A 55,508-nucleotide genomic window follows, 5' to 3' on the forward strand; every position below is an offset into this window, starting at 1 on the left:
TTTCATCACCTGGGAGTCGTTTGCCAACGGTTTACCGGTGCCTTTGCGCACGACTTGGGCGACCACCTTGCCACTGGCACCGTCGAGGAATTGGGCTTCGGTGCCCAAGGTGGTTTCCTGGTCACGAATCCCGGCGCCCGTGCTGACCGTGGCGACCACCAGGGCGACAGGAATGTACTCATAGGGCTTGAGACTTTCGGTCTTGCTGCTGACGGCAGTGATCGCCGCGCGCACCACGATCACGCCCGGGCCTGGTCCGTCGGCCAGCGGCAAGGACTTTTCCAGTTCGCGCTTGAGCGCCTGGCTGTAGTAGGTGCTGATGCCCTGCAAGGTGCTTTCAGGGATCCTGGTGCTGGCTTGCGGCTTGGGGTAGAACTGAGTGGGCTCGATGTACACCGCGTTATAACGGCTCAGACTCAGGTTGGGGTCCACCCAACGCATCACCTGCGCGCCCGATGGCGACTTGGCTTCCTTGAGGTTGCTGTAGTCGGAGAGAAACCCGGAGTATTCGTCCGGCTGCGTCACCTTGCTGGAACACCCCATCACCCCGATCGTGGCAATACACACGGTGCTGATCATTATTCCCAGTTTCATCGCGAGACTCCTAGGCTGACGTTGAAGAAGCGTTGAGCATTAGGTATAGCTGATGCTGGAGCTGCGGCAATGGAGCAAACCCGCTAGGGGCGGCCTGTATTAACAGTCTTTGACAGTTTCCCGACAAAGCTCACAAAGACTCATCGACGGCCCGCCCCTAGCATTCGAGCATCCAAACCACCCCTCGGGTGCTCATCATGTTTCGCACATTGCGCAGTATTCCGCTGCTGGGTTGCCTGCTGGGCAGCCTCGGCTGCCACGGCCAGCCGCCGGCCCCACCGCCCGTTCCCAAGGGCGACTACAGCGCAATCATCCGCTACCTGCAAAAACGCATTCCCAGCGAAATGGCCAGGCAAAACATACCCGGCCTGTCCATCGCCCTGGTCAACGGCCAGGAACTGATCTGGGCCCAGGGCTTTGGCCTGGCCGACAAGGCCCTGGGCAAACCCGTCACCCCCAACACCGCGTTCCGCGCCGGCGCCCTCTCCAAACTGCTGACCGCCACCGCCGCCCTGCAACTGGTGGAGCAACAGCGCCTGGCCCTTGACACCCCGATCCAGGACACGCTGCGGGAGTTCTACGTACGCTCGCGCTTTCATTCCGACCAGGCTGCCGCCGACCGCGACATCACCCTGCGCCGCCTGCTCAGCCACCAGTCCGGCCTGCCCAGCGAACACCTGCGGGACGTGCGCAACACCTTCGCCATGGGCCAGATGCCGATGCGTATTTCAGGGGTTTGGCTGAGCACGCCACCGGGGACCCAGGTGGCCTATTCCAACCTCGGCTACGCCCTGGTCGGCGCCGCCATCGAACGCAGCAGTCGGCAGGATTTCGAAACCCGACTGCAAAGCAGCCTGCTCAAGCCCCTGGAGATGAACCAGTCGAGCTTCGTCGGCACCGGCGCGCAACCGGGCTTTCGCGCCCGGGGTTATGCAGACGGCACCGTCAGCGCCGACGCCCAGGTGCGCGACCTTGCGGCCGGTGGCTTGTGGAGCAGCCCCAAGGACCTCAGCCACTACGTGCGCATGCTCTTCGCCCGGGGCCTCTATAAAGACAGACAGGTACTGGGCAGCCAGTCGATTGACGAGATGTTCAGCCAGCAAAACACCGGCAACGCCCTGGACTTCGACTGCCAGATGGGCCTGGGGTGGTTTCTCGCCCCTTGCGGCGATGAGCCGGTGGGCCCCGGCATTCGCACCTTCCAGCACAGCGGTGGCGGAGATGATTTCGCGGCGCAACTGACGATGCTGCCGGACCAGCAACTGGCCGTGATCGTGATGGCCAACGACAGCAACGCCGAAGAGATGGTGGTGTCCCTGACCACCGACACCCTGCGCCTGATGCTCCAGGCCCAGACCGGCGACCCGGTGTGTGCCGACAACTGCCAGGCGCCCGCCCACGGCCTGAAAATCCGCCAGGTGCCCGCCGCGATCGACCGCAGGCGCCTGGCGGGTTTCTACGCCACGGCCTGGGGTGTCTTCCGTATCAAGGACGAAAACGGCCAGCTGTATGGCGAGTTGGCCGACACCCGTTTCGAACTGCTGCGCGACGGCCAGGGCTGGCTGCGGGCACAACAGAAATTCCTCGGCTTCTGGCTCAAGGACCTCGGCGAACTGGGCCGTGTGCAGCTGGATGTGGTAACGGTGCAAGGGCGCCAGATGCTCACCGCCCGCAGCCACGGCCAACGCGTCCCGGTGGGCGAGCGCATCGAACAGACCCCGCTGAGCAATGCCTGGGCCGACACCATCGGCACCTATCAAGTGCTCAACACCCATGAGCCCGACGCGCCCCTGAGCGGCATCAGCGTGCGCCTGGAGAACGGCTTCCTGGTGATCCGCGGCCAACTGCACGACGAGCCGCTGACCGACTACATCCTGCTGCCCGTGGACAACGCCCACGCGGTGCTGGCCGGCAACGGCTATGGCCTGGGCGATACCGTGAGTCGCCAGGTCAACGGCCTGAGCGCCTCCGGCTACCACTTCAAACGTACCGATTCTCCCCACAACCCCTTGAGTCTCTGACCTCACATGAAGACCATCATGCGTTCAAAACACCTGTGCCTGTCCCTGACGTCGCTGTGCTTGCTTGCAAGCGCCGACACCCTGCTGGCCGACGACTGGGAATACACCCTCAAGGCCGGCGTGGCCAACCTGCCCCGCTACAGCGGCAGCGACGAGCGAGTCACCGCGCCGGTGCTGGGGGCGGCCATCGTCAGCCCGTGGGGGATTTTCCTCGACACCGACAAGGGCCTGGGCTGGGGTTATGACGGCGGCGGTGCGAGCTTCAGCGCCTACGTCGGCGCCAGCGGCTCACGCAAGGACGAAAGCAAGACCGGGCGCCCGGGCTCGAAGAAACTCAAGGGCATGGGCGAGATCAAGACTCGCCCCCAGGTGGGTGTCAGTGGCAGCTATAACCTGGGCGGGGTGATTCTCGGCGCAACCCTGGAGCATGCGCTTGAGGAAGATGATCACAAGGATTCCGGCAAGGCGTTCACCCATCTGGAACTGAGCCTGGGCACCAACCTGTACGACGGCGACTACGGTTCGCTGGATGCCAGCCTCAGCAGCCATTTTGGCGACAGCAACTACCTGCAGACCTGGTACGGCGTGACCACCGGCCAGGCCGCACAGAGTCGCTTCAAGGCCTACAAGGCCAGCGGCGGCAACATCAGCAACGGGATGAATCTGGTGTGGAGCTTGCCGATCAGCGAACACACACAGTTTTCGACGCTGCTGGATGTGCAGTACCTGGCAGACAAGGCCGGGCAAAGCCCGATTGTGGAGAGACGCTTGCAGACGTCGGTGATGGGGATGGTCGAGTACACGTTCTAACTTTGGTAACCCAATCAAAATGTGGGAGCTGGCTTGCTCGCGAAGGCGGTGTTTCAGTCAATGTATCCGGCGACTGATTCACCGCCTTCGCGAGCAAGCCCGCTCCCACATTTGATCTCCATGGCTCCTGGATGATTACTCGGCATACGCCCAGGTCATCCGAAACGATGCCCCGCCCCACTCCGAATCCAGCACTTCAACCTGCCCGCCATGCCATTGGCACACCCGCCGCACCAGCGCCAGGCCGAGGCCGAAGCCACCGGTGCGGCGGTCACGGCTGGCGTCCAGGCGCAGGAACGGCTCGAAAATCTTCCCTCGCCCTTCCACCGGCACACCGGGCCCATCGTCATTCACTCGAACTTCATAGCCGGTGCCAAACTTCACCAGCGACACTTCCACACGCCGGTCTGCATAGCGAATTGCATTGCGCAACAGGTTGATCACCGCCCGTGCCATAAAGCGCGGCTCGATACGGATGTAATCGACTTCACAGGTGCGCAGCAGCAACTGCACGCCTGCCGCCTCGGCCTCCAAAGCGACGCTGCCGATCACACTGTCGAGCCAGCTGTGGGCCTCGATGCTTTCCCGGGTGATCTGCGTGGCGCCGCGCTCCAGGCTGGCGTAGGTCAACAGTTCCGAGACCATTTCTTCCAGCTCGCCGAGGTCGGCATACATGTCGGCGATCAGTGCGCGGCTCTCCCGTGGATCGGCCTGTTGCTTGAGCTGGTCGAGCTCAAACGACAGCCGCGCAATCGGCGTACGCAGCTCGTGAGACACGGCGTTGGTCAACTCGCGCTGGTTGGCGATCAGGCTTTCAATGCGCTCGGCCATCTGGTTGAAGTGCCCCGCCAGCTCGCGCACGGTAGAACGGCGCGGCAGCAGGATGCGCGAGCCGAGATCGTTGTCACCGAAACGTTGCGCGGCCAGGCGGATATGCTCCAGGTCACGCCAATGGGGCCGAACCCAGAAGTACAGGACAATCGCCAGGCACAGCCCGAGGAAGCCATAGGCCCACATGTACAGCCACTTGGGCTCTTCCGGCAGTTTGATTTCCAGCAGTTGGTGGCCGCCGTCGATGTTGGAGATGAACTCCATGAAATCCCCACGCACCACCAACTCGCCACTGGCCAGCAGTTGCTGTTCACGCTCGGTAAGTTTCAGCGTGTCCCGCTGCACCAGCGCCAGGCGCAGCCCATAGTGCGGTTGCAACTCGGCCAGGCGTGCGGCGCGCGCTTCCCCCGTCACCGGCCGCAATTGTTCCACCACCCCATACGCCGGGCCGCGCAGGGCTTCGCGGTTGTAGGTTTCGTTGGCCTCCGGCAACAGCTCATCGAAGGTGTAGTTCACCAGCCAGATCGCCCCGGCCAAGCCAATGGCCAGGATGATATACAGACGCAGAAACAGCCTTAACATCTAGACCTCCCAGGCGAACGGATTGAACAGGTAGCCCTTGCCCCAGATGGTCTTGATGCACACCGGCTCCCGGGGGTTGTCATTGAGCTTGCCGCGCAGCTTGCTGATGTACACGTCGACGCTGCGGTTGAGCCCGTCAAAGGCAATACCGCGCATGCGGTTGAGAATGTCATCGCGGGAGAGGATTTTCCCGGCGGCGCTGGCCAGCAACCACAGCAGTTCGAATTCCATGGTGGTCAGGTCGATCTTCTCCCCGCCCAGGCTCACCACCCGGCAACTGCGGTCGATGGCCAGGCGGCCGAACTCAAGGGCGCCGCGCACCGTGGGTTCCGGCGCCTGGCGACGTTGCAGGGCGCGCAGGCGAGCCAGCAGCACAGGCGGCTTGATCGGCTTGATCACATAATCATCGGCGCCGGACTCCAGGCCGAGGATGTGGTCGAGGTCGTCTTCCTTGGCGGTGAGGATCACGATGGGTGTGTCGGACACGTTGCGAATTTCACGGCACACATGCAGGCCGCTCTGGCCGGGCAGCATCAGGTCGAGCACGACGATCTTCGGCTTGAACTCCAGGAACGCCGCCAGCGCCAGGTCGCCGCGGTGCACGGCCAGCACCTCGAAGCCATGCTGGGACAGGAAATGGGCGATCAGCCCTGCCAGCTTCTCATCGTCCTCCACGAGCAAGACCTTGCCGAGACCCAAGTTATCCATAAATTTCCAGTGCACGCGCGGATTGAAGTGTGCGCATTATAGGTGGCAAGCCGGCAGACTAAAGCAGCTGGCCATCACTGGCCGACGAAGCTTCATGCTTTTAAGAGTTTTTAACAGTTTCACCGCAGTCTTTAACTCGGTACCGTCCGCCAGATGCGCCCCACACGCTTTTCGGAAATGTCGCTGATGACAACACCGCAAACACAAGAGAATCATGGCCCTCTACCTACATAGCGGGAGAAAACCATGTTCGTTCGTCACAAATCAGACATTGAAAACACCGCGCACTTTGTCGAATGGGGCGCTGGCACCAGCCATCGGTTGCTGACGGAAAAGGACGGGATGGGTTATACCGTCTGCCACACCGTCGTGCGTGCCGGCACCGAGTCACTGCTGCAATACCGTAATCACCTGGAGGCTTGCTACTGCATCGCCGGTGAGGGTGAAGTCGAAGATATGGACGGTAACGTCTACCCGATCCGCCCCGGTGATATTTATGCGCTGGACCAACACGACTGCCATTATCTAAGAGGCGGAAAGGAGCAGGACCTGGTGCTGGTCAGCGTATTCAACCCGCCGCTCAAGGGCGACGAGCGCCACAATCTCACGGATAAATCCGGCTCCGGCTACTGACGACGATTTGACTCACGGACACGAGCACACCATGCGCAAGGATTACCTGGCTTTCTTCATTTCGTTGTTTCTGTCACGCCTGGCCGACCAGATTCTGTTGTTCATCGTGCCGCTGATCGTGTTCCAGACCACCAACAGTGTGTCGTGGGCGGGCCTGGCGTTTTTTGTCGAATCCTTGCCGCGGTACCTGTCGTTCCCGGTGTGCGGGGCGTTGTGCGACAAATATCCCGCCGTGCGCGTCCTGCATATCAGCCAGGTGTACCGGGCGCTGGCGTGTGTGGCGGCGGTGCTGCTGTATGGAATGTTCGACGGGATTTACTGGATTGTCATGCTTTCGGCGCTGTGCGGCGTGTTGACCACCCAGGGCATCATGGCCCGGGAGGTGCTGCTGCCGCATATCTTCAAGCATTACACCTACGCCAAGACCTTGTCCTACTCGCAGATTGCCGACCAGACCGGGCTGGTGCTGGGCCCGCTGGTGGCGGCGCTGATGTTGGGCGTCTGGGCCTGGCACTGGGTCGTGCTGGGGGTTGCCGGGCTGTTCCTGCTGGCGGACCTGGCGATGCGCATCTGGCAACGCCACACCACGGTCAATCTTGAAACTTTCGAGCAGCACAACGACATCTGGCTGCAACCGTTGCGCGTTGCCTTCGGGCATATCCGCGACCTGCCGGAGCTGAAAAGGATTATCGCCCTGGCGGTGGGTGTGAACCTGATCATCGGCGTCACCCTCGCCACTTCCGCCGCGATGGTCATTGGCCAATACGCCGCCGGCAAGGACACCTACGCCGGGTTGCAGGCGGCCGGCGCGCTGGTGACCATCGCCATCCTGTTTTTCCTGGCGCGCGCTTCCCTGCCGCTCAAGGTGCTGGGCGGTTTGTCGTATTCGATGATTGCCGTGGGAGCGTTGATCACGGCCATCAGCCCGAATGTGTGGGCTTATGCCGTGGGTTTCCTGCTGCTGACCGGTTTCGACAAGATGTTCAACGTGTACATCCGCAGCGTCCGACAACGGGTAATCCCGGCCCGGGACTTTGGCAAGACGGTGGGCGTGCTGACCTTGCTCAACAACCTCTCGCAGCCGCTGGCCGGGTTGCTGATCGCACTGCTGGCGGCGCCGCTGGGGACGCAGGCGGTGATCCTGATACTCGCCGGGATCACCGCGTTGCTCGGTGCAGCGGTTGCGTCAGGCTGGCACGCCGCTGTGAAAGCGGAACTCGACGTCCGGTGACTCGATCAGTTCCTGCTCGGCGGCGCGTACACGGTCGATGACCTGGGCGATGTCCTTGGCGTCGCCGTACTGGTAAGCCAGTTTCAGATAACCCTGGAAATGCCGGGCCTCGCTTTTCAGCAGGCCGAAATAGAACTTGCCGAGTTCTTCGTCCAAATGCGGCACCAGTGCTTCGAAACGCTCGCAACTGCGGGCTTCGATAAACGCGCCGACCACCAGGGTATCCACCAGTTTGACCGGTTCATGGCTGCGCACCACCTTGCGCAAACCCGAAGCGTAGCGGCCGGCGGACAGTTGGCGCAGCTCGATCTTGCGCTTCTTCATCAGGCGCATGACTTGCTCATGGTGCACCAGTTCTTCCCGGGCCAGGCGTGACATCAGGTTGATCAGGTCGACGTGGGAATGGTACTTGGCGATCAGGCTCAAGGCGGTGCTGGCGGCCTTGAATTCACAGTTCTTGTGGTCGATCAGCAGGGTTTCCTGGTCGGCCAACGCGGCCTGGACCCAGCCGTCGGGGGTGCGGCAACCGAGGAATTCGTGGATTTCTGGCAGGTTCATCGGGCTCACGGGCAAAGATTCACAAAAGGCCGGCGATTATACCGACCGCGCCGCAGACCGCCAGCTACCGGGCTTGATGTGCATCAACATGACGTGTGCCGGGCAGCAACTATAGTTGTTCCACGCCCACCCTTTTTTGGAGAACCCGACCATGCAAGCCATACGCAGCATCCTGGTGGTCATCGAGCCTGAGCATTCGGAAAGCCTGGCCCTCAAGCGCGCCAAGCTGATTGCCGGCGTCACCGGGGCACATTTGCATTTGTTGGTGTGTGACAAGAAGCACGAGCATTCTGCGATGTTGAGCCTGCTGAAGGCCGGTTTGCAGGAGGATGGCTACAGCGTCACGACTGAACAGGCGTGGAATGACAGCCTGCATGAAACCATCATCGACGTGCAGCAGGCAGAGGGTTGTGGGTTGGTGGTCAAGCAGCATTTCGCTGACAGCCCGCTGAAAAAGGCGCTGTTGACGCCTGCCGACTGGAAGTTGATGCGCTACTGCCCGACTCCGGTGCTGCTGGTGAAGACGTCCAGGCCTTGGGCTGGCGGGGTGATTTTGGCGGCCATCGATGTGGGCAATTCTGATGCCGAGCATCAGGCGTTGCATAACGCGATCATTGATCATGGGTTTGATATCGCGAGCCTGGCCAAGGCGCAGTTGCATGTGATCAGTGCGCATCCGTCGCCAATGCTGTCGGCGGCGGATCCGGTGTTTCAGCTCAAGGAGACGATCGAGGCCCGGTATCGTGAGCAGTGCAAGGCGTTTCAGGCGGAGTTCGATATTGACGACACTCATCTGCATATCGAGGAAGGGCCGGCGGATGTGTTGATTCCTCATGCGGCGCACAAATGGCAGGCGGCGGTGACCATCATAGGTACGGTGGCGCGCACCGGGATTTCAGGGGCGTTGATCGGGAATACGGCGGAGGTAGTGCTGGATGCGGTGGACAGTGATGTGTTGGTGCTTAAGCCGCAGGAGTTGATGGATCATCTGGAAGAGCTGGCTAATGGGTGATGCTTCTTTTTGGGGGCATATCCGTTTTTGGGTGATGGCTTGTATTGGTTCCGCTCTTACAGCGGGTCACTTTTGAACAGCCCAAAAGTAACCAAAAGGCTCTTGCCCCACCACTCGGCACCTCGCCTAGGCTCGGTGTGCCCTCACTCCGGCTTTGGACCGTGGGCCGCCGTCATGGGCCATCCTTGGCCCAGGACGGCTAACCCGGCGTCCTGCCGGGTTACCCACGCTCCAAAGCCTGCGTTCGGCCAGCGTGGTTTAACGGGGCGCCTAAGATCAAAATCAAGATCAAAAGCAAGAGCACAGCGGCCTACCGGCCGGCTTGAGTGTTTAGAAGCAAAATCAAAAGCTAAAGCGGGCACGGTCAAATGTGGGAGCTGGCTTGCCTGCGATGGCATCAACTGGGTGTACCTGATGCACCGAGTTGTCTGCATCGCAGGCAAGCCAGCTCCCACAGAAAAGCAGATTTGCTTTTGATCTTGATCTGAGCGAACGCGGGTAGTGCAGAGCGGGTAAACCGGCAGGACGCCGTGACCGAAGAAACGGATATGTACACCCGCATGGCGCAGTAATTGCGTCCCCCCCAATCCAACCCCCCAAAAAAGGAGCACCCCCCATGCAACTACGCGCCTTGCGATATTTCCACGAGGTCGCCCGCTGCGCCTCCCTGCGTAAGGCCGCCGAACGTCTTTACGTCACCCCCACCGCCGTCAGCCGCCAGATCGAACACCTGGAACACTTCTTCGGCGCCGCCCTGATTGAGCGCGGCCCCCGCGGCATCCGCCTCACCGCCGAGGGCGAGTGCCTGGCCGAACAAGTCACCTCAACCCTGCGCGGCCTCGACCAGGTACGCGAAGTCATCGCCAGCCGCCAAAGCCAGGTGGCCGGTAACATCAGCATCCATGTGTCAGAAAGTATCGTTTCCACCGTGCTCGCCCCGGTGCTCGCCACCTTCTACCGCGCCCACCCCAAGGTCACCTTCAACATCGTGATCGCCAGCGCCTCGGCCACCCTCGACGCCCTGTGCAGCGGCGAGGCGGACCTGGGCCTGGCGTTCTACCTGCAAGAGCGCGCCGACGTCGAAGTCACCGCCCACTGCCAGTTATGGCACCGGGTGCTGGTCAGCGCCGAACACCCCTTCGCCCAGCGCGACAGCATCGAATTGAGCGAACTGCAAGGCCAGCCCCTGGCGATTCCCGACTCGGCCTACGGCGTGCGCCAGGCCCTGGAAGTGGCGGCAAAAAAACGCGGCGTCACCCTCGAACCGGTGTTCACCACCAGCTCCCTGGAAGTGCAGAAGAGCCTGGCCCGGCAACGGGCAGCGGTGCTGATTTTGCCCCAGGTCGAGGCAGACGTGCGGGACCTGGGCGACGGCCTGGTCGCCGTGCCGATCGCCGATGAAGACCTCGGCCGCATCCGCATCGACCTCTGCGTGTACCGCAACCGCCCCCGCTCGGTGGCGGTGCTCAAGTGCCAGGAAATGCTGGCGGGGGCGATGCAGCGTTGTTCGCTGAACTGAGCCTGAGCCTCAGAAGATGTTGATCGGCACATTGGCGACGAGGCGGAACTCATCGTAGCTGCCGTCAATCTGCCCGCCGCTGGCGCGATGGTTGTAGACGATGGTGCGCAGTACGGTGTTCTTGAGTGTTCCGGACTGAATCACATAGGCCAGCATCAAGCCGTTTTCGTTGTGCTTGGCGCCATCCAGGCTGCGCACGTTGTAGCCGGTGTTGTGGCCGTTGCGGTCGCCATCGTAATGGGTGCCGTCGATGTCCCAACCCTTGGCGTGCCACAGGCTGGCGGTGAGGCCGGGCACACCGTAGGCGGCGAAGTCCAGGTCGTAGCGCAACTGCCAGGACTTTTCGTTGGGGCCGTTGTAGTCCGAGTACAGCGAGTTGGCCATGTAGTTGCCGGTGGACTCCCACACGTAGTCGAAGTATTCGTTGCCGAATACCTGCTGCCAGGCCAGGGTCAGGCTGTGGGCCAGGTGCGTGGCGGTGAAGGCCAGGCTGGCGGCGTTATTGTCGATGTAGCCGAGGTTTTTGTCGCCCGAGTCGCTGGTGTGGTAGTAGTTGAAGGCGGTCTTCAAGGCGATGTCGCTTTTGTCACCGATGCGGTGGGTCAGGCCGACGTAGGTCTGGTCCCACATGTCTTCGAAACGCGACGCGTAGACGCTGGCTTCCAGCCCGTAACCCGGTTTTACCGTGGCTCCCAGGTAGCTGATGCGTGCGCCGCTGTAGGCGCGGTTGCCGAAGGTGGTGGTGAGCTTTTCGGCGCCGGTGCCGGTGCGTGGAATCGCCCGCTCGAAGCTGCCGCCCTGCACCGACAGCCAGTCGAATTCGTTGCTGAACAAGCCCACGCCCTGGAAGCTGGAGGGCAGGGCGCGGTTGTCCTTGTAACGCAGGATCGGATTGTCGGTCATCAGCCGGCCCGCCTTGATCTCGGTGCTCGACAGGCGAAAACGCACGTCGCCCACCCCCAGGCGGCTCCAGGTGGGAATCGCATCGCCGTCGCCGTCCACCAGCACCCGGTCGCCGCCATTGGCCACCTTGCCGTGGCCGCGCTCCAGGTTGACCGCGCTGAAGATCCCCGCGTCCACACCCACGCCAATCAGGCCCTGGGTGTAGCCGGAGCTGTACTTGAGCATGCTGGTCTGCACCCAGGTTTCCCGTACACGCGTGGGCTCGACGCCGCCGGCTTTCTTGATGCTCAAGTGGGTGGTGCGTTGGGTGTGCTGGTTGGAATAGTAGTGGCGCAGGTTCAGGTCCAGGGTGCTGCCTTCGAGGAAGCCCGGTGCGCTGGCCTGGGCGTTTTCCTGGGCGAAAGCCTGGGTGCTGGACGCCAGGGTGACGGCCAGCAAAAGACGTGGATACATGGTAAATCCCCATACAAATCAGACGTAAGGCGACCGTCCCGGCAGGCCTTCAGGTGCTGCCGGTCGGTGGCGAAAAGACGCGGGACAGTGGGAAAAGGTATTCAGCGAACCGAAGCTTCTGTGAGCCGGGTTTCGCGGGCCGGGCTGCCGGGCAGCGGCGGACGGGTTTCCTTGGCGAACCAGGCGGCGGTGAGGCACACCAGGTTGGCGATCAGCAGGTACCAGACCGGCGACATCGGGTCGCCGGTGGTGCCGATCAGCCAGGTGATGATGATCTGCGCGGTGCCGCCAAACGCCGCCACACCGAAGGCGTAGACGATGGAGAAACCGGTGGAGCGCACGGATTTCGGGAAGCTTTCCACCAGCAACACGATCAGCGCCGCGCCACTCATGCCGTGCAGGCCCGAGAGTACCGCCAGGGTCAACAGGAAGGTCGCCGGGCTTGGGTGCTCGGTCATCAGTTGCAGGGCCGGGAACAAAATCAACAGCAACACCACCCGCGGTGTCATCAGGATCGTACGGCGCCCGAAGCGGTCGCAGAGCATGCCGCCGGCCACCGCGCACACGGCCATCGCTGCGCCGGCCACCAGGGTCGAGAGCATCGAGATGCTGGTGGGCAGCTTCAGTTCGGTGAGGGCGAAGGTGGTCATGTAGTTGAGGAAGTACTGGGTGATGGTGCTGCCGGAAAGGATCAGCAACCCCAGCACCAGTGCGCGCCGGTGCTTGCCGCAGACTTCCCGTACCAGGTCGCCGGTGCTGGTTTGCTCGCCGTGGCCGTGGAAGGTTTCGGCGAGGTTGCGGCGGATGTAGATGCCGATCGGCAACACCAGCAGGCCGAACACGAACGGCACGCGCCAGCCCCAGCTGTTGAGGTCTTCCGGGGACATGACCTTGGTCAGGGTGAACCCTACCAGCCCGGCCACCATGGCTGCGACGCCCTGGGCGACTACTTGCCAGCAGGCGTAGGTCCCGCGTTTGTGGGGTGGCGCCGCTTCGAGGATGTAGGTGGTGGCGGGGCCGGCTTCACCGCCCCAGGCCAGGCCCTGGATCATGCGGGTGAGCACCAGCAGGATCGGCGCCGCGATACCGATGGTCTCGTAACCGGGCAATATCGCGATGCTGCCGGTGCCCACGGCCATCATCACCAGGGTCAACAGCATCGCCGGTTTGCGCCCGACGCGGTCGGCGTAGGCGCCGATCAGTACTGCGCCCAGGGGCCGGACGATAAAGCCGATACCGAACGCCGTGACCGACAGCATCAGGCTGACGAAAGCGCTGTCGGACGGGAAGAACGTGTGGCCGATCATCACCGCAAAGGTTGCGTACACACCAAAGTCGAAAAACTCCACGGCGTTGCCCAGGACCACGGCGAAGATGCTCTTTTTGCCGGCGTCCGGGGACGGTGTTTCGGGTGCGTGATCAGGATCGGATCGTGTCAATTGCTCAGTGTGCATACCAGCCCCTCGATTTTAGTTATAGGTCGTCCGAGCTCCAGGCCAAGAGGGCCCGGAGCTGGCGTGTGGGTGGGCAGTTCTTACAGCGTCAAAAGTCAGGAAGGATTCGGCCAGTGGTGGATTGCGCCACGCCAGCTCTCGTAGGTTTTAGCGATTTGCAGCAGCCATTGATCGGCAAAACGCGGGGCGATCATCTGCAGGCCGATGGGCATGCCATCGGCGGCGAAACCGCAGTTGATCGACAACGCCGGTTGCTCGCCCATGTTCCACGGCACCGTGAACACGATGTGTTCGAACGGCAGTTGCGGGTTGTTGCTCGGTGATGGCCACTCGGCCGGGAACGCATTGACCTGGTTGGTGGGGGACAGCACCAGGTCGAGTTCGGTGAACACCTGCGCGGCGCGGCGGCGCATTTCAAAGGTCTGGTTGAAACCCTTTACGGCTTGTACGCCGCTGATCTCGGCGCCCGGCGCGGCCCAGTCGCGGATGTACGGCAAGACCTTGTCGAACTGCTCGCTGCTCAGGGCCGACAAATCGCCCCACTGGCGGGCGCGCCAGAAATGGTCGAGGCCATCGAGTTGTGCGCGGTCCATGATTGGCGGGATCAGCGTGACCTTGGCGCCGTGGGCTTCGAACAGCCGCGCGGCTTGCTCCACGGCTTCACAGACGAAGCCTTCAGGCTGCATGCCTGCGCCGGGTTCAAGCATCAGGCCGACGCGCAGGCCCTTGACCGAGAGCGGCTGGTTACTCCACTGGGTGGTGAGCGGCGGCAGGCTGGTGGCATCGCGGGCATCGGGGCGGGCCAGGTGTTGCATCAACAGCACGCAGTCGTCGACGGTGCGGGTCATGGGCCCGGCGGCGCGGCCGGTGTAGTACGGGTCGATGGGGATGCGCCCCAGGGTCGGCTTGAATCCCACCAAGCCGCACCAGGCGGCGGGCAGGCGCACCGAGCCACCGATGTCGGTGCCCACGTGCAGCGGGCCGTAACCGGCGGCGGCCGCTGCGGCGGCACCGGAGCTGGAACCGCCGGTGTTGTTGGCGGTGTTCCACGGGTTGCGGGTGATGCCGTGGAAGCTCGACAGGCCGGAAGACAGCATGCCGAAGTCCGGGTTGGTGGTCTTGGCCAGGATTATCGCGCCCGCTTCACGCATGCGGGCTGCGGGCGGTGCGTCCCTGAGGGCCGGGGTCAGGCGGGTGGCCGCGCTGCCGAGGGGAATGGGCACGCCTTCGGTGGCGATCAATTCCTTGAGAGTCACCGGTACGCCATCAAGGGCGCCGTTGGGTTGGCCCTTGTTCCAGCGCTCGGTGGAGGCCTGGGCCTGCTGGCGCACCTGTTGCGGGTCGAAGGCATAGAGCGCGTTGATCTGCGGCTCCCAGCGGTCGATGTGGGCCAGGAGTTGGTCGTAGTAGTCGATGGGCGCGAGTTGCCGGCTGGCAAATTGCGCCAGCAGTTCGGCGGCCGTAAGGGTATGCAGGTCAGTCATCGAACGCTTCCTTGTGATGGGCCGGCTGGCTCATGGCGGGTTGCAGTAGGGACGACTATATAAACCCCGGTGTGACGCGGCCATCACAATCGATGCAGTTCAGTGTTGCGTTTTTGTGTGCACTGAAACCGGCGGGTAGATGTGGGAATGGCTGGAAGGTTTACTGTTTGGCGGGAGGACCTCAGGCGCAGGCACCTGGCGTCTTTTTCCTGCGTGCCGACTCACGACGATAGCTCCGGATAGGCTGGGGTTTCGCCCGTATGCGGGATTGGAAAGACATCCACGTCGCAGGGTCAAAGCGGGTGGCTGATACCACCGCTTCCTGGAGCAGCATGATGGAAATAGCGTCTGACGCATCCGGGTATTCAGTATCGAGGATGATTTCCAAGGTGTCCTTGTCGCGATAGCCGCTGCAGGTCGGAATCAGACTGAAGGCGTGATCTATACCTTCGGACTCATTCGGCTCGCAGATGGATGAAACAACGCCCACATAAACATTCCGATCGTTCAGCGTGAACATGCATTGAGAGCCGCGCGCAATGGATTCCCTGAGTAGGGTCCTGAGGGGGCGCCCCGTTAGAAGCTCGAGCATCAATTGCTGGTTCAGTTCCTCCTCTGAAGCAAGTTGCAGTCTTCGTCGACGCCAACGCACAAATAATCGCGCCCAGCAGTAGGGAATGATCATGGCTGTCAGGCCGACCTGGAGCAAAAATACCCAGAGGCCATGATTTCTCTCGGTGGCAATATCCAGCTCTATCAGCAGCTTGCCCAGATAAGCACTGTAATCAATGGGGATTGTCTGGCCAGCCAGTTGCAGCGGCTGTTTGGACAGGCAAAGAATCAAAGTGGTCAGTACGAACGACAGTACGAGGCAGGTCCAGCCTAATCTTGCGACCTGTAGATAGAGTAACTGGCCCTCAAAGCGGTGGAGGCGGCAGTAATGGCCGGGGTGTTTCAAACACACCAAATAGCCACTCACCAGTAACGGCAGTATCAGTAGTAGCCCCATGGGTTATTTGAATATCAGTTCACGTATCTTGCGCTTGTGTTCCTTGAACTCGGGTGAGTTGGCGATTTCCGCCGGGTCGACAGAAATACCCCACTCACCCACTATCCTCATGGTTTTGTACCGCTTGATAGCCCTGATATTTTCCAGATCTTCCTCAGTGGGTTTCTTGAACCACGCAAACGACTCAAACATGACCGGCACCCTCATAAAAAAGTAGTCGGTTTTATAGCAAGAGCCGTTTTTACCGACTACTGATGGCCCCCATCCAGAACTCCCCGCGTATCGTAGGAAACGTCCTTAGTTGCCCCAACGGTCTAAAACGTCGGCGGCGTAATCACCCAGATCACCACCGCATCCACCTTTCCGGGGTTGCCATAGCGATGGGGCTCACTGCTGGGGAAGCTGAAACTGTCGCCTTCAGCCAGCTGAAAATGCCGCTCGCCCACCCATAACTCAAACGTTCCGCTCAACACATAACCCGCCTCTTCACCCTCATGGCTATAGCTCTGCTGGCTATAGGTGCCCGGTGGAAAGCGCGAGTGCAGCATCTCCAATTGATGATTGGGCAGGGGCGTCAGCAACTGGTCGACGATCCCGTCCTCATAGTGAATGCTCTGGCGATTGTTCCTGCGCACCACAAAACCTTCATCCTCCGCTGCCGGCGTGGTCTCACTGGCAAAAAACCACTGGATCGTCACCCCCAGGCTGCGGGCGATGTTGAACAAGGCCGGGATCGACGGGTAGGCGAGGTTGCGTTCCAGTTGGCTGATATAGCCGGCCGTCAATTCGCTCATCTGCGCCAATTCGGTAAGCGTCATGCCCCGGGCCTTGCGCAAGCCGCGGATGCGGGTGCCGAGAAACAGCTGTGGCGGTTGGTCGTTCAAATGTCCCACGCTACTTTCAATCCTTCATAAATCGCCTCTTCGGCGGTACGCGGCGCCAGGCAATCGCCGATCCGCGTGAACGCCACCAGGCCTTCCAGTTCTGCGCCCAGAGTGTCCACCGGCTGGTGGCCCTGGCACAACACCAGGGTGTCGATATTTTCCAGCAGCATCGGCTCGCCGCTGGCGGTGTGTTGCAGGTAGACGGTAGTGTCGTCGCAGCCGTACAAACGGGCGTAAGGGATGATCGGAATGCCCAGCCGATGCAGTTCGCCGGCCAGTTGGTCACGCACGTACAACGGCAGGTTTTCCCCGCAATGGGTGCCGTTCACCGCCAGTTGCACCTGATGGCCGGCACGGGTGAGGCGCTCGGCAATGCCCGGGCCGATCCAGTCGCAACGCCAGTCCACGACGACCACCGAACGGCCCAGTTGCACCTCATCGCGCAGCACTTGCCAGGCATCCACCACCTGTAGCTCGCCGCCGCGTTCGAAGGCCGGCCAGTAGGGCTCGGCGCCGGTGGCGATGATCACCCGGTCAGGTTGTTCGCGTTCCACCAATGCGCGGTCGACGCGGGTGTTGCGCACCACGCGGACCCCGGCCAGTTCCATCTCGCGCTGCAGGTTGGTACTGGCCCCGCCGAACTCGCTGCGCCGGGGCAGTAACTGCGCCAGAAGCACTTGGCCGCCCAATTGGGCACTGGCTTCATACAAGGTCACCTCATGTCCGCGCTGCGCCGCCACCGCTGCCGCTTTCATCCCTGCCGGGCCGCCACCGGCGACCATGATCCGCTGGCGTCGCAGTGCCGGTTGCAGTTGGCCAAACTGCAATTCGCGGCCGGTCTCGGGATGCTGGATGCAGGAGATCGGCAGGCCTTTGTGGAAGTGGCCGATGCACGCCTGATTGCAGGCGATGCACGCCCGTACATCCTCGGCATGGCCGCTTGAGGTCTTGGCCGGCATGCGCGGGTCGCAGATCAGTGCGCGGGTCATGCCGCACACATCGGCCTGGCCGCGTTGCAGCATCAATTCGGCCTCCTGGGGCTGGTTGATGCGCCCGGTGACGAACAGCGGAATCGACAGGTGCGTCTTGAACGTCGCCGCTTCTGCCGCCAGGTACGCCGGGGCAATCGCCATGGGCGGCACGATATGGATCGCGCCGCCGAGGGAGGCCGAGGTGCCGGCGACGATGTGCACGTAATCCAGGTGTGATTGCAGCTGTTGCACGGCGGCCAGGGAATCCTCTTCGGTCAGGCCTTCGGGGTCGCGTTCATCGGCAGAAATGCGTAGCCCGATGATGAAGTGCTCGTCGGTTTCGGCACGCACCGTGGCGATGATTTCCCGCAGGAAACGCAGGCGTTGTTCCAGCTCGCCGTTGTAGCCGTCGGTGCGGCGATTCACCCGCGGGTTGAGAAATTGCGCAGGCAGGTAACCATGGCTGGCGACCACTTCCACACCGTCAATCCCGGCCTGATACAGGCGCCTTGCCGCAGCGCCGTAGCCGGCGACGATCTCGTCGATCATTGTCTGGTCAAGGGCGCGCGGCATCACCCGGAAGCGTTCGTTGGGCACCCCGGAAGCCGAGTAAGCCACCGCCAGCAAACCGGCGGCCGACTCCATGATTTCCCGCCCTGGATGGAAAATCTGCGACAGCACCACGGTGCCGTGGGCGTGGCAGGTTTCGGCCAGTCGGCGATAGCCGTCGATGCAGCTGTCATCGGTGGCCATCAGCACATGGGAGGTGTAGCGGGCGCTGTCGTGCACCCCGGCCACCTGCAACACAATCAACCCCACGCCGCCTTCGGCGCGTGCCCGGTGGTAGGCGATCAACTGCTCGTTGACCTGGTTGTCGGTGGGCATCGAGGTGTCGTGCCCGCTGGACATGATGCGATTTTTCAGGCGTTTGCCACGCAGTACCAACGGTTCAAAAAGATGCGGAAAGGCATGGGGCGACATGGTGCGAATACTCCAGGCGCTGTTGTTATTATTTTTCTATAGGAGGTCAGCCTCAGTAAAAAATCAACTTGTTTTTTTACTGGTGACTGGATTAGCGTCAACCACATCACCCACCCGCCTGGAGAATAAAAATGCCTGGGGCCACCGAACGACAGCTGCGCGAAGAGCTTGCCGCCTGCTACCGGCTGATCGCGCACTTTCGCATGAGCGATTTGATTTTCACCCATATCTCGGTGCGTATCCCGGGGCCCGAGCATCACTTTTTGATCAACCCCTATGGGCTGATGTTCGAGGAGATCACCGCCTCCAGCCTGGTGAAGATCGGCCTGGACGGACGTGCGGTCGAGGCTTCGGCCCATGGCGTCAACCCGGCGGGGTTTGTGATTCACAGCGCGATTCACGGCGCCCGCGAAGATGCGCAGTGCGTGCTGCACACCCATACCCGCGCCGGCTGTGCGGTGGCGGCCCTGGAATGCGGGCTGTTGCCGGTGAACCAGATTTCCATGGAGTTCTACGGCAAGGTCGCCTACCACGACTACGAAGGCGTGGCGCTGGACATGGACGAGCAACAGCGACTGGTGCGCGACCTCGGCGACAAGCCGGTGTTGATGCTGCGCAACCATGGTTTGTTGACGGTAGGGGAGACGGTCAGCCAGGCGTTCCTGCGCATGTATTACCTGGAGAAGGCCTGCGATATCCAGATCGCCGCCCAGGCGTGCGGCAAGCTGATCCTGCCGCCTGCGCACGTGTGTGAATACACCGAGCGGCAGTTCAATGAGCCAGGCCGGCCACTGGAAGAGGGCGAACTGGCAGACCCGGACGCCATGCAACTGGCATGGGCGGCATTGCTGCGGTTACTGGATCGGGTGTCGCCGGGGTTCCGGGAGTGAGGTAGAGTCGTCCAGCCGACTCAACCCAAGGACACCGCCTCATGACCCAGGAATCCCGTTTCTCCCGCATGGAACCGGAGTTGCGCAAGGCCAATCTGGTGCAGGCGACGTTGGCCTGCCTCAAGCGCGACGGCTTCCAGGGCGCGTCGATCCGCAAGATCAGCGCCGAGGCCGGGGTGTCGGTGGGGCTGATCAGTCATCACTACTCGGGCAAGGATGAGCTGGTGGCCGAGGCCTATCGGTCAATCACCCGGCAGGTCATGGACCTGCTGCGGGATACGATGGCCAAGGCGCCGCCCAGTCCGCGGGAGCGGCTGTCGGCGTTCTTCCGCGGCTCGTTCTCCCCCGAATTGCTCGACCCGCAACTGCTGGATGCCTGGCTGGTGTTCTGGGGGGCGGTCAAGACGGCCCCGGCGATCAACCAGGCCCACGAACACTCCTATGGCGAGTACCGCACCATCATGCGTTCGGCCTTGGTGGACATGGCCGGGGAGGAGGGCTGGAAGCAGTTCGATGCCGATTTGGCGGCCATCGCCTTGAGCGCCTTGCTCGACGGCTTGTGGCTGGAATCGGGGCTCAATCCCGGCACCTTCACCCCGGAGCAGGGCATCCAGATCTGCGAAGCCTGGGTCGATGGCTTGCAGTCGGGCGGGCGCAAGCGCTTCCAGATCAAACCCTGAACTGACGATTCCGCGCCGCCTGGACGCAATGTCCGGGCCGGCATTTTCCCCTCGAAAAATATTTGCAGTTACCCGATTGCCTCCTTACTGAACACTCGTTTAGTATCGCCCCATGTCGCACCCCTCAAGCCAATTAAAATAATTCGAGGATTCCATGACTACAGATCCGTCCGTGCTCACTCAGGTGCAGGCAGGCGTTGCCTGGATCACCCTCAATCGCGGCCCCCAGCGCAATGCCCTGGACATCCCGACCCTCAAGCACCTGCACGCCTTGCTGGACGGTTTCAACCGCGACCCGGCTGTGCGCGTGGTGGTACTGACCGGCAGCGGTCGCAGCTTCTGCGCCGGTGCCGACCTTGCCGAATGGGCCGATGCCGAAGCCCGTGGCGCCCTCGAAACCTACGGCTGGACCGAAACCGCCCACGCCCTGATGACCCGCCTGCACACCCTCGACAAACCTACCCTCGCCGCCATCAACGGCACGGCGGTCGGTGCCGGCATGGACCTCACCCTGTGCTGCGACCTGCGCGTCGCCGCGCAATCGGCACGCTTCAAGGCCGGCTACACCAGCATGGCCTACTCGCCGGACGCCGGCGCCAGCTGGCATCTGCCGCGCCTGATCGGCAGCGAGCAAGCCAAGCGCCTGCTGTTCCTCGATGAATTGTGGAGCGCCGACCGCGCCCTGGCCGCCGGGCTGGTGGGCGAAGTCGTTGCCGACGAGCAACTGCATACCCACGTCGCCGAGCTGGCCACGCGCCTGGCCAACGGCCCGACCTTTGCGTTTGCCCAGACCAAAACCCTCATCCGCGAAGGCGCCGGGCGCAGCCTGCCCGAGCAGCTCCAGGCGGAACTCGCCGCCGGCCTGCTGTGTGGACGCAGCGCCGACGGTGCTGAAGCCCTGCGCGCCTCGATGGAAAAGCGCCCACCGAACTTCTCCGGCAACTGATTCCCCTTCAAAACACCCTCGAACGATCGACAGGTAGCGCCATGAATTTCCAGCCCAGCCAAGAACAAGACATGTTGGTGGACGCGGTACACAGTTTTGTTGCCAAGGAGTTGTTGCCCCACGAGGAGGCGGTGGACCGCGCCGATGAAGTTTCGCCGGAGCTTGCCGCGCAGATTCGTGACAAGGCCATCGCTGCCGGTTTCTATGCCTTCAACATGCCGGAAGACGTCGGCGGTGGCGGCCTGGATTACCTGTCACAGGCGTTGATCGAGCGTGAGTTGTCGAAAGTCTCCTGGGCGCTGCATGTGTTTGTCGCCCGGCCGTCGAAAATCCTCATGGCCTGCACCGGCGCGCAGATTGGCGAGTACCTGTTGCCGTGCGTGCAGGGCAAGAAGATCGACTGCTTTGCCCTGACCGAACCGGGTGCCGGTTCCGACGCCAATGCGATCAAGACCCGCGCCGTGCGCAGCGGTGATGACTTTGTGCTCAATGGCAGCAAGCACTTCATCAGCCACGCCGGCCACGCGGATTTCGCCATCGTGTTTGCCGTTACCGACACCTACGAACACAACGGTCGCCAACGCAATGCGGTGACCTCGTTCCTGGTGGACCGTGGCACGCCGGGCATGACCATTCGCCGGGGCCCCAAGTGCGTCAGCAACCGCGGCTACCACACTTATGAAATGTTCTTCGACGACTGCCGCGTACCAGCCTCCAAAGTCCTCGGCGAAGTCGGCAAAGGTTGGGAAGTCGCCAATGCCTGGCTGACCGCAGGCCGGGTGATGGTGGCTGCCAACTGCGTCGGCCAGGCCCAGCGTGCGCTGGACGTTTCCCTGCAATGGGCGGCCGACCGCAAGCAATTCGGCCAGCCCATCGGCACCTACCAAGGCATCTCGTTCAAGCTCGCCGACATGGCCACGCAAATCCGTGCGGCCGAACTGCTGACCCTGAACACCGCCTGGAAAATGGACCAGGGCACCATGACCGACGGCGAGGCCGGCATGGCCAAGTTGTTTGCCAGCGAAGTACTGGGCAAGGTTGCCGATGAAGCGGTGCAGATCTACGGCGGCATGGGTTTGATGGACGAAGGCCCGGTGGAGCGCATCTGGCGCAACGCGCGGATCGAGCGGATCTGGGAAGGCACTTCGGAAATCCAGCGCCACATTATTGCCCGCGAACTGTTGCGGCCACTGTTGCGTTGATCGGGTCGGAGAACGCTTATGTCCCAGGCTATTCGCGACAATCTCAAGCGCCTGCTGGCGCCCCGTCACCTGGCATTCGTCGGTGGGCGCAGCATGGCCCGTGCCCTCAAGCGCTGCGCCGAGGGTGGTTTTGCCGGCCAGATGTGGCTGGTCAACCCGCAATATGACAGCCTCGATGGCGTTCCCTGCGTGCGTCGCGTGGCCGATTTGCCGTGCGGTCCGGACGCGGTGTTTATCGCTACCAATCGCGAGCTGACCCTGACCTGTGTCGCCGAACTGGCGGCCATTGGCACCGGTGGCGCCATCTGCTACGCCTCCGGGTTTGCCGAAACCGGCGCCGAGGGCCAAGCCTTGCAGCAACAACTGCTCAAGGCCGCTGGCGAGATGGCACTGCTGGGCCCCAATTGCTATGGCCTGCTGGATTACCTGCACAGCTCGGCGTTGTGGCCGGTGGCCCATGGCGGCAAGCCGGTCGAGAAGGGCGTTGCGGTGCTGACCCAGAGCGGCAACTTTGCCTACAACCTGTCCATGAGCGACCGTTCGCTGCCGGTGGCCTATATGGCGTCGGTGGGCAACCAGGCGCAGTTGGGGGTTGCCGAGTTGATGGACGTGCTGCTCGACGAGCCGCGCGTTACAGCGATTGGCTTGCACCTGGAAGGCTTGAAGAATGTGCCGGGGTTCGCCCGTGCGGCCCACAAGGCCCTGGAAAAAGGCATTCCGATCATCGCCCTGAAAACCGGGGTGTCACAGATCGGCGCCGAGTTGGCTTTGAGTCATACCAGTTCGTTGTCGGGTTCCGATGCGCTGTACGACAGTCTGTTCGCGCGCCTGGGTGTGATCCGGGTCAGCGGGCCGGTGAGTTTTGTCGAGACCCTGAAGGCGGCGGCCTGCGGTAATCTGCCGGCGGGCAACAGCCTGATCGCCCTGGCCTGTTCCGGTGGTGATGCCGGGTTGATTGCCGACTACGCCGAGCGCAACGATTTGAGCCTGCCGAAGCTCGACGAAGGCCAGCGTGAAGAGTTGGCGCAGGTGCTGCCCAGCTACGCCAACCTGGTCAACCCGCTGGATTTCACCACGGCCATCTGGGGCAACAGCGACGCGCTTAATACGATGCTCGACACGGCACTGCGCACCGAAGCGGATGCGGCAATGCTGGTGCTCGACTACCCGGCGGAATTTACCGGTGAGCGCAAGGAGTGCGACCTGCTGCTGGAGCTGTTTTGCAGCGCACTGGCTCGTCACGGCAAGACTGGCTTTGTCACCTCGGCATTTCCCGAATTGCTCCCGGCCCACGCTCGCGAGCGCCTGCATGCCCAGGGCGTTGCCGCGTTGCAAGGCGTGGAAGATGCGCTGGCGGCCTGGGGCCGGATTGCCGACTATCAAGACAATCGCCGGGCGTTGTTGGCGCGGGGTGAGTCGATACTGGTGCCGCTGTGCCCGCAAGCGCTTGAACAACACGGACAGTCGCTTGATGAGTGGGATTCCAAGCAGGCTTTACGGGCTTTCGGCCTGACCACGCCAGCCGGTGTCTTGAGCACTCCCGAGCGGGCCATAGCCGATGCCAAAGTGCTGGGTTACCCGCTGGTACTCAAGGCCGTCAGTGCCGACTTGCCGCATAAAACCGAAGCTGGCGCCGTGGCGCTCAACCTGCAGGACGGCTTCGCCTTGACTGCTGCCCTGGCTCATATGCGCGAGCAAATCGCCGCTTATGCGCCGGATGTGCCGTTCGATCAGCTGCTGCTGGAGTCCATGGCTACGCCGCCGCTGGCCGAGCTGATTGTGGGCATCAAGCGCGAAAACGACTTCGGCCTGGCGCTGGTGATCGGCGCTGGTGGAATCCTCGTGGAGTTGCTCAAGGACAGCCGCAGCCTGCTGCTGCCCACCACCGACGACGCAATCCGCAACGCCTTGCTCAGCCTGCGCAGCGCCGCATTGCTGCAAGGCTTTCGCGGACGCGAAGTGGCCGACATGGAAGCCCTGGTGGCGGCGATTCGTGCGGTGGCCGACTACGCCTGCGCCAACGCCGGGCAATTGCTGGAACTCGATGTAAACCCATTGCTGGTCAATGCCCGGGGCGCCACGGCGGTCGATGCATTGATCCGTCTCGCCCAGGCGTGAAGGAGATGACAATGCAAAGCAAAACCTTGACGGGCGGCCAGGCCCTGGTGCGATTGCTGGCCAACTATGGTGTCGACACGGTGTTCGGGATTCCCGGCGTGCACACGCTGGAGCTGTATCGCGGCTTGCCGGGCAGCGGTATTCGGCATGTGCTGACCCGCCACGAGCAGGGCGCCGGCTTTATGGCCGACGGTTATGCGCGGGTCAGCGGCAAGCCGGGGGTGTGTTTCATCATCACCGGGCCGGGGGTGACCAATGCCGCGACGGCGATCGGCCAGGCGTATGCCGACTCGATTCCGCTGCTGGTGATTTCCAGCGTCAACCACACCGCCAGCCTCGGCAAAGGCTGGGGCTGCCTGCATGAAACCCAGGACCAGCGGGCGATGACCGCGCCCATCACTGCGTTTTCGGCAGTAGCGTTGAGTGCCGAGGATTTGCCGGAGTTGATCGCGCGGGCCTACGCGGTGTTCGACAGTGAGCGACCGCGCCCGGTGCATATTTCGGTGCCGCTGGATGTACTGTCGGCGCCGATCAAACGGGACTGGAGCAATGAGGTGGTGCGCCGTCCCGGACGCGGTTTGCCATCGGCTGAAAGCCTTGATCAGGCAGTGGCAAAACTGGCCGCGGCCAAGCGCCCGATGATCATTGCCGGTGGCGGTGCGCTGTTGGCGGCCGATGCCTTGCAGCGCTTGAGTACGCAGTTGGCGGCGCCGTTTTTCAGCAGTGTCGCCGGCAAGGGATTGTTGCCGGTGGAGCATCCGCTGAATGCCGGTTCGACCCTGTGTGTCGAGCCCGGCTGGCAGCTCATCGCCGAGGCGGATGTGGTGTTGGCCATCGGCACCGAAATGGCCGATACCGACTTCTGGCGTGAACGCCTGCCGATTAATGGCGAGCTGCTGCGGGTGGATATCGACCCGCGCAAGTTCAACGATTTCTATCCTTGCGCCGTCGCGTTGCACGGTGATGCCCAGCAAACGACGCTGGCTTTGCTGGAACGCTTGCCAGCCACGCCGCGCAACGCGGATGCCGCCACCGCTGCGGTCGCGACGTTACGCCAGGCAGTCAGCAGCGGCCATGGTCCGTTGCAACGCATTCACCAGGCGATTCTCGACCGCGTGGCCGCCGAGCTGCCGGCCAATGCCTTCATCAGCAGCGACATGACCCAACTGGCTTACACCGGCAACTACGCCTTTCCCAGCAACGCCACCCGTAGTTGGCTGCATCCCACCGGCTACGGCACCCTGGGCTATGGCCTGCCGGCCGGTATCGGCGCCAAGTTCGGCGCACCGCAACGGCCCGGCCTGGTGCTGGTGGGCGACGGCGGCTTTCTCTACACCGCCCAGGAACTGGCCACGGCCGTGGAAGAACTGGACAGCCCGCTGGTGGTGTTGCTCTGGAACAACGACGCCCTGGGGCAGATTCGCGACGACATGCTGAACCTGGACATCGAACCCATCGGCGTACTGCCGCGCAACCCGGACTTTGCCGCCCTGGCGCGGGCGTTCGGCTGCACGGTCAGCGAGCCACAGAACCTGGATGAGCTGCAGACGGATTTGCGTAACGGTTTCAAGCGCAACGGCGTGACCTTGATCGAGTTGAAGCATGCCTGTGTGAACCTTTAGAGGAGCAACACCATGAGCGAAAACAACAACAAAATGACTCAAGCGATGCACCGGCGGGACTTCCTCAAGCACAGCGCCGTAGCCGGTGCCGTGGCCGCCGCGTTTTCCATGGGCCTGCCGCTGCAGGCCTTTGCCGAGGAGGCCACGCCCAAGCCGGGCGGCGTGCTGCGCATGGGCCTGGCCGGCGGCAGCACCACCGACTCCCGCGACCCGGGATCCTGGGTCGACACCTTCACCTTCGTCGGCTTTTCGGCGGTGTACAACACCCTCACGGAAATCGCGGTGGACGGCAGCGCCATCCCCGAATTGGCCGAAAGCTTCGAGTCGACGCCCGACGCGCGCACCTGGACCTTCAAGCTGCGCCAGGGCGTGACCTTCCATAACGGCAAAAGCCTGACCGCTGACGACGTGGTGGCCTCGATCAACCATCACCTGGCAGCCAACTCCACCTCGGCGGCCAAGACGGCGATCGGCGATGTGGCCAGTGTCAGCGCCAAGGGCAGCGATGCCGTGGTGTTCGAATTGCACTCGGGCAATGCCGATTTCGCTTATGTAGTCGCCGATTACCACCTGGTGATCATGCCCGCCAAGGACGGCGCCGCCGACTGGCAGGCCGGGATCGGCACCAGCGGTTATCGCCTGAAAAGCTTCGAGCCGGGCGTACGCATGGACCTGGAGCGCAACCCTGATTACTGGAAGCCGGGCAGGGCACACTTCGCCAGTGCCGAGCTGTTGGCGATTGCCGACGGCGCAGCGCGGGTCAATGCGCTGGTCACCGGGCAAGTCGACGTGATCAACAAGGTCGACCTGAAAACCGTGGCCTTGCTCAAGCGCAATCCCACGCTGGTCATCGAAGAAACCAAGGGCGCCCAGCACTACACCTTCCCGATGTTATGCGACAGCAACGAGTTCAAGAACAACGACATCCGCATGGCGATGAAGCATGCGATCAACCGCGAAACCCTGCTGGCCTCGGTGCTGCATGGCTATGGCCTGGTGGGCAACGACCATCCGATCCAGCCCGGCAGCCGTTTCATCAACGCCGCCCTGGAGCAGCGCACCTACGACCCGGACAAGTCGCGGTTCTACCTGCGCAAGGCCGGTGTGGAGTCGCTGAAGGTGCGCCTGCAAGCTTCCGATGCCGCCTACACCGGCGCGGTGGATGCTTCGGTGCTGTTCAAGGAGCAGGCGCGCCAGGCCGGGATTGATATCGACGTGGTGCGCGAGCCGGCGGATGGCTATTTCTCCAACATCTGGATGAAGCAGCCGTTCACCACCTCGTTCTGGTACAGCAGCCTGACTGCCGACCGCATGTTCAGCATCGGCTACGCCAAGGGCGCGGCGTGGAACGAAACCCATTGGAATAACGACCGCTTCAACCAGTTGCTCAACGCAGCGCGAGGTGAGATGAACGCGCCGCTGCGCCAGGAGATGTACAACGAAATGCAGAGCCTGTGCCGGGACGACGGCGGGGCGATTGTGCCGTTGTTCGCCAGCTCCGTGGCGGCCCGCTCGAACCGCGTCAGCCATGGACCGCTGACGGCGCCGTATGGGGAACTGGATGGGTTGCGGTTGATCGAGCGATGGTGGCAGGCGTGAAGATTTCAGAAACGCCACAAATCAATTGTGGGAGCGGGCTTGCTCGCGAATGCGGTGGATCAGTCTCTATCTGTATTGGCTGACACACCGCTTTCGCGAGCAAGCCCGCTCCCACATTGAACATTTGTCGCCTTCGAGAACATGCCCCACTCATGAGAACCGAACATGAATAGCCTATTCAAACTGGTACTCCAACGCTTGGCCCTCGGCCTGCTGTCGTTGTTCGCCGTCTCGGTGATCATCTTCCTGGCCGTGGGCATGCTTCCCGGCGATATCGCCCAGGCCATGCTCGGCCAGTCCGCCACGCCGGAAACCGTCGCTGCCTTTCGCGCCCAACTGGGCCTGGACCTGCCGCCCCTGAGCCGCTTCGTGCAATGGCTGCTGCGCCTCCTGCACGGCGACCTCGGCGCTTCCCTGGCCAACCAGCGGCCCATCGCCGAACTGATCGGCGCACGCCTGGGCAACACCTTGCGCCTGGCGGCACTGGCGGCGTTGGTCTCGGTGCCCCTGGCGCTGGTGCTGGGGATGCTCGCCGCGCTGTACCGCAACAGCTGGTTCGACCGCCTGCTCAACACCTCGGCCCTGAGTGCGGTGTCGTTCCCGGAGTTCTTCGTCGCCTACCTGCTGATCCTGGTGTTTTCGGTCAAGCTGGGCTGGTTTCCCAGCCTGTCCAACCTGGCGCCGGATGCCTCATTCGCCACCATTCTCGAACGTTCGGTGTTGCCGGTGGCCACCCTGAGCCTGGTGGTGATCGCGCAGATGATGCGCATGACCCGCGCCTCGCTGATCAACCTGCTGGCCAGCCCGTATATCGAAATGGCCCGGCTCAAGGGCATCAGCCAGTCGCGGATTATCTGGCGCCACGCACTGCCCAATGCCCTGGCGCCGATCGTCAACGTGATCGCGCTCAACCTCGCGTACCTGGTGGTGGGCGTAGTGGTGGTGGAGGTGGTGTTTGTCTACCCGGGCCTCGGCCAGTTGCTGGTGGACTCGGTGTCCAAGCGCGATATCCCGGTGGTGCAGGCGTGCAGCCTGATCTTTGCCGCCACCTACATCCTGCTCAATACCGGCGCCGATGTGCTGTCCATCGCCACCAACCCACGCCTGATGCATCCCAAGGGGTAGACCATGAGCCTTCTCACACAACTGGCCCGGGCGCCATTGAGCGCGAAGTTCGGCCTGCTGGTCATCGTGCTGTACGTGCTGGTGGCGTTGTTTGCGCCGGTGCTCGCACCTTACGGGGAAACCCAGGTGGTGGGTGACGGGTTTGCGCCCTGGAGCGGCCAATTCCTGCTGGGCACCGATAACCTCGGGCGGGACATGTTCAGCCGCCTGGTGTATGGGGCGCGCAACACCCTGGGCATCGCTTTTTTGACCACGGTGCTGGCGTTTTTGCTGGGCGGTTTGAGCGGCTTGATAGCCGCGATCAAGGGCGGCTGGGTCGACCAGGGATTGTCGCGGGTGGTGGATATCCTGATGGCGATCCCGCAACTGATCTTCGCCTTGCTGATCCTCAGCGTGGTGGGCACCAATGCCACCTCGCTGGTGCTGGTGATTGCACTGCTGGATTCGACCCGGGTGTTTCGGCTGTCCCGGGCCGTGGCGATGACCGTGGTGGTGCAGGACTTCGTCGAAGCCGCGCGCTTGCGTGGGGAAGGGCTCTGGTGGCTGGTCACCCGGGAAGTGCTGCCCAACGCCGCCGCGCCGCTGATTGCCGAGTTCGGCCTGCGCTTTTGCTTCGTGTTTTTGTTTATCAGCGCGCTGTCGTTCCTTGGCCTGGGCATTCAACCGCCCACCGCCGATTGGGGCAGCATGGTCCGCGACAATGCGGTGCTGATTACCTTCGGCGACATCAGCCCGTTGCTGCCGGCCCTGGCGGTGGCGTTGATCACCGTCAGCGTGAATTTTGTCGTCGACTGGATGCTGCATAAATCCAGCGGCCTGAAGGAGTGTTGAGGATGGACAAGCCACTGCTGGAAATCCGCAACCTGCAGATCGAAGGGCATTACGAGGATGCCTGGCATCCGCTGATCAAGGGCATCGACCTGACGTTGCAGCGGGGTGAGGTGCTGGGGTTGATTGGCGAGTCCGGCGCGGGTAAATCAACGTTGGGCCTGGCGGCCATGGGTTTTGCCCGCGATGGTTGTCGCATCACCGGTGGCTCGGTGTGCTTTGACGGCATTCAACTGTTGCAGGCCAAACCCGAAGCCTTGCGCAAGCTTCGAGGACTGCGGATTGCCTACGTGGCGCAAAGCGCTGCCGCGTCGTTCAACCCTGCCCACCGGCTGATTGACCAGCATGTGGAAACCGCCGTGATCAACGGTGGCATCAGCCGCGCCCAGGCTGAACGCGAGGCGGTGGAGTTGTACCGCGTGCTGCGCCTGCCCAATCCGGAAACCATCGGCCAGCGTTATCCGCACCAGGTCTCCGGCGGGCAACTGCAACGGGTGATGACCGCCATGGCGATGGCCTGTCACCCGGACCTGATCATCTTCGACGAACCCACCACCGCCCTCGACGTCACCACCCAGATCGAAGTGCTGGCGGCGATTCGCGATGCGGTGAAAACCTTCGGCAGTGCCGCGCTGTATATCAGCCATGACCTGGCAGTGGTCGCGCAGATGGCCGACCGCATCATGGTGCTGCGCCACGGCAAGCTGGTGGAGGAGGCCGAGACCCGCACCATGCTCAGCGCACCGCAGCAGGACTACACCAAGTCCCTGTGGGCGGTGCGCAGCTTTCGCACCGAGCCCAAGGCCTGTCCCCAGCAGCAGATGCCGTTGCTGGAAGTGCGTCAGGTGTGCGCCAGCTACGGGCATCAGCCGGTGCTGCATGACGTGTCGATGAGCTTGCATCGCGGCCAGACGTTGGCGGTGATCGGTGAGTCCGGCAGCGGCAAAAGCTCCACCGCACGCTTGATTACCGGGTTGCTGCCGGCTACGGCGGGGCAGGTGCTGTATGACGGTGAAGCGTTGCCGGCGGACTTTCGTCGGCGCAGCAAGGAGCAGTTGCGACGGATCCAGATGATCTACCAGATCCCCGATACCGCGCTGAACCCGCGCCAGCGCATCGTCGACATCATTGGCCGGCCACTGACCTTCTACCTCGGCCTCAAGGGCAAGGCCATGCGCGCCCGAGTCGCCGAGTTGCTGGAGATGATCGAGCTGGACCCGGCCACCTTCATGGAGCGTCAGCCCCGTGAGCTGTCCGGCGGCCAGAAGCAACGTATCTGCATCGCTCGCGCCCTGGCGGCCGACCCACAATTGATCATCTGCGACGAAGTGACCTCGGCCCTGGATCAGTTAGTGGCCGAGGGCGTGCTGAAACTGCTCAACCGCATTCAGCAGCAGTTGGGCGTGGCCTACCTGTTTATCACCCATGACGTGGCCACGGTGCGCGCCATCGCCGACGAAGTGGTGGTGATGCAGCGGGGTAGGGTGGTGGACCAAGGCAGCCGCAGCGCGATCTTCACCCCGCCGTATCAGGACTACACCGGCTTGCTGTTTTCATCGGAGCCGGAAATGGACCCCGACTGGCTCGACCATTTGCTGGCCAAACGGGCCGCGCTTACTTCTTGAGGAGTTTTTATGAAGGTGTTGATTGTCCACGCCCATCCCGAGCCGCAGTCGTTTACCGCGGCCTTGCGTGACCAGGCCACGGCTACCCTGCAAGCGCAGGGGCATGAGGTGCAGGTCAGTGATTTGTACGCGATGCACTGGAATCCCGTAGCCAGCGCCTCGGACTTCACCTCGCGGGAGAACCCCGACTACCTGGTGTATGCCCTGGAGCAGCGCCTGGGGGTGAAAAGCCAATCCATCGCGGCGGATATCCGGCAGGAGTTGGACAAGCTGCTGTGGGCCGATCTGCTGATCCTCAACTTCCCGATCTTCTGGTTCTCGGCGCCCGCGATGCTCAAGGGCTGGATTGACCGGGTGCTGGTGTCGGGCGTGTGCTACGGCGGCAAGCGGTTTTATGATCAGGGCGGGCTCGCCGGCAAGAAAGCGCTGGTCACGGTCACCCTTGGCGGGCGCGAGCATATGTTTGGCGAGGGTGCGATTCACGGGCCGTTGGAGGACATGCTGCGGCCGATCCTGCGTGGCACGCTGGCGTATGTCGGGTTTGAGGTGCTGGAGCCGTTTGTGGCGTGGCATGTGCCGTATATCAGCGCCGAGGCCCGGCAGACTTTCCTGCACAGTTACCAGCAGCGATTGGAAGGGCTGGCGGATGACCAGCCGTTGGTGTTTCCGAAGTTGGCGCAGTTTGATGAGGCTCTTTATCCACTTTAGTCAAGTGAATGAAGATCCAGTGTGGGAGCGGGCTTGCTCGCGAAAGCGGTGTGCCAGTTGATGCATGTGCTGGCTGAACCACCGCATTCGCGAGCAAGCCCGCTCCCACATTTGATCTTCATTGTCAGGCGCGATTGTGTACCCGCAACCGCTCGGCAGCGCTGCGCAGCAGCTGTTCCGTGCCGTCCCAGCCCAGGCAGCCATCGGTGATCGACACGCCGTATTTCATCGACGGGCTCAATGGCTGGCAGCCTTCGAACAGGTGGCTCTCGATCATCATGCCGATCAGCGAGGTGTCGCCCTGCAGGCGCTGCTCCAGCACGTCGTTGAACACCGCCGGTTGGCGCAGCGGGTCTTTGCCGCTGTTGGCGTGGCTGCAGTCGACCATGATCCGCGGCGCGACTTTGCTCTTGGCCAGGTCGGCGTGAACCTGGGCCACGCTCTGGCGATCGTAGTTCGGCCCACGATGGCCGCCGCGCAACACGAGGTGAGTGTCGGGGTTGCCCGGGGTCTGGATGATCGCCGGATGGCCCTGGCTGTCGACACCGAAGTGACGGTGCGGGTGAGCGGCGGAGCGCATGGCGTCACAGGCGATGGCCACGCCGCCGTCGGTGCCGTTCTTGAAGCCGACGGGCATGCCGAGGCCGCTGGCCATTTCGCGGTGGATCTGCGATTCGGTGGTGCGCGCGCCAATGGCGACCCAGCTCAGCAGGTCATCGAAGTAGCCGGCAGCCATCGGTTGCAGCAGCTCGGTGGCGACCGGCAGGCCCAGGCGCAGCATTTCCCGCATCAGTTCCCGGGACAGGGTCAGGCCGGCGGCCATGTCATCACTGCCATCCAGGCGCGGGTCGTACGCCAGGCCTTTCCAGCCGATGGTGGTGCGGGGTTTTTCGACGTAGGCGCGGATCACCAGCAGCATCTGGTCACTGACTTCATGGGCCAGTTTTTTCAGGTTGCGTGCGTATTCCATGGCCGATTCCGGGTCGTGGATCGAGCACGGGCCGACAATCACCAGCAGGCGTGAGTCTTCACCCTTGAGAATGGCGCGCACGGCTTGGCGATGGGCGTGGATCTGTTCATTGAGGAATGGGCTCAGGGGCAGTTGGTGCTTGAGCTCAAGGGCACTGGGCAAACGCTGGGTCAGCGCTTCATTGGCGCAGGACAGGGTTGAAACAGGCAGAGCGGCGATCGAGGCGTTCATATTCGGGCTTCCTGGGCAAGCGGCGGGCTGTTCCCGCACGCTCTGCCCTACTGGGGTGTTCGACAATTGGCCGTATTGGCTACGTGTGTTGGCTTGCCACCAATAGGTGACCGATCGGAGGCGGCAGGCTGTCCCGAACGGAGCTTGCTAAATCGCCAGGCGGTGGAGGTGTCGTAGCGGTAATAGGTGGCGTAGTTCATGGCGTGAGTCCTTTAAGTGTTCGGTGTGTGGCAAAAATAATAAGGGCTGAAAAAACAAAACCCCCGGTCGGGGAGCCGACCGGGGGTTAGATTTCTCTGGTAGGCGACCCCTTGAGTAGTGGGCGCCGATTTCAGGTATCAGGCGCGCCAGTGGCTAAACCAATACCCAAAATAAAAGCTGACCAGTGCGCTCAAACCGCTCACACGGGCAGCCACAACCGAGCGCTGGACGCTGGCAGCAGGGCAAACCTGAATGTGGGTGAGTTGCAACATGGTGTGTCTCCAAATGATGGGGGGAGCTTAACTGAGGCGAGCGGGTGGATTCAATCAGTAATTTCTATTGAGTGTGGGTACTTACGGCTATGACCCAAGTGTCGATATGCTGCACGGAGTTCACGATGATTGCCTGGATGCGACCATGATTGCCTTCACGATTGCTGCTGCCCAATCCATCTCCATTGCCGGCGACGTGCCCGGAAATATCGCGCGTCACTTGGCATTCATGCGCACGGCGGCAGAGCATGGTGTGCAATTGCTGGTGTTTCCGGAACTGTCGCTGACGGGGTACGAACCAGCGTTGGCCGCCGAATTGGCGATTGCGCCTGACGATGAAGTAGTGGCGCCGCTGCGGGAGATGGCCCGTGAGTTGCGCATCACCGCCGTGGTGGGCATGCCGATTCGCCTGGGGGCCGGCAGTGAGGTGTTGATCGGCGCGCTGGTGCTGGGGCCGGATGGTTCGGTGGCGGTCTATACCAAGCAGCATCTGCATCCCGGTGAAGAAGCGGCCTTTGCTGCAGGGCAGGGCGGGGCCGCCCTTGAATGGGGTAACGACCGGATTGCCCTGGCGGTATGTGCAGACTTCTCCCACCCCAGCCACCCACGGCAGGCAGCCGAAGCCGGGGCGAATATCTACGTTGCGGGTGTGCTGATCAGCGAAGGTGGCTACGCTCCCGATACGACGTTGCTACAAGGCTACGCCGCCGAGCACCAAATGCTGGTGCTGATGGCCAATCACGGTGGCCCGACCGGTGGCTGGACCTGCGCCGGACGCAGTGCGATCTGGGGCGCTGACGGCACTTTGATCGCAGTCGCCCCTGGTGTGGGCGATTCGTTGGTGATTGCACGTCGCAGCAGCGCTGGCCAATGGCGCGGGGAACAGGTGGCGATTTAGGAGGCGCAGGCACATGGCGTTTCAACTACAGGCTGCAACCAGCCAGCACCTGGCCTTCGCCCGAACCCTGACCCATCAGGCCATGGGCAACTATTATCGCCAATACGACTTGTCCTGGTCCGATGCCGGGTTCGATAGCGCCTGGGCGGGTCGGGAAAACTGGTTGATCTGTCGCGATACCCAGGTGCTGGGTTTCATCAGTCTGAGTCGTGACCCCAAAGCGTTGTATATCCGCGAATTGCACATCCTTGAGGCGTTTCGTCATCAAGGGGCTGGCGGCTGGGTTATCGAGCAGATGGTGTACAAGGCGCGCGCGGAAGGGCTGGGTCTTTTACGGTTGACCGTTTTCAAGACCAACCCGGCGCGACGGCTGTATCAACGCAAGGGCCTGGAAATCGTAGATGCGGAGGATTGCTTCTGGCGCATGGAGCGCAATTGCCGGCCGTGATCAGGTGTGAGTACTGCCAATTTTGGGAAAACAGGCACTTGGTTTTAATAAGCGCATACTGACTTCAAGAAATGACTTCCTGATCTTGCCTTACGGTTTCGTCCTCAACCGGGATGATCCCGTCCTTCATGCCCAACAGGACCGCGACCTTGTGGGCTTCTCCCCGCCGTCCCTTTTTGCGCCCAGCGAGCACTTGATAAGTGGTTGCCGGGTCCACGCCATGTTCCCGGGCGAACGCTTGAACAGACTTACCTTGATGTTCCAGCCAAGCCTTGGCTTGTGCAGCAGTGCGAATACCGGGCATAGTTCAAAACCGTTCAAGTTTGTGTAAAACGAGATGAGTGTGTCACCTCTTGGGGTGTGCCAAATAGGATCATACATCCAAATGAGTGGAATCGGTTTCCGGTTAAGGCAAGAAAGAGAGCGACTTGGCCTGTCGCAGAAAACTTTTGGTGAAATAGGAGGTGTAGAAGCTAACGCACAGGGGAAATACGAAAATGGCGGCCGTGCGCCCAAGGCCGATTACTTGTCCCGCGTGGCAGAAAAAGGTGTCGATATCCTGTACGTGTTGACCGGCACGCCGACGCCGACCCAACTGGAAAATCTGAGCCAAATCGAAGAAAAAGTGCTGGGCAACTACCGTGCGATGTTCAAGGAAGACCAGGATGCAATCCATCGCCTGACCTCTACCCTGGCCGAGCATTCACTCTCCACCAATGGAAAAAACCGGTCATCGGCCCCGGATTCCTGACCTTTTACCCAGGAAATTGAGCCGCCCGCCACTCGGCGGCGGCCCGTTGTGCATTGAAACTCTATATATATGACGCTTGCAGCTAGGTCTGCGCCGTGGTTTTTTGCTAAGGTGTTCAGCAACCTATAAGACCATATCGCGAGGTGTCTGCTTGATTAGGGTGCTAGTAGTCGATGACCATGATCTCGTTCGTACAGGCATTACACGAATGCTGGCTGACATCGATGGCCTGCAAGTAGTCGGCCAGGCCGAGTCAGGGGAGGAATCCCTGATCAAGGCCCGGGAGTTGAAGCCCGATGTGGTTTTGATGGACGTCAAGATGCCCGGGATCGGCGGTCTTGGCGCCACTACAAAGTTGTTGCGCAGCCATCCGGATATCAAAGTCGTGGTAGTGACCGTGTGTGAGGAAGATCCTTTTCCTACACGGCTTCTACAGGCGGGCGCTGCCGGCTATCTGACAAAGGGCGCGGGATTGGCCGAGATGGTCCAGGCTATCCGCCTGGTATTCGCCGGCCAACGCTACATCAGCCCGCAGATTGCCCAGCAGCTGGCGATCAAGTCGTTCCAGCCCACCAGCGACTCGCCGTTCGATGCGCTGTCGGAGCGGGAAATCCAGATCGCCTTGATGATTGTCGGCTGTCAGAAAGTCCAGTCGATTTCCGACAAGCTGTGCCTGTCGCCGAAAACCGTGAACACCTACCGTTATCGGATTTTCGAAAAGCTTTCCATCAGCAGTGATGTTGAATTGACCCTGCTGGCGGTACGCCACGGCATGGTAGATGCCAGCGCCTGAAATGACAGCTCCTGAAATAAAGGTCCAATTCGATCCGAGTGCGTTCCTTGCAACCTGCAGTGGCCGTCCCGGCGTGTATCGCATGTTCGACAGCGAAGCGCGCCTGCTCTACGTCGGTAAAGCCAAGAACCTGAAGAGCCGCCTGGCGAGTTACTTCCGCAAGACCGGCCTGGCAACGAAGACGGCGGCACTGGTGGCGCGTATCGCCCAGGTGGAAACCACCATCACCGCCAATGAAACCGAGGCGCTGCTGCTTGAGCAGACGCTGATCAAGGAATGGCGGCCGCCCTACAACATCCTGCTGCGTGACGATAAGTCCTACCCGTACGTGTTTCTCTCGGACGGCGACTTTCCGCGTCTGAGCATCCATCGCGGCGCCAAGAAGCAGAAGGGCAAGTACTTCGGGCCTTACCCCAGCGCCGGCGCCATCCGCGAAAGCCTGAGCCTGCTGCAAAAGGCGTTTTTCGTGCGCCAGTGCGAAGACAGTTTCTACAAGAACCGCAACCGCCCGTGCCTGCAGTACCAGATCAAGCGCTGCAAGGCGCCATGTGTCGGTCTGGTTGAGCCGGCGGAATACGCCGAGGACGTGCGCCATTCGGTGATGTTCCTCGAAGGCCGCAGCAACGCCCTGGCCGATGAACTGTCCGGCGCCATGGAGCAAGCGGCGAGCACCCTGGATTTCGAGCGCGCCGCCGAACTGCGCGACCAGATCTCCCTGCTGCGCCGCGTGCAGGACCAGCAGAGCATGGAAGGCGGCACCGGCGACGTCGACGTCATCGCCGCCTTCGTCAACCCGGGCGGCGCCTGTGTGCACCTGATCAGCGTGCGCGGCGGCCGGGTGCTGGGCAGCAAGAACTTCTTCCCCCAGACCGGTATAGAAGAGGAGGTCGCCGAAGTCATGGCGGCGTTCCTCGGCCAATACTACGTCAGCAGCCCCGAGCGCGACCTGCCGAGCGAACTGATCGTCAACGTGGTGCACGAGGACTTCCCGGCGCTGATCGAAGCGATTCACGAACTGCGTGGCCGCGAGCTGGACATCAGCCACCGCGTGCGCGGCACCCGTGCGCGCTGGCAGCAGTTGGCCGTGACCAACGCCGAACAGGCCCTGGGCGCACGCCTGGCCAACCGCCAGCACGTCGCCGCGCGGTTTGACGCCCTGGCCGAAGTGCTCAAGCTCGACGAGCCGCCCCAGCGCCTGGAGTGCTACGACATCAGCCACTCCAGCGGCGAGGCCACCGTGGCTTCCTGCGTGGTGTTCGGGCCGGAAGGGCCGATCAAGTCCGATTACCGGCGCTACAACATCGAAGGCGTCACCCCGGGCGATGACTATGCCGCCATGCACCAGGCCCTGACCCGCCGCTTCAGCAAACTGAAGGACGGCGAGGGCAAGCTGCCGGACATCCTGCTGGTGGATGGTGGCAAGGGCCAGCTGTCCATGGCCCGCGACGTACTCAACGAACTGGCGGTACCCGACCTGATCCTGCTCGGCGTGGCCAAGGGTGCCACCCGCAAGGCCGGTTTTGAAACCTTGTACTTGAATGATGCAGCCCATGAGTTCACCTTGAAGGGCGACTCCCCGGCGCTGCACCTTATCCAGCAGATCCGCGACGAAGCCCACCGTTTCGCCATCACCGGCCACCGTGCCCGACGTGGCAAAACCCGGCGTACCTCAACCCTGGAAGGGGTGGCAGGGGTCGGGCCGACACGGCGGCGGGACTTGTTAAAACATTTTGGTGGCTTGCAGGAGCTGTCCCGTGCCAGCATCGAAGAAATAGCCAAAGCTCCCGGTATCAGTAAAAAGCTCGCAGAGTTGATTTATGCAAATCTGCACAGCGAGTAGAATGCCTTCTCACCTCGTAGCCAGTTGTGCCGATGAATATCCCTAATCTGATCACCGTACTACGCGTCCTGCTCATACCGATTTTCATATTGCTGTTTTACCTGCCGTACGAATGGAGCTACATGGCATCCAGTTCGGTGTTTGCCTTCGCAGCCGCCACCGACTGGCTGGACGGCTACCTGGCCCGCCGCCTGGAGCAGAGCACGCCGTTTGGCGCGTTCCTGGACCCGGTGGCCGACAAACTGATGGTAGCGGTCGCCCTGGTGCTGCTGGTGCAGGAACATGGCAACCTCTGGCTGACCTTGCCGGCGGCCGTGATCATCGGTCGCGAGATCGTCGTCTCGGCCCTGCGGGAATGGATGGCCGAAATCGGCGCCCGTGCTCACGTGGCCGTGTCCAACATGGGCAAATGGAAAACCGCGGCGCAGATGCTTGCCCTGGTGATCCTGCTGGCCAACCCGTCGGATTTCTCCTTCTGGGTATTGCTGGGCTACGCCTTGCTGCTGATCGCCGCGGGGCTGACCTTGTGGTCCATGCTGCAATATTTGCGCGCCGCCTGGCCGCATCTGCGCACTGAGGTTGAAAAGAAATAAAACTTTTTTGAATCAAGGGGTTGACGGGTGATGAGGATTCTATAGAATGCGCATCACCAAGACGCGGGAATAGCTCAGTTGGTAGAGCACGACCTTGCCAAGGTCGGGGTCGCGAGTTCGAGTCTCGTTTCCCGCTCCAAACACAAAGAAAAAGCCACTCAATAGAGTGGCTTTTTTTTGCCTGGGATTTAAGGAATAGACGCTTCGGCGTCTTTTTTCGTTTCTACGCAAAACTACTGAAATCCGTCTCCAGCCACTTTTTTAAGTACTTTTTTGAGTACATGGAATACGGGCAGTGGGCACAGCGGTTTTTGGGCGGAGCACCCCGGTCCGGCATCGTATACATCTCCTCGACCCGAAGCACATGCCGCATTCCCGCCACCCGAAACAACAACGCCGGCAAGTGCCGGCGCTGTGTGCGGTTCAGGCATTACCCTCAGCGAAATGCCGGCACCACGAGCTTGATAAACAGCTCAAGGGATTTTTTCTTCTCCGCGTGGGGCAAGCTGTTATCACACCAGAAGCTGAACTCGTCCACACCCAGCTCCTGGTAGTACTGGATGCGCGGGATGATTTCTTCAGGCGTGCCAATCATTGCGGTCTTGTGCAGGCTTTCCAGTTCAAACTCCGGACGCCCGGCGAATTTTTCTTCCGGGCTCGGGTCAAGGAAGCCGTTGACCGGCACGGTCTTGTTGCCGAACCAGGCATCAAAGGTGCGATAGAATCGGGCGATTGCCTTGGCCCCGACTTTCCAGCCGTCAGGGTCGTCTACCGCGTGCACGTGGGTGTGACGCAACACCATCAGTTGTGGGCGTGGCACATCCGGGTTGTTGTCCAGGGCAGCCTGGAATTTATTTTTCAGGTCGAGGACTTCTTCGTCGCCCTTCATCAACGGCGTGACCATCACGTTGCAGCCATTAGCTACCGCAAAGTTATGCGAGTCCGGGTCGCGTGCGGCAATCCACATCGGCGGGTTGGGCTGCTGGATCGGCTTGGGCACGCTGGTGGAGGTGGGGAACTTCCAGATGTCGCCGTCATGGGCATAGTCGCCTTTCCACAACGCACGTACCACCGGCACCATCTCGCGCAGCGCCTGGCCGCCGGATGAGGCGGGCATGCCGCCGGCCATGCGGTCGAACTCCACCTGGTAGGCACCACGGGCCAGGCCGACTTCCATGCGTCCGTTACTGATCACGTCGAGCAGCGCGCATTCGCCTGCCACCCGCAGTGGGTGCCAGAACGGCGCGATGATGGTACCGGCGCCCAGGTGAATGGTGGTGGTTTTGGCCGCGAGGTAAGCCAGCAGCGGCATCGGGCTGGGCGAGATGGTGTATTCCATGGCGTGGTGTTCGCCAATCCAGACGGTGCTGAAACCACCGGCTTCCGCCATCAGGGTCAGTTCGGTCAAGTCTTCGAACAACTGGCGATGGCTGACACTTTCATCCCAGCGTTCCATGTGCACGAACAGGGAAAATTTCATGACGCTTACCTCGGATCTATTGTGATCGGCCTGTCGACTGCGGGCCCTTAGGTGCTCTCGCCAATGTGAAGCTTGCCAGTGATGAAGGCTATTCGGCGGATTGATTGTTGGTATACCATAATACGGAATATCTGCAAAACTTTTCTCTCCAGCGGTCGCACATTCACTTCACAAGGAAGGCGAGCTAGATGAACATAAAACAAAAATTGATCCTGGCCTTTGCGGTGATCGCCAGCCTGCCAGTCATTCTGGTGACAGTGATGATCATCCTCAACGTGCGCCATGAGGCACGGGACGGCTTTATCGACGGCAGCGAACGCGAGATTCGCCAGGTCGACAATGCCATGCAATTGTTTTTTGAAGGTATCAGTCAGAACGTCGCCTACCTGGCGGCGCATCCGCAGTTGCAAAGTATCAACGGCGATGTGAAACGCTATCTGGCCAGCGACGCCGCCCAAGTCGCACTCGGCGAGCGCGATCAGCAGTTGTTCAATCTGTTCGAGGGCCTGGCCAAGAGTCATTCGGCCTACACCTACCTGTCACTGGGTACTGAAGATGGCGGCTATGTATTCTGGCCGGGTGACCCGAAGCTGGCGAGCTACGACCCGCGCACCCGGCCCTGGTACAAGACGGCCATGGCGCAACCGGGCAAGACCCTGCGCACCGAGGCGTATTACTGGGCCGCCGATGACGTGGTGCTGGTCAGTACGGTGCGAAGCTTCAATGACCGCCAGGGCAACGCGAGCGGGGTGGTGAACATCGATGTTTCCCTCAAGCAACTGACCGACCTGGTCAAACAGATCAAGCTGGGTGACAGCGGCTACCTGATGTTGATGGAAGCCAATAACACCGTGTTGGTGGACCCGAATGACCCGTCTCACAACTTCAAGAAACTTAGTGAGTTGGGCGAGGGTTACCGGCAGTTGAGCGAGGCTGGGCAGGGCCTGGTGCAGGTCGAGTTGGCAGGCGAGCGCTACATGGCGTTTGTCTGGCCGTCCAGGGCATTGGGCTGGCGGTTTGTCGGGGTGGTGCGGGAAAGTGAAGTGATGGCCGGCGCGGCGCGCCTGACCTGGCTGATCGCGGCGATCGCCCTGGTGTGTGCCGTGTTGTTTGCAGTGGTGGGCGCCTGGTTTGCCGGGCTGATCGTCAAGCCGATTCGTGGTGTGACCAGCGGCCTGGAAGGCATCGCCCAGGGCGAAGGAGACCTGACGGCGCGTCTGCCGGTAAAAGGGCGAGACGAGACGGCACAACTGGCCGGCTGGTTCAACCAGTTCCTCGAAGCGATCCGCACGCTGATCCAGCGCATCGGCCAGGCGGCCGGGCAGATCCACAGCAGTTCGGGGAGTGCCATGGAGGTCTCGGTGGAAATGGCTGAGGTCGCCTCACGCCAACGGGAGGCCGTGGACATAGTGTCCACCGCGTTTCATGAGATGGTCGCCACCTCCAATGAAGTCGCGCGCTCCTGCAGCCAGGCCGCCGACTCTGCCGACAACGGACAGCGCCAGGCGCACACCGGCCAGCAGCAGATCGACGCAGCAGTGAGCAGCGTAGGGCGCCTGAGTGAGGAAATCGGCCACTCCGCCCAGTCCATGGAGCAACTGGAAAAAGACAGCAACGACATCCAGTCGATACTCGGCACCATCCGCTCCATCGCCGAACAGACCAACCTGCTGGCGCTGAACGCTGCCATCGAAGCCGCCCGAGCCGGTGAACAGGGGCGTGGTTTTGCCGTGGTGGCAGACGAAGTGCGGGCCCTGGCCAAGCGTACGTCGGACTCCACCGGCGAGATCGACGGGCTGCTGGGCAACCTCGCCCGGCGTACCCATCAGATGGGTAAACAAATGCATGCCAGCCTGGAGGTGTCCCAGGAAACGGTGGTGTCGATCAACGACGCACGGGCCAGTTTTGGGTTGATTCGCGAGTCGGTGGACGTGATCCGCGACATGAATACGCAAATCGCAACGGCTGCCGAAGAGCAGCACCAGGTGGCTGAAGACATCAATCGGCACATCAGCCAGATTCACGGGGATGCACAGTTGGTGGCGAGCCTGGCTGATTCCACGCGCCAGGATGCGCAGCAATTGACGACGTTGTCTCAGACGTTGAATCAGTTGGTCAGCCGCTTCCGCACCTGACCGGTGGGCGCCCGGGCTGCCGGGCGCCTGCAACGGTAACGATCAGGCAATGGCGGGCAGGGCGCCCATCTTGCCGTGGCAATACACCAGTGGCCCGGCGTTCTGCCGGGGCACGATCAGGTTCTTCACCGCACCGACCATGATTGCATGGTCACCGCCTTCATACTCACGCCACAACTCGCACTCGATCACCGCCGTGGCATTGGCGAGGATCGGGTTGCCCAGTTCACTCAACGTCCATTCGATGCCCTGCGCCTTGTCTTTGCCCTTGCGCGCAAAAGCATAGGCTTCGCTTTGCTGCCCACCGGACAGCACATGAATGGCAAAGCGCTGGTTCTTGATCAGCACCGGATAGGAGTCGGAACTGTAGTTGGGGCAGAACAGCACCAGGGCCGGCTCCATGGACAACGAGCTGAACGCACTGGCGGTAAGTCCGACTATCTGCCCGTCATCATCGAGCGTGGTGATCACGGTGACTCCGGACGGAAACGAACCCATCACTTGTTTGTAGATGGCGGCATCGATCATGGGACGGTCCTCGTAGGGTGAAGCGGATTTTATAGATTTGTAGGTCTGATGGTATACCGTAATACAATCTAATCAAGGGCTTTTTCAGGCGGCCGATGAACGTTGACCTTTGGTCTTATAGCCAATGAATACGGGGGTTAGCCCGCTGAATGAAGAGGGGCCGTGTGGCACAATAGCGGATCAGATGCGTGCCAGGACTACGGATCAGTCTTGTGAAAATGTTGGAATACCATAATATGGTGTTCGTATGGGGGTGGCCAGAGAGCTCCCCCGGTTTGGCGTCAAACAACTATAAGATCAGACAAACGCGAGTTCATTTCCATGCCCCAGATGTCCCGGCAAGATCCCCTGATCGAGAATCACACGGTCGATTACGTCCCCCTCGCGGAGCGCCATGGAAAGGCCCGCGACCTGTTCACCCTATGGTTCAGCACCAACATTGCACCGCTGCCCATCGTCACCGGCGCTATGGTGACTCAGGTGTTCCATCTCAACCTGGTGTGGGGGCTGCTGGCGATTGCCCTCGGGCACATGCTCGGCGGTATTGTCATTGCCCTCGCGTCGGCCCAGGGCCCGCGCATGGGCATCCCACAGATGGTGCAGAGCCGGGGTCAGTTCGGGCGCTACGGAGCGCTGCTGATCGTTTTCTTCGCGGCCCTGATCTACATTGGCTTTTTCATCTCCAACATTGTGCTGGCGGGCAAGTCCATCGTCGGCATCGTGCCGTCGGTACCGGTGCCGGCCAGCATCCTGATCGGCGCGCTCAGCGCCACGGCCATTGGCGTGATCGGCTATCGCTTTATCCATACCCTGAACCGCATCGGCACCTGGGTGATGGGCAGCGCATTGCTGGCGGGTTTCCTCTACATTTTTTCCCACGACCTGCCGGCAGACTTCCTCACCCGTGGCGGCTTCAATCCGGCCGGCTGGCTGGCGACGGTGTCGTTGGGAGTGATCTGGCAGATCAGCTTCTCCCCCTATACCAGCGATTATTCGCGCTACCTGCCGGCTGATATCGGCATCACCCGACCCTTTGTCGCCACCTACCTGGGGGCCACTCTCGGCACCATTTTGTCGTTCTCCTTTGGCTTGGTCGCCGCCCTGGCGACACCCGAAGGCACTGAGGCGATGGTCGCGGTCAAGCAAGCCACCGGCTGGCTGGGGTCGATCCTGATGGTGCTGTTTCTGCTCAATATCATCAGCCACAACGCCCTGAATCTGTATGGTGCGGTGCTGTCGATCATCACCTCGATCCAGACCTTCGCCAGCCAGTGGACACCCGGCATCAAAGTGCGTGTGGTGCTGTCCAGCGTGGTGCTGGCCGGATGCTGCGTGGTGGCATTGGGCGCGTCGGCGGACTTCATCTCGCAATTTATCGGCCTGATCCTTGCGCTGCTATTGGTGCTGGTGCCGTGGGCGTCGATCAACCTGATCGATTTCTACATCATCAAGCGTGGCGCCTATGACATTGCGTCGATCTTTCAGGCGGGCGGCGGGGTTTACGGACGCTTTAACCTGCATGCGATCGTGGCGTATTTCATCGGCATCATCGTGCAACTGCCGTTTGCCAATACGTCGCTGTACGTGGGGCCATGGGCCAATCTGGTAGAGGGCGCAGACCTGTCGTGGCTGGTGGGGTTGGTGGTGACGTGTCCGCTGTATTACTGCCTGGCGACGCGCGAGCATAGCCGGAAGATGAGGACGGTAAAGTTGGGCTATACCGACTGATCATCGAATGAACTGAAATGCCCGGCCAATGCCGGGCATTTTTTTATCTGCAGTTAAGGCCTGCCGATGCAGCCGTATCCTTGTAGCAAGCTGGCTTGATGATCAATGACATCCGGCCAGGTCCAATGTTAGCAGGCAAAAAAAGGCCGCCACAACCCGACGTTGTGGCGGCCCAAGGGTGACTCAATGGGCGCCGGCGGCCTTGTTCAGATCGCTTTCAGCCCATGCGGTATAGACGCAAGCATCCGCCGTGGCCCAGCGCACGCGCACCGGGTCGCCGGCCTTGAGTGGCATGCCCGCAGCAGACAACGCCTTGACTGTCATCGAGGTGCCGCCAAGGGTTTTCACGGTGCAGGTCTGGCTTTCGCCGAGGAACAGCACCTCGCCTACAATCGCTGACACCTCATTCCAACCCGCCGCCAATGCCTGCTCGGTAGCTTGCTCGACACTCAGCGCCAAGGCTTTTTCCGGGCGTACCATCAACAGCACCTCCTGCTCGGTTTGCAAGCCGCTGGTCAGGCGGATCGACAGCGATTGGCCTTCAAACGATGCCACCGCATTCCCCTGCGCCTTGAGCTTGAGGAAGTTGGAGTTACCGAGGAACGAGGCTACAAACGCATTTGGCGGGTTCTGGTACAGGTCGTAGCCACTGCCCAGGCCGACAATCTTGCCGTGGCTGAAAATCGCGATGCGCTGGGACAGGCGCATGGCTTCTTCTTGGTCGTGGGTTACGTAGACGATGGTTATGCCCAGGCGCCGATGTAATTGGCGCAGTTCGTCCTGCAGGTCTTCACGCAGTTTTTTGTCGAGGGCGCCGAGGGGTTCGTCCATCAGCAGGATGCGCGGCTCGTACACCAGCGCCCGCGCGATGGCGACGCGTTGCTGCTGGCCGCCGGAGAGTTGCGAAGGGCGGCGATGGGCAAATTGCTCAAGCTGCACCAGCTTGAGCATGGCGTCGACGCGCTTCTCGCGCTCGGCGCTGGCCAGTTTGCGAATCGCCAGGGGGAAGGCGATGTTGTCGCGCACCGACAAATGCGGGAACAGCGAGTAACGTTGGAACACCATGCCGATGTCGCGTTTGTGCGGCGGCACATTGACCAGGGATTGGCCGCTCACCAGGATCTCGCCGCTGCTTGGCGTTTCAAAGCCTGCGAGCATCGACAGGGTGGTGCTTTTGCCAGAGCCGCTGGAGCCGAGGAAGGTCAGGAATTCGCCGTCCTTGATGTCCAGCGAGATGTTATCCACGGCGGCAAATTCACCGTAGTACTTGTTCAGGTTGCGCAAGCTGACCAGGGGTTGGCCATGGTTTTGCGCGGTATCTTGGATCACTGCACTCATGTCTTGCTCCTGGGCGCTCAAGCGCGGGTTTCTGTGCGCCGGCGAAGGGCGGCGGCGATGACCATGACGAGCACCGAGAGGCCGATCAGCAACGTCGAGGCGACGGCAATCACAGGCGTCAGGTCCTGGCGCAGGGTGGTCCACATTTTTACGGGAAGGGTTTGCAGGGTCGGGCTGGCCATCATCACGCTGAGCACCACTTCGTCCCATGAGACGAGAAAGGCGAACAACGCGCCGGCCACCATTCCCGGGCGAATCGCCGGGAATGTCACCTTGAATACGGCCTGCAGGCGCGATGCGCCGCAGATCACCGCCGCATCTTCAATCGATTGGTCGAACAGCTTGAGCGAGTTGATGATCGAGATAATGGTGAACGGCAGCGCGACAATCACATGGCTCACTACAAAGGCGAACATCGTGCCGGTATAGCCGAGCTTGAGGAACAGTGCGTACACCGCCACCGCGATGATCACCAACGGCACGATCATCGGCAGGGTGAACAGGCCGTAGAGCAACTCGCGGCCAGGAAATCGCCCACGCACCAGGGCAAATGCGGTGGGCAGGCCCAGCGCCACGGCGAACACGGTGGTCAGTACCGCAACCTTGAGGCTCGCTACCGCCGCGTTCATCCAGTCGGCATTGGAGAAGAACTGGCCGTACCATTTCAGCGTCCAGCCCGGTGGCGGGAACACCAGCCATTGGGACGAGCCGAACGACAGCAACACGATGAACACGATCGGCAACAGCAAGAACAGGCCAATCATGCCGGTGGTGGTGTAGAGGCCCAGGCGCATCCTGCGGCTCATGGCATTGGAAGTCAGGAGCATGACGGCTTACCTCGCGTTGCTGGCGCCAACCGGGGATTCCGGCTGAAGCTTCAGGTAGAAGTAGAACAGCACCAGCGTGATAAAGATCAGCAATGCGGCGCCGGCACTCGCCAGGCCCCAGTTGAGGAACGACTGCACCTGCTGGATGATGAACTCAGGCAGCATCATGTTCTGCGCGCCGCCGAGCAGCGCCGGGGTGACGTAGTAACCGAGGGACATCACAAACACCATCAAGCCGCCGGAAAACAACCCCGGTCGGCACAGCGGCAGGAACACCCGGAAGAAGTTGGTCCAAGGGCTGGCACCGCAGATGGAGCCGGCCTGCAGGATCATCGGGTCGATGGCCTGCATGGTTGCCTGCAATGGCAGCACAATGAACGGGATCATGATGTAGCTCATACCGATCACCACGCCGGTCAGGTTGTGCACCATCTCCAGCGGCTGGTCGATGATGCCCATCGCCATCAGTGCCTTGTTGATCACCCCGGAGGCTTGCAGCAATACCAGCCATGAATAGGTGCGGGCGAGCAGGCTGGTCCACATCGACAGCAGCACGATGTTCAGGATCCAGCGCCCCCAGCCGCGTGGTACCAGGGTAATCACCCAGGCCAGCGGGAAGCCCAGCAACAGGCTGAACAGGGTCACCAGGCCGGCCACCGAAAAGGTATTGAGCAGTACCCGGGCGTATGCCGAGTTAGCGAACAGTTGCTCATAGTTGCCAAGGCCCGGTACGGGCTCCAGCACGCCGCGCAGCAACAGGCCGATCAGCGGCGCGAGGAAGAACAGGCCGAGGAACAGCAGCGCCGGGATCAGGTTGCTCGACCCCCGCCAGCGCTGCGCCAGGGATGGCGCACCTGGTTTGCAGGAAACTGCGCCAGCAACGCCGAGGGCGCTCCCGGTCGGCGTGGTTGCCGTCATTTTCATTTGACTAGCCATTCATTCCACCGTGTCGCAATGGCCGGACCGTTCTTGGCCCAGTAGGCGAAATCGAGGGTGATCTGGTCCTTGGCATACGCCGTCGGCAGGTTGGGCGCCAGCACTGAGTCCAGGCGCTGCACACTGTCGATGTTCACCGGTGCATAAGCGGTCAGGTTAGAGAAGTCGGCCTGGCCCTTGGCGCTGCTGGCACTGGCCAGGAACTTCATCGCCGCGCCTTTGTTTTTGCTGCCTTTAGGCACGACCAGGATGTCCGCCATCACCAGATTCTGTTTCCAGCTTACGCCTACGGGTGCGCCATCTTCCTGCAGGGCATGAATGCGGCCGTTCCAGAACTGACCCATGCTGACTTCGCCCGAGGCCAGCAGTTGCTGGGACTGTGCGCCGCCGCCCCACCAGACGATGTCTTTCTTGATGGTGTCGAGTTTCTTGAAGGCGCGGTCCAGGTCCAGGGGGTAGAGCTTGTCGGCGGGAACGCCGTCAGCCAGCAGCGCCAGTTCGAGCACGCCAGGGCTTGCCCATTTGTAGAGGGCACGTTTGCCGGGGTAGGTTTTGGTGTCGAACAGCGCGGCCCAGTCCTGTGGCTTGCCAGCGCCGAGCTTGCCCTCGTTGTAGCCGAGTACGAAGGAGAAGAAAAACGAGCCGACGCCATGGTCGGAGACAAACCGCGGGTCGATCTTGTCGCGCTGGATCACCGAAAAATCCAGGGGTTCGAGGAGCCCTTCAGCGGCGGCGCGCAAGGCGAAGTCAGCCTCCACGTCTACCACGTCCCACTGCACGTTGCCGCTCTCGACCATGGCCTTGAGCTTGCCATAGTCGGTGGGACCGTCCTGCACCACAGTGATCCCGCTGGCCTTGCTGAAAGGATCGGCCCACGCCTGCTTTTGCGCATCCTGGGTGCTACCGCCCCAGCTCACGAAATTGACGCTTTCGGCCGCCAGGGCCGCGTGAGTGGCCGTGGCCAGCAAACCCGCGAACAGCATCGCGGTTGCACGTTTGTTCAACACCATTTTCACGCCCTCATTTGTTTTGTTATTGAGCGGGCCTGGTAATGCCCGCCTATCGGGAGCAGTAGGTCTCTCGAAGCCTCTATTGCGAAGCCTCAAAAGTCGACCGTACCAAGGCTTGTTACTGGCGCTATCCCTGGCATGCGCACTTGGCAAAAGTACTCGGTCGATGGAATATCATATTATGGTATTCCAAGCTTTGTGCAAGCACTTTGCCTTACCGGTTATCCGTCATTCGGTGAACGGAATGCTTTCCACCACCTCCAGGTCGTAGCCTGTCAGCCCGGCGTATTTCAGCGGAGGGCCAAGGTGGCGCAGCTTGCAGACGCCAAGGTCCTGCAATATCTGCGCGCCGGTGCCGACTTCCGAATAGATCCGCGACTGCGAACGGCTGAACTGGCGCGGCGTCTGGGTCAACTGCGGGACGCGTTCGAGCAGGGCCTGGGAGGATTCATGATTGGCCAGCACCACCACCACGCCGCTGCCTTCTGCCGCGACGCGTTGCAGGGCGGCCCATAAGGTCCAGTTGGAGGGGCCGCTATACTCGGCGCCCACCAGGTCGCGCAGCGGGTCGATCACGTGCACGCGCACCAGGGCGGGCGTGTCGCGGTGTAACTGCCCCATGACCATCGCCATGTGCACGCCGCCATCAATGCGGTCCTCAAAGGTGATCAGGCGGAACGTGCCGTGCACTGTGGGCAGGTCGCGCTCGCCGATGCGCACTACGGTGCGCTCGGTACTGAGGCGGTAGTGGATCAGATCGGCGATGGTGCCGATCTTGATCCCATGCTTGTGCGCGAACACCTCAAGGTCAGGGCGACGTGCCATGGTGCCGTCATCGTTCATCACTTCGACGATCACCGAGGCTGGTGTGTGCCCGGCCAGGCGCGCCAGGTCGCAACCGGCTTCGGTGTGCCCGGCGCGCGTCAACACGCCGCCATCCTTGGCGCGCAACGGGAAAATATGCCCCGGTTGCACGATGTCGGCCGGCCCCGCATCGGCATTCACGGCCGCGGCCACCGTGCGCGCCCGGTCGGCGGCGGAGATGCCGGTGGTCACGCCGGTGGCGGCTTCGATGGACACGGTAAACGCGGTGCTGAACACGCTGCCATTGCTCGGCACCATCTGCTGCAGGCCGAGGCGCTGGCAGTGTTCGTCGGTGAGGGTCAGGCAAATCAGGCCACGCGCTTCCCGGGCCATGAAGCTGATAGTCTCGGCGGTGCAGCACACCGCGGGCAGCAACAGGTCGCCTTCGTTCTCCCGATCCTCGTCGTCCACCAGGAGCACCATTTTGCCTTGGCGGTAGTCTTCGATGATGTCTGCGATGTTGTTGAAAGACATGGTGGCTGCTCGATTTATTGGTTGTATGTATTATGGTATACCACAAAACCAAGCAAGAGGATGTCACGATGAAGGCTTACTGGATTGCCCATGTAAATGTGTCCGATGCAGAGCAGTACACGCAGTACACCCAGCGCGCGCCTGCGGCCTTCGCGAAGTTTGGCGGGCGCTTCCTGGCCAGGGGCGGGCGCAGCGCCGCGATGGAAGGCGGGCCTGCCAGGCAACGTAATGTGGTGATCGAGTTCGACAGCTACGAGCAGGCGCTGGCCTGTTATGAGTCTGCGGAGTATCAGGAGGCAAAGGCGCGTCGTGAAGGGGCGGGCGAGGCGCAGATCATCATCGTGGAAGGGCTGGTGCCTTAGGGGTATCAGGCATACACCACATTTTTGATCCGTGTCGGGTCTGACGATCAGCGGATGAAGTGAATCTTGCCGCTGTCGTCGTTACCGATGTAGATGCCATACACCCCAGCCTGGCGTTCCTCGATATAACGCTCGAGGATCTGCCGGATCGCCGGGTAGTAGATGCTATCCCAGGGAATGTCCTCGGGCGCGAAGAACTTGTAGTCGAGGGTCTCCGGCCCGAACTGGCCGGTGATATGCAGCGCGATGGCGCGGAAGATGATGTACACCTCGCTGATCTTCGGCACGCTGAAAATCGAGTAGGGCGAGAGGATCTCCGCGCGTACGCCGCTTTCTTCCCAGACTTCGCGTAGTGCGGCCTGTTCAGTGGTTTCGCCACCTTCCATGAAGCCGGCCGGCAGCGTCCAGGTGCCAGGACGCGGCGGGATGGCCCGCTGGCAAAGCAGATATTTGCCGTCCTGCTCGATGATGCAGCCGGCGATAATCTTCGGGTTGATGTAGTGGATGTAGCCGCAGCCCCGGCACATCAGGCGCTCATGGGTATCACCCGGTGGCAGCTGGTGACCGAGGTCACTGCTGCCACATGTCGGGCAAAAACTGGGGCTGGGCATGGTCAGTGACCTATGCGCGGTTCTTTGAGGGCGATGGGCAGTGTGATCTCGGGGATCTTGCCGGTCTCTTCCTGCTTGCGCTTGAGGTAATCCAGGGCCACGGCGGCGGCGGCGCGCACGTGGTCGACACAGGCCTGGTGGGCGGCGAGCGGGTCGCCGCTCTTGATCGCCTGGACCATACGCTCCATTTCCTGGTTGCTGGTACCGCGACGGTTTTCCTGGGATACCGAGGTCGCGCGCAAGTAGCTGATACGTGCCTGCAACTGACGCAGTTGGGTGGCCGCCACGTGGTTGCCGGAGCCTTCGAGCAACACGTCGTAGAATCCTTGTACCGAATCAATGACCTGTTGCAGCTCACCGTCCTTGAGGGCCTTGCGGTTTTCCTCGAGGGCTTTTTCCAGTGCCTTGATGTCCTTGGCCTTGGCGCGCAGGGTGAACAACTGCACGATCAAGCCTTCGAGCACGCAACGCAGTTCATAGATGTCGACGGCATCGGCCAGGGTGATGATCGCCACTTGCGGGCCCTTGGCATCGGCGAACTCCACCAGGCCTTCGGACTCCAGGTGGCGCAAGGCTTCGCGCACCGAGGTGCGGCTGACGCCGAGGCGGTCGCAAAGGTCGCGTTCCACCAGGCGGTCACCCGGCAGCAGTTGGAAGTTCATGATGGCGCTGCGCAGTTTTGCCAGCACGATTTCGCGCAGGGTGACCGGGTTGTGATTGACCTTGAAGCTGTCGTCGAGTGGCAGGCGTTTCATGGGGGCTGCTCTGAATGTTGCGGTTAACTGGAGGCCTCGGCGTCGGTTTCGGCGAAGGCTTCACGGGCCAGTCGGAAACTGTCCACGGCGGCGGGAACCCCGCAATAAATGCCGACCTGAAGCAGAATTTCGCGTATTTGTTCACGACTCAGCCCGTTACGCAAGGCGCCGCGCACGTGCAGCTTGAGTTCATGGGGCCGATTGAGGGCCGAAATCATCGCCAAGTTTATCATGCTGCGTTCTTTAAGCGACAAACCCTCACGGCCCCACACATGGCCCCAGCAGTATTCGGTGACCATCTCCTGCAGGGGGCGAGTGAAGTCGTCGGCGTTCTCGATCGAACGTTGCACATAGGCTTCGCCCAGCACTTGCGTACGGATTTTCAGGCCCCGTTGGTACTTGTCGTCGCTCATCAATCAGCTCCTCAGGCCAGGGTGGGCAGCGGGCCCAGCTTGCCCTTGTGGTAGATCATCGGTGTGACCGGTTGCTCGGGCAGGATCAGGTTTTTCACCGCTCCGACGATGATCGCGTGATCGCCACCGTCGTATTCGCGCCACAATTCGCACTCGATGATCGCCGTGGCCTTGGCCAGCAGCGGATTGCCCAGTTCGCTCAAGTGCCACTCGATGCCCTTGGCCTTTTCCTTGCCCTTGCTGGCAAAGGCATAGGCTTCGGCGGTCTGGTCGGCGGACAGCAAATGAATCGCAAAGCGCTTGCTGTCGCGCAGGATCGGATAGGTCTCCGATGCATAGTTGGGGCAGAACAGGACCAGTGCCGGGTCGATCGACAGCGCACTGAATGCGCTGGCGGTGATGCCGACGATGCCGCCATCCGGGTCGAGGGTAGTGACGACCGTCACCCCGGACGGGAATGAACTCATGACGTCTTTGTAAATGCCGGGTTCGATCATGGTCGGGGTCTCTTAACGCATCACAAAAGGATCAGGCATGGGCGCCTGGGAAAGGTTGATCCACACCGTCTTCAGCTCGGTGTAAGCCAGTACCGAATCGATGCCACTTTCACGTCCATAGCCGCTGTTCTTGAAGCCGCCAATGGGCGCCATGGCCGAGACGGCGCGGTAGGTGTTGACCCAGATAATCCCCGAACGCACGTCGCGGGCCAGGCGGTGGGCACGACCGAGGTCGCGGGTCCAGATGCCGGCGGCGAGGCCGAACTGAGAGTCGTTGGCGATGGCCAGGGCTTCGGCTTCGTCCTTGAAACGGATGACCGAGGCCACCGGGCCGAACACTTCTTCCTGCATGATCTTCATCGAGTTGCGGTCGCACTCGAACAGGGTCGGCTCATAGAACCAGCCTTCGCCCAGGTTCTGCGGACGCTTGCCACCGGTACGCAGGCGCGCACCTTCAGCGATGGCATCCGCCACCAGGCCTTCGACCACGGCCAGTTGCTGTGCGGTGGCCATGGGGCCCATTTCACTGGCGTCGTCCTGCGGGTTGCCGATGCGAATGCGTTTGGCGCGCTCTACCAGGCGCTCGACGAATTCGTCGTAGATTTCATCCTGCACCAGCAGGCGCGAGCCAGACACACAGCTTTGCCCCGACGCCGCGTATATCCCGGCAATCGCACCATTGATGGCGCTGTCGAGGTCGGCATCGGCAAAGATGATGTTCGGTGACTTGCCGCCCAGTTCCAGCGACAGCTTGGCGAAGTTCTCGGCGCTGCTGCGTACTACGTGCCGCGCCGTGGCTGCGCCGCCGGTAAAGGCGATCTTGCGCACCAAAGGGTGGCGGGTGAGGGCGGCGCCGGTGCTTGGGCCGTAGCCAGTCACCACATTGACCACGCCCGGCGGAATGCCAGCCTCCAGGGCCAGGCGCGCCAGTTCGAGGATGGTCGCCGAGGCGTGCTCCGACGGTTTGATCACGATGGTATTACCCGCTGCCAGGGCCGGCGCGAGTTTGATCGCGGTCAAGTACAGCGGGCTGTTCCATGGAATGATCGCGGCCACCACGCCCATGGCTTCGTGCACGGTGTAGGCGAAGAGGTCCGGCTTGTCCAGCGGCAGGGTGCCGCCCTCAAGCTTGTCGGCCAGGCCTGCCGTGTAATGGAAGAACTCCGGCAGGTAACTGACCTGACCGCGTGTCTCGCGGATCAGCTTGCCATTGTCGCGGCTTTCGAGCTGTGCCAGTTGTTCCTTGTTTTCGGCAATCAAATCTCCCAGGCGGCGCAGCAGTTTGCCCCGCGCGGTAGCAGTGAGGCCACGCCAGGCCGGGCTGTCGAAGGCGCTTTGCGCGGCCTGCACGGCGCGCTCCACATCCGTCTCGTCGGCGTCGGGCAGTTGCGCCCAGGGTTCGGCCAGGGCCGGGTTGAGGCTGTCGAAAGTCTTGCCGGACAGGGCATCGACCCATTCACCGCCGATGCACATCTGGAAGCGTGCGAGTGTCATGCAACGATCCCCTTTATTGGATTTTTTTGGGTGTACACCGTGTCAAGAAAGCCCAGCAGCAGTTGGTTGACCAGCCGCGGCGATTCCACTGGCATCATATGCCGTTGCTCGGCCAGCACTGCAACCGTCGCACCGGGAATGCGATCGGCCAGTTGCCGGGCCATCTCCGGGGTCGAGCCCGGGTCGAGTTCACCGGTGGCGACCAGGGTCGGCGTGCGCAAACCCTTAAGGTCGTCGGCGCGGTACATGTCCTGGGTCGCGAACAGCTCGTACGTGGTGAGGTAGCCCTGGGGGTCGTTGCCCGCCAGGGTTTCACGCAGCGCAGCGATCTGCGCTGGATTGGCTGCCTGGTACTCGCGGCTGAACCAGCGTGACAGCGCGGCTTCGGCATTCGCATCCGGGCCATGCTCGGCGGCCTGGGCAGTGCGTGCGATCACCCCGGCACGCTGTTCGGCGCTGCGGTTGAACACACTGTTGAGCACCACCAGGCCTTGCAGGCGTTCGGGGTAATGCAAGGCAAACGCCCGCGCAACCAGGCCGCCCATGGAAAACCCGATCACCGTTGCCTGAGGCAGTTGCAGGTGGTCGAGCAGTTCCAGCAACTGGTCGGCATACCCCAGCAGCGGGGTGCCGGCAGCCGGGCGTGGGCTGGCGCCATGGCCCAGCATGTCATAGGTGATCACGCGATAATTCGTGGCCAGGCCAACGACTTGCCCGCCCCACATTTCTTTATTCAGGCCCACGCCGTGGATCAAAACCACAGGCTGGCCTTGGCCGGTCGCCAGATAACTGGTGCCAGCCGGGGTGCGATCAGCGGTGAGCTGAATCATGGAGCGCTCCTGCATGTTTTTTGTTTGGGTGACCGGTCTTGCTTACTGGGCTTTCTCGGCTGCCAGCTCTTCCAGGTCGATGTAACGGTTGCCGATGCGTGGGTGCAGGCGGCCGCCGTCGGCGCACCCAAGGACCACCACGATCTCGTCGGCACGCGGGGAATCTTCTATCTGCATTTCCAAGGTGATGTAGTGCGAGCGCAGCCCTTCGTCATCCTTGTGCATCATCGGGATTTGAATCGATGTGC

General features: G+C 61.8%; 54 protein-coding genes, 1 tRNA gene and 1 pseudogene (2 of these 56 only partly in view). 28 read left to right on the forward strand and 28 right to left on the reverse strand.

Annotation, left to right across the window (positions count from 1 at the left end):
• A protein-coding gene (locus ACIOMR_RS04140) for a DUF3313 domain-containing protein (protein ID WP_102369048.1) crosses the window boundary here: on the reverse strand, window positions 1–594 show its 5' portion. It extends 78 nt beyond the left edge of the window; only the first 594 of its 672 coding nucleotides appear in the window; it begins with the start codon at window positions 592–594; its stop codon lies beyond the left edge, outside the window.
• Window positions 595–791: 197 nt separating this feature from the next.
• On the opposite strand from ACIOMR_RS04140, the gene ACIOMR_RS04145 reads away from it, so the two are divergent.
• Together ACIOMR_RS04145 and ACIOMR_RS04150 are read left to right on the forward strand one after the other, a co-directional pair.
• Complete coding sequence (locus ACIOMR_RS04145; RefSeq protein WP_401192404.1) at window positions 792–2,615, forward strand: serine hydrolase domain-containing protein; 1,824 nt, start codon at window positions 792–794, stop codon at window positions 2,613–2,615.
• A gap of 6 nt (window positions 2,616–2,621) precedes the next feature.
• Window positions 2,622–3,425, forward strand: a complete 804-nt coding sequence (locus ACIOMR_RS04150) for a MipA/OmpV family protein (RefSeq protein ID WP_003217565.1) — start codon at window positions 2,622–2,624, stop codon at window positions 3,423–3,425.
• A 135-nt stretch (window positions 3,426–3,560) separates the two neighbouring features.
• Here ACIOMR_RS04150 and ACIOMR_RS04155 read toward each other — a convergent pair whose 3' ends face one another.
• Both ACIOMR_RS04155 and ACIOMR_RS04160 read right to left on the reverse strand, forming a co-directional pair.
• Complete coding sequence (locus ACIOMR_RS04155) at window positions 3,561–4,838, reverse strand: ATP-binding protein (protein WP_401192407.1); 1,278 nt, start codon at window positions 4,836–4,838, stop codon at window positions 3,561–3,563.
• Entirely contained in the window at window positions 4,839–5,546 is a 708-nt protein-coding gene (locus ACIOMR_RS04160; RefSeq protein ID WP_003217561.1) for a winged helix-turn-helix domain-containing protein, read from the reverse strand. It lies immediately after the preceding gene.
• A 246-nt stretch (window positions 5,547–5,792) separates the two neighbouring features.
• Here ACIOMR_RS04160 and ACIOMR_RS04165 point away from each other — a divergent pair, with 246 nt between their 5' ends.
• Window positions 5,793–6,179, forward strand: coding sequence for an ectoine synthase (locus ACIOMR_RS04165; RefSeq protein ID WP_003217559.1), 387 nt, complete (start codon window positions 5,793–5,795; stop codon window positions 6,177–6,179).
• 31 nt (window positions 6,180–6,210) lie between these two features.
• Window positions 6,211–7,410, forward strand: a complete 1,200-nt coding sequence (locus ACIOMR_RS04170) for an MFS transporter (RefSeq protein ID WP_087693019.1) — start codon at window positions 6,211–6,213, stop codon at window positions 7,408–7,410.
• Here ACIOMR_RS04170 and ACIOMR_RS04175 read toward each other — a convergent pair.
• A complete protein-coding gene (locus ACIOMR_RS04175) occupies window positions 7,366–7,968 on the reverse strand; it encodes a tRNA-(ms[2]io[6]A)-hydroxylase (protein ID WP_008431008.1) in 603 nt (200 codons plus the stop codon). The two genes, ACIOMR_RS04170 and ACIOMR_RS04175, sit on opposite strands and share 45 nt — an antisense overlap.
• A 151-nt stretch (window positions 7,969–8,119) precedes the next feature.
• On the opposite strand from ACIOMR_RS04175, the gene ACIOMR_RS04180 reads away from it, so the two are divergent.
• Window positions 8,120–8,980, forward strand: coding sequence for a universal stress protein (locus ACIOMR_RS04180; protein WP_003217553.1), 861 nt, complete (start codon window positions 8,120–8,122; stop codon window positions 8,978–8,980).
• A gap of 616 nt (window positions 8,981–9,596) precedes the next feature.
• Window positions 9,597–10,499, forward strand: coding sequence for a LysR family transcriptional regulator (locus ACIOMR_RS04185; RefSeq protein ID WP_003208975.1), 903 nt, complete (start codon window positions 9,597–9,599; stop codon window positions 10,497–10,499).
• 9 nt (window positions 10,500–10,508) lie between these two features.
• On the opposite strand, the gene ACIOMR_RS04190 is transcribed toward ACIOMR_RS04185, so the two are convergent.
• The 7 genes from ACIOMR_RS04190 to ACIOMR_RS04220 all read right to left on the reverse strand — a co-directional run bounded on the left by ACIOMR_RS04190 (window position 10,509) and on the right by ACIOMR_RS04220 (window position 18,638).
• Window positions 10,509–11,855, reverse strand: coding sequence for an OprD family outer membrane porin (locus ACIOMR_RS04190; RefSeq protein ID WP_102368688.1), 1,347 nt, complete (start codon window positions 11,853–11,855; stop codon window positions 10,509–10,511).
• A gap of 101 nt (window positions 11,856–11,956) precedes the next feature.
• Window positions 11,957–13,309, reverse strand: a complete 1,353-nt coding sequence (locus ACIOMR_RS04195) for a citrate-proton symporter (protein ID WP_008436037.1) — start codon at window positions 13,307–13,309, stop codon at window positions 11,957–11,959.
• 95 nt (window positions 13,310–13,404) lie between these two features.
• Complete coding sequence (locus ACIOMR_RS04200; RefSeq protein ID WP_087694889.1) at window positions 13,405–14,793, reverse strand: amidase; 1,389 nt, start codon at window positions 14,791–14,793, stop codon at window positions 13,405–13,407.
• Window positions 14,794–14,974: 181 nt separating this feature from the next.
• On the reverse strand, window positions 14,975–15,802 hold the full coding sequence (locus ACIOMR_RS04205) for a hypothetical protein (protein WP_087694888.1): 828 nt from the start codon (window positions 15,800–15,802) through the stop codon (window positions 14,975–14,977).
• A gap of 3 nt (window positions 15,803–15,805) precedes the next feature.
• Window positions 15,806–15,994 carry a hypothetical protein gene (locus tag ACIOMR_RS04210; protein WP_003208968.1) on the reverse strand — a complete coding sequence of 63 codons (189 nt, stop codon included), beginning with the start codon at window positions 15,992–15,994 and terminating at the stop codon, window positions 15,806–15,808.
• Window positions 15,995–16,116: 122 nt separating this feature from the next.
• On the reverse strand, window positions 16,117–16,695 hold the full coding sequence (locus ACIOMR_RS04215; protein WP_023658720.1) for a helix-turn-helix domain-containing protein: 579 nt from the start codon (window positions 16,693–16,695) through the stop codon (window positions 16,117–16,119).
• On the reverse strand, window positions 16,683–18,638 hold the full coding sequence (locus tag ACIOMR_RS04220; RefSeq protein ID WP_177036918.1) for an FAD-dependent oxidoreductase: 1,956 nt from the start codon (window positions 18,636–18,638) through the stop codon (window positions 16,683–16,685). The genes ACIOMR_RS04215 and ACIOMR_RS04220 overlap by 13 nt, the downstream gene beginning before the upstream one ends.
• Window positions 18,639–18,769: 131 nt before the next feature.
• Here ACIOMR_RS04220 and ACIOMR_RS04225 point away from each other — a divergent pair, with 131 nt between their 5' ends.
• The 11 genes from ACIOMR_RS04225 (at window position 18,770) to ACIOMR_RS04275 (ending at window position 31,981) form a co-directional block, all read left to right on the forward strand.
• Window positions 18,770–19,528, forward strand: coding sequence for a class II aldolase/adducin family protein (locus ACIOMR_RS04225; RefSeq protein ID WP_177022036.1), 759 nt, complete (start codon window positions 18,770–18,772; stop codon window positions 19,526–19,528).
• A 41-nt stretch (window positions 19,529–19,569) separates the two neighbouring features.
• Window positions 19,570–20,208: a TetR family transcriptional regulator C-terminal domain-containing protein gene (locus tag ACIOMR_RS04230; RefSeq protein WP_401192419.1), complete on the forward strand. Its 639-nt coding sequence runs from the start codon at window positions 19,570–19,572 to the stop codon at window positions 20,206–20,208.
• A gap of 154 nt (window positions 20,209–20,362) precedes the next feature.
• The gene (locus tag ACIOMR_RS04235; protein WP_023658721.1) at window positions 20,363–21,154 is read left to right on the forward strand and encodes an enoyl-CoA hydratase/isomerase family protein; all 792 of its coding nucleotides are present in this window, start codon (window positions 20,363–20,365) and stop codon (window positions 21,152–21,154) included.
• Between the two features lie 41 nt (window positions 21,155–21,195).
• Window positions 21,196–22,356 (forward strand): acyl-CoA dehydrogenase family protein, encoded by a 1,161-nt coding sequence (locus ACIOMR_RS04240; protein ID WP_401192422.1) that lies wholly within the window; start codon window positions 21,196–21,198, stop codon window positions 22,354–22,356.
• 18 nt (window positions 22,357–22,374) lie between these two features.
• On the forward strand, window positions 22,375–24,474 hold the full coding sequence (locus ACIOMR_RS04245; RefSeq protein ID WP_401192425.1) for an acetate--CoA ligase family protein: 2,100 nt from the start codon (window positions 22,375–22,377) through the stop codon (window positions 24,472–24,474).
• Window positions 24,475–24,485: 11 nt separating this feature from the next.
• Entirely contained in the window at window positions 24,486–26,096 is a 1,611-nt protein-coding gene (locus tag ACIOMR_RS04250; protein WP_008436054.1) for a 5-guanidino-2-oxopentanoate decarboxylase, read from the forward strand.
• 12 nt (window positions 26,097–26,108) lie between these two features.
• Entirely contained in the window at window positions 26,109–27,695 is a 1,587-nt protein-coding gene (locus tag ACIOMR_RS04255) for an ABC transporter substrate-binding protein (RefSeq protein WP_401192428.1), read from the forward strand.
• Between the two features lie 165 nt (window positions 27,696–27,860).
• Complete coding sequence (locus tag ACIOMR_RS04260; protein WP_003208950.1) at window positions 27,861–28,820, forward strand: ABC transporter permease; 960 nt, start codon at window positions 27,861–27,863, stop codon at window positions 28,818–28,820.
• Window positions 28,821–28,823: 3 nt separating this feature from the next.
• On the forward strand, window positions 28,824–29,651 hold the full coding sequence (locus tag ACIOMR_RS04265) for an ABC transporter permease (RefSeq protein ID WP_003208948.1): 828 nt from the start codon (window positions 28,824–28,826) through the stop codon (window positions 29,649–29,651).
• A gap of 2 nt (window positions 29,652–29,653) precedes the next feature.
• Window positions 29,654–31,273: an ABC transporter ATP-binding protein gene (locus ACIOMR_RS04270; protein ID WP_177022042.1), complete on the forward strand. Its 1,620-nt coding sequence runs from the start codon at window positions 29,654–29,656 to the stop codon at window positions 31,271–31,273.
• A gap of 9 nt (window positions 31,274–31,282) precedes the next feature.
• The gene (locus ACIOMR_RS04275) at window positions 31,283–31,981 is read left to right on the forward strand and encodes an NAD(P)H-dependent oxidoreductase (protein ID WP_003208945.1); all 699 of its coding nucleotides are present in this window, start codon (window positions 31,283–31,285) and stop codon (window positions 31,979–31,981) included.
• 124 nt (window positions 31,982–32,105) lie between these two features.
• On the opposite strand, the gene ACIOMR_RS04280 is transcribed toward ACIOMR_RS04275, so the two are convergent.
• Both ACIOMR_RS04280 and ACIOMR_RS04285 read right to left on the reverse strand, forming a co-directional pair.
• Entirely contained in the window at window positions 32,106–33,182 is a 1,077-nt protein-coding gene (locus ACIOMR_RS04280) for a 3-deoxy-7-phosphoheptulonate synthase (protein WP_003208943.1), read from the reverse strand.
• 338 nt (window positions 33,183–33,520) lie between these two features.
• The gene (locus tag ACIOMR_RS04285) at window positions 33,521–33,655 is read right to left on the reverse strand and encodes a hypothetical protein (protein ID WP_256344006.1); all 135 of its coding nucleotides are present in this window, start codon (window positions 33,653–33,655) and stop codon (window positions 33,521–33,523) included.
• A gap of 145 nt (window positions 33,656–33,800) precedes the next feature.
• On the opposite strand from ACIOMR_RS04285, the gene ACIOMR_RS04290 reads away from it, so the two are divergent.
• Both ACIOMR_RS04290 and ACIOMR_RS04295 read left to right on the forward strand, forming a co-directional pair.
• Window positions 33,801–34,553: a carbon-nitrogen hydrolase family protein gene (locus ACIOMR_RS04290; RefSeq protein ID WP_177067957.1), complete on the forward strand. Its 753-nt coding sequence runs from the start codon at window positions 33,801–33,803 to the stop codon at window positions 34,551–34,553.
• Between the two features lie 13 nt (window positions 34,554–34,566).
• Window positions 34,567–35,001, forward strand: a complete 435-nt coding sequence (locus ACIOMR_RS04295; RefSeq protein ID WP_087694876.1) for a GNAT family N-acetyltransferase — start codon at window positions 34,567–34,569, stop codon at window positions 34,999–35,001.
• A gap of 64 nt (window positions 35,002–35,065) precedes the next feature.
• Here the strand turns inward: ACIOMR_RS04295 and ACIOMR_RS04300 are convergent, their stop codons facing one another.
• Window positions 35,066–35,305 carry a DNA-binding protein gene (locus ACIOMR_RS04300; protein ID WP_003208935.1) on the reverse strand — a complete coding sequence of 80 codons (240 nt, stop codon included), beginning with the start codon at window positions 35,303–35,305 and terminating at the stop codon, window positions 35,066–35,068.
• An 81-nt stretch (window positions 35,306–35,386) separates the two neighbouring features.
• Here ACIOMR_RS04300 and ACIOMR_RS04305 point away from each other — a divergent pair, with 81 nt between their 5' ends.
• From ACIOMR_RS04305 to ACIOMR_RS04325, 5 genes are all read left to right on the forward strand, one after another.
• Window positions 35,387–35,752, forward strand: coding sequence for a helix-turn-helix domain-containing protein (locus ACIOMR_RS04305; protein WP_023658724.1), 366 nt, complete (start codon window positions 35,387–35,389; stop codon window positions 35,750–35,752).
• A 151-nt stretch (window positions 35,753–35,903) separates the two neighbouring features.
• A complete protein-coding gene (gene uvrY, locus ACIOMR_RS04310; protein ID WP_008436066.1) occupies window positions 35,904–36,545 on the forward strand; it encodes a UvrY/SirA/GacA family response regulator transcription factor in 642 nt (213 codons plus the stop codon).
• Between the two features lies 1 nt (window position 36,546).
• On the forward strand, window positions 36,547–38,385 hold the full coding sequence (gene uvrC / locus ACIOMR_RS04315; protein WP_218173688.1) for an excinuclease ABC subunit UvrC: 1,839 nt from the start codon (window positions 36,547–36,549) through the stop codon (window positions 38,383–38,385).
• A gap of 32 nt (window positions 38,386–38,417) precedes the next feature.
• Window positions 38,418–38,978, forward strand: coding sequence for a CDP-diacylglycerol--glycerol-3-phosphate 3-phosphatidyltransferase (gene pgsA / locus ACIOMR_RS04320; RefSeq protein WP_003208929.1), 561 nt, complete (start codon window positions 38,418–38,420; stop codon window positions 38,976–38,978).
• Window positions 38,979–39,041: 63 nt separating this feature from the next.
• Window positions 39,042–39,117, forward strand: a tRNA-Gly gene (locus tag ACIOMR_RS04325).
• Window positions 39,118–39,414: 297 nt separating this feature from the next.
• Here ACIOMR_RS04325 and ACIOMR_RS04330 read toward each other — a convergent pair.
• Complete coding sequence (locus tag ACIOMR_RS04330) at window positions 39,415–40,458, reverse strand: LLM class flavin-dependent oxidoreductase (RefSeq protein WP_177068744.1); 1,044 nt, start codon at window positions 40,456–40,458, stop codon at window positions 39,415–39,417.
• Between the two features lie 344 nt (window positions 40,459–40,802).
• On the opposite strand from ACIOMR_RS04330, the pseudogene ACIOMR_RS04335 reads away from it, so the two are divergent.
• Window positions 40,803–41,735 (forward strand): annotated as a pseudogene (locus tag ACIOMR_RS04335) (sensor histidine kinase); the annotation flags it as partial.
• Window positions 41,736–41,825: 90 nt separating this feature from the next.
• A complete protein-coding gene (locus ACIOMR_RS04340) occupies window positions 41,826–42,593 on the forward strand; it encodes a methyl-accepting chemotaxis protein (protein WP_401192505.1) in 768 nt (255 codons plus the stop codon).
• A 42-nt stretch (window positions 42,594–42,635) separates the two neighbouring features.
• On the opposite strand, the gene ACIOMR_RS04345 is transcribed toward ACIOMR_RS04340, so the two are convergent.
• A complete protein-coding gene (locus tag ACIOMR_RS04345; RefSeq protein ID WP_087694309.1) occupies window positions 42,636–43,121 on the reverse strand; it encodes a flavin reductase family protein in 486 nt (161 codons plus the stop codon).
• A gap of 321 nt (window positions 43,122–43,442) precedes the next feature.
• Here ACIOMR_RS04345 and ACIOMR_RS04350 point away from each other — a divergent pair, with 321 nt between their 5' ends.
• The gene (locus ACIOMR_RS04350) at window positions 43,443–44,849 is read left to right on the forward strand and encodes a purine-cytosine permease family protein (protein ID WP_401192440.1); all 1,407 of its coding nucleotides are present in this window, start codon (window positions 43,443–43,445) and stop codon (window positions 44,847–44,849) included.
• Between the two features lie 183 nt (window positions 44,850–45,032).
• Here the strand turns inward: ACIOMR_RS04350 and ACIOMR_RS04355 are convergent, their stop codons facing one another.
• The 5 genes from ACIOMR_RS04355 to ribBA all read right to left on the reverse strand — a co-directional run bounded on the left by ACIOMR_RS04355 (window position 45,033) and on the right by ribBA (window position 50,298).
• On the reverse strand, window positions 45,033–46,187 hold the full coding sequence (locus ACIOMR_RS04355; protein WP_087694307.1) for an ABC transporter ATP-binding protein: 1,155 nt from the start codon (window positions 46,185–46,187) through the stop codon (window positions 45,033–45,035).
• 17 nt (window positions 46,188–46,204) lie between these two features.
• Window positions 46,205–47,014 (reverse strand): ABC transporter permease, encoded by an 810-nt coding sequence (locus ACIOMR_RS04360; protein WP_087694306.1) that lies wholly within the window; start codon window positions 47,012–47,014, stop codon window positions 46,205–46,207.
• A 6-nt stretch (window positions 47,015–47,020) separates the two neighbouring features.
• Window positions 47,021–47,938 carry an ABC transporter permease gene (locus ACIOMR_RS04365; RefSeq protein WP_168197505.1) on the reverse strand — a complete coding sequence of 306 codons (918 nt, stop codon included), beginning with the start codon at window positions 47,936–47,938 and terminating at the stop codon, window positions 47,021–47,023.
• A complete protein-coding gene (locus ACIOMR_RS04370) occupies window positions 47,935–48,960 on the reverse strand; it encodes an ABC transporter substrate-binding protein (RefSeq protein ID WP_401192445.1) in 1,026 nt (341 codons plus the stop codon). The genes ACIOMR_RS04365 and ACIOMR_RS04370 overlap by 4 nt, the downstream gene beginning before the upstream one ends.
• Before the next feature lie 228 nt (window positions 48,961–49,188).
• Entirely contained in the window at window positions 49,189–50,298 is a 1,110-nt protein-coding gene (gene ribBA, locus ACIOMR_RS04375; protein ID WP_087694304.1) for a bifunctional 3,4-dihydroxy-2-butanone-4-phosphate synthase/GTP cyclohydrolase II, read from the reverse strand.
• Window positions 50,299–50,366: 68 nt separating this feature from the next.
• Between ribBA and ACIOMR_RS04380 the strand changes: the two genes are divergently transcribed.
• Window positions 50,367–50,660, forward strand: coding sequence for a DUF1330 domain-containing protein (locus ACIOMR_RS04380; RefSeq protein ID WP_087694313.1), 294 nt, complete (start codon window positions 50,367–50,369; stop codon window positions 50,658–50,660).
• A 47-nt stretch (window positions 50,661–50,707) separates the two neighbouring features.
• Here the strand turns inward: ACIOMR_RS04380 and ACIOMR_RS04385 are convergent, their stop codons facing one another.
• The 7 genes in view from ACIOMR_RS04385 to ACIOMR_RS04415 are tightly spaced (at most 42 nt apart) and all read right to left on the reverse strand, a layout consistent with a single transcriptional unit that may run on beyond the window.
• A complete protein-coding gene (locus ACIOMR_RS04385) occupies window positions 50,708–51,271 on the reverse strand; it encodes an NUDIX hydrolase (protein WP_401192449.1) in 564 nt (187 codons plus the stop codon).
• Window positions 51,272–51,273: 2 nt separating this feature from the next.
• Window positions 51,274–52,026: a GntR family transcriptional regulator gene (locus tag ACIOMR_RS04390; protein ID WP_087694302.1), complete on the reverse strand. Its 753-nt coding sequence runs from the start codon at window positions 52,024–52,026 to the stop codon at window positions 51,274–51,276.
• Window positions 52,027–52,049: 23 nt separating this feature from the next.
• Window positions 52,050–52,439 carry a carboxymuconolactone decarboxylase family protein gene (locus ACIOMR_RS04395; RefSeq protein ID WP_087694301.1) on the reverse strand — a complete coding sequence of 130 codons (390 nt, stop codon included), beginning with the start codon at window positions 52,437–52,439 and terminating at the stop codon, window positions 52,050–52,052.
• Window positions 52,440–52,450: 11 nt separating this feature from the next.
• Window positions 52,451–52,936 carry a flavin reductase family protein gene (locus tag ACIOMR_RS04400; protein ID WP_401192453.1) on the reverse strand — a complete coding sequence of 162 codons (486 nt, stop codon included), beginning with the start codon at window positions 52,934–52,936 and terminating at the stop codon, window positions 52,451–52,453.
• A gap of 12 nt (window positions 52,937–52,948) precedes the next feature.
• Window positions 52,949–54,430, reverse strand: coding sequence for an aldehyde dehydrogenase (locus ACIOMR_RS04405; protein ID WP_087694300.1), 1,482 nt, complete (start codon window positions 54,428–54,430; stop codon window positions 52,949–52,951).
• Window positions 54,427–55,260, reverse strand: a complete 834-nt coding sequence (locus ACIOMR_RS04410) for an alpha/beta fold hydrolase (RefSeq protein ID WP_087694299.1) — start codon at window positions 55,258–55,260, stop codon at window positions 54,427–54,429. Before ACIOMR_RS04410 ends, ACIOMR_RS04405 begins: the two co-directional genes overlap by 4 nt.
• A gap of 42 nt (window positions 55,261–55,302) precedes the next feature.
• Window positions 55,303–55,508, reverse strand: partial view of an amino acid synthesis family protein gene (locus ACIOMR_RS04415; RefSeq protein ID WP_087694298.1) — the 3' end only. Its footprint extends 385 nt past the window's final position; only the last 206 of its 591 coding nucleotides appear in the window; its start codon lies off the right edge, out of view; its stop codon occupies window positions 55,303–55,305.

The sequence above is a fragment of the Pseudomonas sp. NPDC087814 genome (assembly GCF_044742865.1).
Taxonomy (GTDB): domain Bacteria; phylum Pseudomonadota; class Gammaproteobacteria; order Pseudomonadales; family Pseudomonadaceae; genus Aquipseudomonas.

Coding starts and splice junctions, on each gene's coding strand:
- ACIOMR_RS04145 (WP_401192404.1), top strand. CDS start 792: ATGTTTCGCACATTGCGCAGTATTCCGCTGCTGGGTTGCCTGCTGGGC.
- ACIOMR_RS04150 (WP_003217565.1), top strand. CDS start 2,622: ATGAAGACCATCATGCGTTCAAAACACCTGTGCCTGTCCCTGACGTCG.
- ACIOMR_RS04155 (WP_401192407.1), bottom strand. CDS start 4,838: ATGTTAAGGCTGTTTCTGCGTCTGTATATCATCCTGGCCATTGGCTTG.
- ACIOMR_RS04160 (WP_003217561.1), bottom strand. CDS start 5,546: ATGGATAACTTGGGTCTCGGCAAGGTCTTGCTCGTGGAGGACGATGAG.
- ACIOMR_RS04165 (WP_003217559.1), top strand. CDS start 5,793: ATGTTCGTTCGTCACAAATCAGACATTGAAAACACCGCGCACTTTGTC.
- ACIOMR_RS04170 (WP_087693019.1), top strand. CDS start 6,211: ATGCGCAAGGATTACCTGGCTTTCTTCATTTCGTTGTTTCTGTCACGC.
- ACIOMR_RS04175 (WP_008431008.1), bottom strand. CDS start 7,968: ATGAACCTGCCAGAAATCCACGAATTCCTCGGTTGCCGCACCCCCGAC.
- ACIOMR_RS04180 (WP_003217553.1), top strand. CDS start 8,120: ATGCAAGCCATACGCAGCATCCTGGTGGTCATCGAGCCTGAGCATTCG.
- ACIOMR_RS04185 (WP_003208975.1), top strand. CDS start 9,597: ATGCAACTACGCGCCTTGCGATATTTCCACGAGGTCGCCCGCTGCGCC.
- ACIOMR_RS04190 (WP_102368688.1), bottom strand. CDS start 11,855: ATGTATCCACGTCTTTTGCTGGCCGTCACCCTGGCGTCCAGCACCCAG.
- ACIOMR_RS04195 (WP_008436037.1), bottom strand. CDS start 13,309: ATGCACACTGAGCAATTGACACGATCCGATCCTGATCACGCACCCGAA.
- ACIOMR_RS04200 (WP_087694889.1), bottom strand. CDS start 14,793: ATGACTGACCTGCATACCCTTACGGCCGCCGAACTGCTGGCGCAATTT.
- ACIOMR_RS04205 (WP_087694888.1), bottom strand. CDS start 15,802: ATGGGGCTACTACTGATACTGCCGTTACTGGTGAGTGGCTATTTGGTG.
- ACIOMR_RS04210 (WP_003208968.1), bottom strand. CDS start 15,994: ATGTTTGAGTCGTTTGCGTGGTTCAAGAAACCCACTGAGGAAGATCTG.
- ACIOMR_RS04220 (WP_177036918.1), bottom strand. CDS start 18,638: ATGTCGCCCCATGCCTTTCCGCATCTTTTTGAACCGTTGGTACTGCGT.
- ACIOMR_RS04225 (WP_177022036.1), top strand. CDS start 18,770: ATGCCTGGGGCCACCGAACGACAGCTGCGCGAAGAGCTTGCCGCCTGC.
- ACIOMR_RS04230 (WP_401192419.1), top strand. CDS start 19,570: ATGACCCAGGAATCCCGTTTCTCCCGCATGGAACCGGAGTTGCGCAAG.
- ACIOMR_RS04235 (WP_023658721.1), top strand. CDS start 20,363: ATGACTACAGATCCGTCCGTGCTCACTCAGGTGCAGGCAGGCGTTGCC.
- ACIOMR_RS04240 (WP_401192422.1), top strand. CDS start 21,196: ATGAATTTCCAGCCCAGCCAAGAACAAGACATGTTGGTGGACGCGGTA.
- ACIOMR_RS04245 (WP_401192425.1), top strand. CDS start 22,375: ATGTCCCAGGCTATTCGCGACAATCTCAAGCGCCTGCTGGCGCCCCGT.
- ACIOMR_RS04250 (WP_008436054.1), top strand. CDS start 24,486: ATGCAAAGCAAAACCTTGACGGGCGGCCAGGCCCTGGTGCGATTGCTG.
- ACIOMR_RS04255 (WP_401192428.1), top strand. CDS start 26,109: ATGAGCGAAAACAACAACAAAATGACTCAAGCGATGCACCGGCGGGAC.
- ACIOMR_RS04260 (WP_003208950.1), top strand. CDS start 27,861: ATGAATAGCCTATTCAAACTGGTACTCCAACGCTTGGCCCTCGGCCTG.
- ACIOMR_RS04265 (WP_003208948.1), top strand. CDS start 28,824: ATGAGCCTTCTCACACAACTGGCCCGGGCGCCATTGAGCGCGAAGTTC.
- ACIOMR_RS04270 (WP_177022042.1), top strand. CDS start 29,654: ATGGACAAGCCACTGCTGGAAATCCGCAACCTGCAGATCGAAGGGCAT.
- ACIOMR_RS04275 (WP_003208945.1), top strand. CDS start 31,283: ATGAAGGTGTTGATTGTCCACGCCCATCCCGAGCCGCAGTCGTTTACC.
- ACIOMR_RS04280 (WP_003208943.1), bottom strand. CDS start 33,182: ATGAACGCCTCGATCGCCGCTCTGCCTGTTTCAACCCTGTCCTGCGCC.
- ACIOMR_RS04285 (WP_256344006.1), bottom strand. CDS start 33,655: ATGTTGCAACTCACCCACATTCAGGTTTGCCCTGCTGCCAGCGTCCAG.
- ACIOMR_RS04290 (WP_177067957.1), top strand. CDS start 33,801: ATGATTGCCTTCACGATTGCTGCTGCCCAATCCATCTCCATTGCCGGC.
- ACIOMR_RS04295 (WP_087694876.1), top strand. CDS start 34,567: ATGGCGTTTCAACTACAGGCTGCAACCAGCCAGCACCTGGCCTTCGCC.
- ACIOMR_RS04300 (WP_003208935.1), bottom strand. CDS start 35,305: ATGCCCGGTATTCGCACTGCTGCACAAGCCAAGGCTTGGCTGGAACAT.
- ACIOMR_RS04305 (WP_023658724.1), top strand. CDS start 35,387: ATGAGTGGAATCGGTTTCCGGTTAAGGCAAGAAAGAGAGCGACTTGGC.
- uvrC (WP_218173688.1), top strand. CDS start 36,547: ATGACAGCTCCTGAAATAAAGGTCCAATTCGATCCGAGTGCGTTCCTT.
- pgsA (WP_003208929.1), top strand. CDS start 38,418: ATGAATATCCCTAATCTGATCACCGTACTACGCGTCCTGCTCATACCG.
- ACIOMR_RS04330 (WP_177068744.1), bottom strand. CDS start 40,458: ATGAAATTTTCCCTGTTCGTGCACATGGAACGCTGGGATGAAAGTGTC.
- ACIOMR_RS04340 (WP_401192505.1), top strand. CDS start 41,826: ATGGCTGAGGTCGCCTCACGCCAACGGGAGGCCGTGGACATAGTGTCC.
- ACIOMR_RS04345 (WP_087694309.1), bottom strand. CDS start 43,121: ATGATCGATGCCGCCATCTACAAACAAGTGATGGGTTCGTTTCCGTCC.
- ACIOMR_RS04350 (WP_401192440.1), top strand. CDS start 43,443: ATGCCCCAGATGTCCCGGCAAGATCCCCTGATCGAGAATCACACGGTC.
- ACIOMR_RS04355 (WP_087694307.1), bottom strand. CDS start 46,187: ATGAGTGCAGTGATCCAAGATACCGCGCAAAACCATGGCCAACCCCTG.
- ACIOMR_RS04360 (WP_087694306.1), bottom strand. CDS start 47,014: ATGCTCCTGACTTCCAATGCCATGAGCCGCAGGATGCGCCTGGGCCTC.
- ACIOMR_RS04365 (WP_168197505.1), bottom strand. CDS start 47,938: ATGAAAATGACGGCAACCACGCCGACCGGGAGCGCCCTCGGCGTTGCT.
- ACIOMR_RS04370 (WP_401192445.1), bottom strand. CDS start 48,960: ATGGTGTTGAACAAACGTGCAACCGCGATGCTGTTCGCGGGTTTGCTG.
- ribBA (WP_087694304.1), bottom strand. CDS start 50,298: ATGTCTTTCAACAACATCGCAGACATCATCGAAGACTACCGCCAAGGC.
- ACIOMR_RS04380 (WP_087694313.1), top strand. CDS start 50,367: ATGAAGGCTTACTGGATTGCCCATGTAAATGTGTCCGATGCAGAGCAG.
- ACIOMR_RS04385 (WP_401192449.1), bottom strand. CDS start 51,271: ATGCCCAGCCCCAGTTTTTGCCCGACATGTGGCAGCAGTGACCTCGGT.
- ACIOMR_RS04390 (WP_087694302.1), bottom strand. CDS start 52,026: ATGAAACGCCTGCCACTCGACGACAGCTTCAAGGTCAATCACAACCCG.
- ACIOMR_RS04395 (WP_087694301.1), bottom strand. CDS start 52,439: ATGAGCGACGACAAGTACCAACGGGGCCTGAAAATCCGTACGCAAGTG.
- ACIOMR_RS04400 (WP_401192453.1), bottom strand. CDS start 52,936: ATGATCGAACCCGGCATTTACAAAGACGTCATGAGTTCATTCCCGTCC.
- ACIOMR_RS04405 (WP_087694300.1), bottom strand. CDS start 54,430: ATGACACTCGCACGCTTCCAGATGTGCATCGGCGGTGAATGGGTCGAT.
- ACIOMR_RS04410 (WP_087694299.1), bottom strand. CDS start 55,260: ATGATTCAGCTCACCGCTGATCGCACCCCGGCTGGCACCAGTTATCTG.